Here is a 56,579-nt window from a genome sequence, read left to right as displayed (position 1 = left end):
CCCGGGCGCAGGCGCTCATCCTCAGCATCAGCATTGAGACTTTCAGCTTAAGTCGTGGCCGCACATCATCTTTTGCGCGAGACGCTGACCATGGATGTCAATCGCCGCCGCATTCTGGCTGGATCGGCTGCCGGCGCCGCCGGGGCATTGGCCCTGCCGGCGGATGCCGCACAGGCCGCCCCCTTGATCTCCGCGCTCGGGCGCGACGCCACACAGTATGGCGTCAAGCCCAACAGTCCCGACGACCAGACTCGCGCGCTGCAGCGTGCGATCGACGAGGCCGCCCGCGCGCAGGCGCCGCTGGCGCTGCCGCCAGGCACCTACCGGACCTCGATGCTGCGCCTCGCCAGGGGCAGCCACTTGGTCGGCGTCCGCGGCGCCACCAAGCTCGTCTTCACCGGTGGCGGCCCGTCGATGCTGTCAGCAGAAGGCGCTGACGGCATCGGCGTCACTGGCGTGTCGCTCGACGGCGGCGGCATCGCCCTGCCCCAGCGCCGCGGCCTGCTCCATGTCGCCGCTAGCCGCGACGCCCGTATCTCCGATTGCGAGATCACCCGCTCCGGCGGCAGCGGCATCTGGCTCGAGCAGGTCTCGGGCGACGTCAGCGGCAACGTGATCACCGACATCGCGGTCACCGCCATCGTGTCGTTCGACGCGCTCGGCCTGATCGTGTCGCGCAACACCATCAACGGCACCCGCGACAACGGCATCGAGATCCTGCGCACCGCGATCGGCGACGACGGCACGATGGTGCTCGACAATCGGATCGAGGACATCAAGGCCGGCCCCGGCGGCTCGGGCCAGTACGGCAACGCCATCAACGCCTTTCGCGCCGGCAACGTCATCATCAGCGGCAACCGCATCAGGAACTGCGACTACTCGGCAGTGCGCGGCAACTCCGCCTCGAACATCCAGATCGTCGGCAACAGCGTCAGCGACGTGCGCGAGGTCGCGCTCTACTCGGAGTTCGCATTCGAGGGCGCCGTCATCTCAGGCAATACGGTGGATGGTGCCGCCTTCGGCGTCTCCGTCTGCAACTTCAACGAAGGCGGCCGCATCGCGGTGGTCCAGGGCAACATCATCCGCAATCTGATCCCGAAGCGGCCGATCGGCACAGCACCTGACGACGATGCCGGCATCGGGATCTATGTCGAGGCGGACTCCTCGGTGACGGGCAATGTCGTCGAGAACGCCCCGTCCTACGGTATCGTCGCCGGCTGGGGCCGCTATCTCAGGGACGTCGTGATCTCCGGCAACGTCATTCGCAATGCGCTCGCGGGCGTCGGCGTGTCCGTCGTTCCGGGCGCGGGCACGGCGCTCGTCAGCAACAACATGATCTCCGGCACCCCGCGCGGCGCGGTGATCGGACTCGATCACATCAAGCCGGTGACATCGGACCTGACGCGCGACGGGACGCAAGGCTATGCGCAGCTCGTGGTCAGCGGCAACGCGGTGCGACGAAGCTGAGCCGCCGCTTCAAATCGGCCGAGCGCTCGGCCTCACTTGTGTGATCGCGACGCCGGTGATCGCCAGCAGCCCGCCCGCAATCAGCTTCGGTGTCATCCTTTCGTCCAGGAACAATACGCTCGAGATCAAGGCGAACACCGGAAGCAGCAGGCTGAACGGTGCGACGCGGCTCATGGAGTAGCGGGCGATCAACCAGAACCAGACGCCAAACCCGACAATTCCGCCGATGAAGACCGTGTAGGCGAGCGCCAGCCATCCGCGTTCATCCGCCGCGGCAAGGCTCGCCACCTGGCCATATTCGAGGAACGACGACATGACCATGACTTGCGGCACGGTGAGCAGCGACGACCATCCCATCAGCATCAGCGGTTCAAAAGGGCCGTAGCGCTTGGTCAGGACGTTGGACACCGCGAATGCGAAGGCTGCGCCAACCACCAGCAGCAGCGGGAGCACGTTTGCCGTCAGACCCGGCTCGGCCGCCAGCACGACCACGCCGGCGAATGCAAGCCCTACTCCAGCGCATGTGGAGAGGGACGGCTTCTCCGCCAGCAGCGGCCACGCCAACAGGACGGTGAAGGGCGTGGCGAGTTGATAGGCGACGGCAGACATGCTTCCCGAGCCGAGCCCAAGACCAACATAGAACAGCCCGAAGTTCAGGCCGCCCAGGAAAACGGAAATGACTGCGATGTGACCGAGCTGTTGACGCGTCGGCCTTTTGACGAACGGAACGAGCAGCAGCGCGATGGCCAGAAATCGAAGCGCGAGAAAGAATAGCGGCGGAAACTCCGTCACCCCCACTTTGATGACGACGAACTGATAACCCCACAGCAAGGGAACGGCCACCGAGCAGAGAATCTGGACGATGGTCATGGCATTCTCCATTTAATGGACTGATCAGTCCAGATATAGGCAGCTCAACAACAAGGCGCTCAACGGTCTCTATCGAATGACGCGGTCGAGAAGCGCGTCAACGGTGGCTTGCGATGTGATGGGCGCCGGCCCCGTCTTTCCGACCACGCGCAGCCCCTCAACGAAACAGACGAGAATTCGCGCGGCACTCGAAGGTTCGACACCCTCGGCCAGTTTGCCCGCCATCTTCGCGCGGGACAGTGCACCAGCCACCCGGATCTCCATGGCCTTGAAGAAACTCGCGATGCGCCGACCAACTTCGGTGTCCTGACCAGCAAGCTCCATGGCTGTCGCCACCAGCAGGCAGCCGCGCCGACCCTTGGCCCCGCAGGTGCGGTCGACGTAGCCGGCAAGATAGGCCCGCAGGCCGTCGACCGGCTCCCTGCTTGGGTCGAGCTCGGTATCCATCCGGGCCAGGGCATCGGCGATGTAACGGTCAAGCGCGAGCAGGAACAGCGAGTGCTTGTCACCGAACGCGGCGTAGAGGCTGCCACGCGAGAGCTTCGTCGCCTGAAGAAGATCAGGCAGCGCCGTCGCGTGATAGCCACGCGACCAAAACACACCCATTGCCCGCTCGACAGCGGCGTCCATGTCGAAACTTCGCGGGCGCCCACGCGGCAACTGCATCGGAGTCTGGCGGCTCATCACCGATATATGGACCATTCGGTCTTGAAATCAAGTGACCAGATTGAGGGCGGCTTGCGGCCCCCTTGGCTGCGATGCGGAGTGGGTCTGGAGCTCGCCCTGCGCCTAGAACGCGACCGCCAGCGCGGGATAGCGGCGCTCGATGGCATCGAGATCGACCACCGGCTCGTCATACTCGGCGTCGGATTGAATGCCGATGCTCAAAGCCTGCTCCAGGGCGAACATGTCGATGCGGGGCGGCGCGACGGCCGGCTCCGGCGCGATGGCATCTTCGGCCACATAGTCGGGTTCGATGACGTCGTCCGGTTCCAGATCATCCGCGGCCAGCTCGATCTCGGGCTCGACGATGATCTCGGACTCCGCAAGGATGGTTTCGAGCGAGGGCGGCAGCGCGATGGGGCGCCGCTCGATGGGGTGATTCTCGTGGAGACGGAGTTTGATCGGCTCCGGCTCGGCGGGGCGCACGGGAGCGGGTGGCGCAGCCACCATCGCAGCCGGCCGCTGGCTCGGCACGATGCTCACCTGCTCGGGCTCGGCGCGGGATAGCGCCTGCCAGGTCTGCACCGCGGCCTTGGCGTGCCGGATATCGTCGAGGAGCGACTGCTCGGTGTAGTAGCGGCGCCAACGGCCGCTCTGGAACAGCTCGGTCAGATGGTCCAGGCGCCTTTCGGCAAGCGCGCACCAGCGCGCAGCCAGTTCGCGGCTGCAAGTCACGTCCGGTCGATGTGTCATGGGGGAGCCCGTGAGATAAGGGGACGGACGCACTCGGCACGAATCAACGCAACGTGACGTGAATATTTTGTGGAAAAGGTTAACAAAGTCTAGCTAATGCCATGTTGTTTGGCGGCCAAACCGTAGTCGTGCGGAAATTTTCTCCGTGCTTTTTCGGAATCCGGCCTAGTGCAGCCACGCGAACGCGGCCAACGACATCGCCTGACAACCCGAAGATGTGCCCATCGGGCGGGCGAACACTGTCGGATATCAATGTCGCCGGGATTCGACCTGGCCCAGAAATGGAAGACCCGTCCGGGGGGACAACCGGACGGGTCGAGCCATATGGGCGCTTGGGGTGGATGGGCGCTCGCGCCGTATATAGCCTTGGGGAGGGGATCACCGCTCCCACATGCTTTCTGTCGTGACCGCCCCGCTGCACGTTCAAAGCGAGCGGGAGAATTTCGGAACGTTCACGAAAACGTTGGCGTCATTGCTGCGCCGGCCGAAGCGCGTCGCCGGCTGGAGATGCCTCGGTCACCGCGGCCGGCGCCGGACGCAACTCGCGGGCCGCCGCGGGCTCCGTTTGCAGCCCCGCGGAAGGCACAGCAGCAGCAGGCGCATCCTGCGGCGAGACCACGGCCTGGACCGCCGCCAACGCATCCGCCTCCCCTGCCCCGAACAGATCGTCGCGTCCGGGGGTCCCGAGATCGCGCGCGGTCCCGGTCAGCACGGTCCGCACCGTTTCCGGCTTCAACGCCGGATTGCGCTCCAGCACCAGCGCCGCAAGCCCGCTGACATAGGCCGCGGAAAACGAGGTGCCCGAGATGATCTGATATTTTCCGTCCGGCGCCGGCAGGAAGATCTCGGCGCCGGGCGCGGCCAGCGCGATGTAATTGCCGCGGTTCGACGCCGGCAGCAACTGATCCCTGTCATCGGTCGCACTGACGGCGATGACGTTCGGATTGCCCGCAGGATACAGCGGCGGCGACTTGGCCCCGGCATTGCCGGCCGCGGCGACCATCACGACGCCCTTGGAAGCGACGGCCGCGATCGCGAGCTCGATCACCGCGTCCTTCGGGCCCGCGAAGCTCATGTTGACGATCTGCGCGCCGTGCAGGGCCGCGTAGTCCAGCGCCTTCAGGATCACATAGGAGCTGCTCTCCGGCCCGCCGCCTTTCTTGGCCATGCCGAAGGCGCGGATGGCGATGATGCGTGCATAGGGCGCGCTGCCCATCAACCGCTTGTGCGACACGATCACGCCGGCGATGCCCGTGCCGTGCGCATGCGGTCCCTCGTCGCCGCCGAGCGCGTCGAACGCGTCGAACGACGCGTCGGCGAATTCCGGGTGCTTGAGATCGACCCCGGAATCGATCACGGCGATGGTGACGTTGGCGCCCTCGGCCAGCCTGTGCGCTTCCGGCAGCCGCAGCTTCGCCAGCGCGTATTGCGCCGGATCGCCCTCGACAGGCGGCGCACTCTGCTGCTGCAGCGTATAGCGGTAGTTCGGCTGCACCGAACGCACCCTGGCATCTGCCGCGAGCGCACGGCTGACCGCTTGCACCGAGCGGCGATCGGTGATCCTGAACAGACCGATGGTGGCGCCGATCAGCGGAAAGCGCTGCGAGCTGATGCGCTGCAGGCCATGGCGGCGCGCCAGCGCGTCGGCCTGATCGACCGAGAGACCGTCATCGATTTCGGCGACGATCTCGTTGGCGATGGTCCGCGGGTCGACCACGGCCGCAGCTTTCGGCTCGCCGCGCTGCGTCACCTTGGCGGACCTGCCTTTGTCCAATCTTCCTTGGGACCGCCGGCCCTGCCCGTCCCCCGTCACCGACCGGCGGTCGAGACATTCACCCGACACGCTGCGATCCGCCGGGTTGCAGGACGCCTGCAGGTTCGGTGCAAATCGCGCATTGGGCAAGGTCGGGCGCAAGGCCATCCCGGTCGGCGGCGACACACGCATCGCGGTGCCCGGGTTGATGCTCGGCACCCGGCTCGGGATGTTGATGTTGGGCGAACGCATCATCGCCTGGGCATGGGCACTGAGGTCGCCACCCGCGAAAGCAGGCATTGCGACGACAATCAGTATCGCGACCGATCTGGCGAACTGTAGCGGCGAAGTGGACGACATGGAGCCTCCGAATGACGTTCGGACGGCGCGGGCCTATTGCGCGGCCACCGCGAGGCTGACGATCTTCTCTCGCGCCAGACGGCCGATCAGGCTGTCGGCCTCGGCCTTCGACAGCGGCCGATCGCCGAGCTGCAGCTTGAACAGGCCGCCTCTGGCGCCCTCGACGATCGACGCCTGGTAGCTGTCGAGCAACGCGGAGATGTCGGCCATGCGCGCATCCGGCGCGAACCGCACCAGCGCATAGGAGGGCGCGGTCGATCCGGCGACCTGCGATCCAAGGCCGCGGATCAGCGGAGCGGCCGGGGCCGGTGCTTCGGCCATCCGCGAACGCGTCATGCTCTCGGGCGTCCGCTCCGCCGGGGCCGGCGCAGCAGCGCTCGGCGGCGGCGGCGGCGCGGCCATCGGTTTGCTCGCGGGCTCGGGAGCTGCGTTCTTGTCCTCGACCGAGGCGGTCTGATAGGTCGCGGTCTGCGAGCGCATCAGCACGGCGCCGATCACGCCGGCCTGCGCCAGCACCAGCAGCGCGCCGAGGCTGACGGTCCACGCCAAGGTCCGCGGCGACAGGCTGTCGAAGAAATCCATCAGCCGCGCGCTGAAGCCGCGCGGCGCGGCAGGCTTCTGCACCGGATCCGCCTCGATCGCCGCGAACAGCTTCTGCATCGCGCGCATCGAGGGCGCGCCGAGGCTTTCGTTCAGCGCGATGGTCTCGGCATATTCCTTCTGGATCTCCGCATACTGCCTGGCGAGATCGGCATCGTGGGCAAGCACCTCCTCGACCCGGCGCATGTCGCGCGCGTTCAGGGTGCCGGCGGCGTACCACGGCAGCAGGAGTTCGATCTCTCCGGGCTCTTGCTCCAGCATCTTGCTCAAAGCCATCATGGCCAGCCTCTTTCAATGCCGGCCGCTTTCAGGAGTTCGGCCAATTTCTTGCGCGCATAGAACAGGCGCGTCTTGACGGTGTTTTCCGGAATTCCGACGATCTCGGCCACCTCCTCCACGGACTTCTCGTGGTAGTAGACGAGATCGACGATCTCCCGGTGATCAGGCGAAAGCGCCGTCAGGCACTTGCGCAATGCTTCGCCGGTATTCTTCTTCTGGACCGCGACCTCCGGATCGTCGGACGTATCCTCGATCGCGTTCGCGGCCTCGTCTTCCAGCTCAACGTCCTTCCGGCGCCGAAGTGCCGACAGGGCCTTGAACCGCGTGATCGCCAGAAGCCAGGTGGAGACGGCAGAACGGCCCTCGAACTTGCCGGCCTGACGCCACACGTCGAGAAAGACCTCGCTGATGAGGTCTTCCGCGACCTGCTCGTCCCGCACGAGCCGGAGCCCGAAACGGTACACCCTGACATGGTGCCGTCCGTACAGCACTTGCATGGCGAGCCGGTCGCCTTGAGCGATCCGGGCAATCAGGGTTTCATCTGACGCCGCTGCTGTCACGCTCAATGGCCGTCTCGCAAGATTGGTCTGGAGGATTGACGTCGCGGTTCGAACACAACCGCAAAAATCTTCAAAATACCGGAAAGATACGTCCCGAAATGTGAGTTGGCGCACAGACTTGCAGATTTCGCTGCAGCGCCCAGGTCGATCGCGACCAGCGGGTTCCCGCCTACCATGTTCCGCCCGTTCCCGCCAACTGCACGTCCTGAAAGCCGTAGATTCCCCGTCGCAGCACGACGCCGGCGGCCTCTTCGTCCATGCCCATAGATACCAAAGTTAAATGCTTTCCCACGTAGATTTTGAGCCAACGACGAAGAATCGCGAGCACATGGGCACGACGGCACCGCCTTTTCCCAGTCCGAATGTCGCTGAGGCCGGGGACGCGCAGCCGTCTCCGTCCAGCGACCTGCGCGCGCGTCGTGCCGGGCGGCGCCGGCAGATGCTGGCGCTGGTCGCAGGATGCTACCTGATCGACGCCGTCATCCTGCTGATCTACGCCAAGGCGGGCACCGTCCCGGTCACGATCGCGCCAGCCTACGCCGCGATCGGCGTTCTCACCGTCGCGCTGTGGACCGCTTTGTCGGAGAGCGGTTTCAACGACCGTTTCCGCGACCACTACCTCGTGGTGCCGCAATCGCTCGCCAGCATGATGATCACGGTCGCGTTCTGCTACATCGCGCCCGAAGTCAGCATCCTGTTCCTGTGCACGCTGTACATCGTCGTCGCCTTTGCCTCGCTGCGCGCGACGCCGCGCCAGAGCGCGATCTGCTGGACGTTCCTCGCGATCGGCCTGGCGGGATTGTTCCTGCTCACCGACAAGCCGCTCGGCATGCCGCACGACAGCGGCCTCGAACGGCTCGCGACGCTCCTGGTCTTCCTCCTCACCATCGCCGGCTGCATGTTCCTCGGCATCTTCTCCAGCGCGCTGCGCGAGACGCTGTACCAGCGCGGACAGAAGCTCAAGGAAGCCTATCGCCGCATCGAGGAGCTGGCCGAGATCGACGAGCTCACCGGCGCGCTGAACCGGCGCTCGATCATGGATGTGCTGGACGAGGAGATGGCGCAGGCGCGGCAGGGCGGCCAGCCCTGCTCGGTCGTGCTGATCGATCTCGATTGGTTCAAGCGCATCAACGATACGCATGGTCATCCGACCGGCGACGACGTGCTGCGCACCTTCGCCATCACGATCTTCGCCAACATTCGCGGCAGCGACCGCTTCGGCCGCTACGGCGGCGAGGAATTCCTGCTGGTGCTGCCGGGCGCGCCGGCGGACGCCGCCGCGCGGCTCGCCGAACGATTGCGCCAGATCATCGCCGGCCTCGACTGGAGTGCGTTCTCGACCGGCCTGCAGGTCACGTTCTCGGCCGGCGTGGCCGCCCCGCGCGGCGACGAGACCGCCGATTCGCTGCTCGCCCGGGCCGATCGGGCGCTCTACGACTCGAAGGCGCAGGGCCGCAATCGCGTCACCAGCGCCTGAGCCATCCCGGCATGCCCCCGAAACCCACCCCGAACGAAAGCCTGCTCGACGAGCTCGAGGACACGCTCGCGCACGGCACCGTCGCCCGGCGGGTCGAGACCCTGCGCAAGGTGACGGACCTGTTCGTCGACGGCGCGACGGACTTCGCCGATGAGCAGGTCGCGCTGTTCGACGACGTATTCGAATGCCTGATCGACCACATCGAGATCTCGGCCCGCGCCCTGCTCGCGCGCCGGCTTGCGCCGCTTGCGTCGGCGCCGCCGCGGACGCTGCACCGGCTGGCCGATGACGACGCCATCGATGTCGCAGGCCCCGTGCTGTCGAAGTCGGAACGGATCGATGAGGCCGCGCTGATCCGCACAGCCGAGACCAAGAGCCAGGCGCATCTGCTCGCGATCTCGCTCCGGCGCGTGCTTAGCCACGCCGTCACCGACATCCTGCTCAGGCGCGGCAACGACGAGGTCGTTCACAGCACCGTCAGCAATCCCGGCGCCGACGTCTCGGGGGCCAGCCTCGACACGCTGGTCGATCGCGCCGCGCTGGACGAAAACCTCGCCGCGTGCCTCGCCATGCGGCCCAATCTGCCGCGCCACCTCTATCTGAAGCTGGTCGCCAAGGCGTCTGCCACGGTCCGCACGCGGCTCGAGGCGGCAAATCCGAAGCTCGCGCAGGAGGTCTCCTCGGCGGTGCGCATGGCGGGCCGGCGGGCGCGATCGAGCGCGGTGGCGCTGACCAGCCAGACCGAGATCGCGCACGCGCTGGTGCGCTCGCTGCATGCCGAGGGCCGGCTCGACGACCGTCTCGTCGTGCAGTTCACCGAGCAGCGCAAGTTCGACGAGGCCAATGCCGCCGTCGCGGCCATGGCCAACGTGCCGGTCGCGGTCGCCGAAAGCATCATGATCGAAAGCCGTGCCGAGGGCGTGATGATCCTTGCCAAGGTCGCAGGGCTGTCCTGGCCGACGGTGAAATCGATCATCCTGATGCGCGATGAGCTCGCCACCACCGCGCCGGCCGATCTCGATGCCTGCAAGGCGACCTATGAGCGGCTCCGGCGGTCCACCGCGCAGCAGGTGTTGCGCTTCCACCGCGTGCAGGACGCCGCGGCGCCGATGCAGGCGTAGTCGCGACCTCGCTCGTCGCGCAGCCCCCTCAGTAGCGCAGGACCCTTGCGCCGATGAGCGCGCCGAGCCCGGCCACGATCAGCGCGGCCACCGTGTACCAGGTCGCCACGAACAGCGGCGAGTCGTCGGTGCAATGCGCGGCATAGAGCGTCGCCGCGATCCCCGCCGAGACCAGCCCGGCGATCGCGCCCGTCATCGCCGGACGCGACGGCGCGCCATGGCGCAGGCCGAACAGCGCGGCGGCCAGCAGCGGCAGCGACAGCACGGGAATGGCGCTCATGCACACCATCGAATTGTGGCCGACCAGCCGCGCCATCATCGGCGTGCGCTGCGGCAGCATCATCTCCGCCGCCATGCCGCCGATGAGGACGACGATCGGCGCGATCAGCAGCCAGCTCCAGCCCTGCAGCGAGGCTTCGGGGCGCGACAGATGCAGGCCGATGATCAGCGCCGGGATCGCCAGCGCCGTGGTGACGACGAACTTCAGGTCGAAGAATGGATTGCGCACCGCGAGCCAGATGTCCGGCCGGACGCCGAGGCCGATGAGCAGCATCGCGGTCGATACCGGCGTCGCCGCCATCAGGGCCAGCGCCAGCACGATGCCGACCGGCTGCGCGCGCTGCGCATTGTCGGCCGCGAGGGTGCGGATGAGCTGATCGGTGTCCATGGTCAGGTATCCCGTAGCTTGGCCGTGAGGCTTGCGAGCGCCCGGTGCAGCGCCACCCGCACCGCGCCCTCGCTCATCGAAAACTTCTCCGCGGTCTGCTTGATCGAGGCGGCCTCGACTGCGATCGACTGCAGCACGTCGCGCTGGCGCTGCGGCAAGGTCTTCAGCTGCGCCTCGACCTCGCTGGCCGAGACGGTGGGCGCCGGCGGCGCGTCGGCCAGCGTCTCCGAGAAATCGTCGATGTCGACGAACACCCGCCGGCCGCGCCGGCGCAGCATGTCGATCAGCTTGTTGCGCGCGATCGCGAACAGCCAGGGCGCGAACGGCGCGTCGACGTCCCAGGTGTGCCGCTTCAGGTGAACCGCCAACAGAATTTCCTGCACGATGTCCTCGGCCTGGTCGGGGGGCTGGCCGGCGCGCGCCAGCCCGCGCCGTGATGCCGCGCGCAGCACCGGCGTGATCGCCCTCAGCAGGCGATGATAGGCCTCGTCGTCACCGGCGACGGCTTGGCGCATCCAGCCCGTCCACTCGTCGTCACGCTCGCGCAACTCCGCTCCACCCCCAGCAATTCGCCCGAAACACTCAGTTTGTTACTCTCGCTCCATCCTCATCACTAATTCGTGATGAGGACATTGGCCTCGGAACCATCCGAGTTACGCCACACCGAGAGCACGCCACCGGGCAAGTCTTGGAACCGCTCCATAGCACCGAATCGCGAGGTGCATGATCAGGTTTGATGGGCAGCGTCGCAAAGTGCGGCGGCGCCCAGCTTTTGCCGTGAGCGGCAGGAAGATACCCATTTTCTGCCCCGTTCTCGACATCTGTCGGGGTCTCACTCCGGCTTGGGCTGGCGGGATGGGGAGAAGGCCGACGATGACGATCCAAGCCAGTGGACGTTCAGCATTGATCATTGCCGCCGCGTTCGTTCTGGGCCTCGTTGGCACTGGATTCGCGCGCGCGGCCGAACAGCAGAGCTACAGTCCGTTCTTGCCGGTGGGGTCCGAGAGCGCTCCGGCGGCGAAGCAGGACGGCTTCCCGGCGCCGCTGCCGGCCGAAGCCCAGGCTCAGGCCGCACCTGCGGCGCAATCGACCGACGCCGCGCCGAGCGATGCGCCGGCGGCCTCGGACGTCACCGTGAACATGGTCACGGTCAGCAATGACGACAGCTCCGGCTGGGACAAGGCCTCGATCATCGGCAAGATCTTCATCGCCTGCGGCACCCTGCTCACCCTGGGCTCGGCGGCGCGGATGTTCATGATCTGAGGCGCCGCGCGGCGTCGCACCTACTTGATGCGCATCGATCCAGCGGGCACATTGCCCGCTGTTTTGATTTGCGGGGTTGGCATCATGAGCGTCTACGAGCACATCATCGTCGAAGGCAAAGGCGCGGTCGGTGTCATCACCCTGAACCGGCCGAAGATGCTCAACGCGCTGTCGTTCGGCGTCTTCCGCGAGATCGCCGCCGCCGTGGATGATCTCGAGGCCGACGACGCCATCGGCTGCATCGTGATCACCGGCAGCGAGAAAGCGTTCGCCGCCGGCGCCGACATCAAGGAGATGCAGCCCAAGGGCTTCATCGACATGTTCTCGAGCGACTTCACCGCGATCGGCGGCGACCGCGTCGCGCGCTGCCGCAAGCCGACCATCGCCGCGGTCGCGGGCTACGCGCTCGGCGGCGGCTGCGAGCTCGCGATGATGTGCGACTTCATCATCGCCGCCGATACCGCGAAATTCGGCCAGCCCGAGATCACGCTCGGCACCATTCCGGGCATCGGCGGCACCCAGCGCCTGACGCGCGCGATCGGCAAGGCCAAGGCGATGGACCTCTGCCTCACCGGCCGCATGATGGATGCGGCCGAGGCCGAACGCTCCGGCCTCGTCAGCCGCATCGTGCCGGCCGACAGGCTGATGGACGAGGTGATGGCTGCGGCCGAGAAGATCGCGGCGATGTCGCGCCCGGCGGCGGCGATGGCCAAGGAGGCCGTCAACCGCGCCTTCGAGACCCCGCTGTCCGAAGGCATGAACGTCGAGCGCAACCTGTTTCACGCCACCTTCGCGCTGGAGGACCGCGCCGAGGGCATGGCTGCCTTCATCGAGAAGCGCAAGCCGGTGAACAAGAACCGGTGAGATTGCTGCGGGTCACTCGCAGCTGAACGAATCGATCTGCCTCTGATGTCCACGGGTGCCCCTCACCCGCCTACCGAGCGCGTATCCGCGCGGCCATGTCGCAGCACTGCGACAAACGGTCTGTGGCGAGCACGCCACAACAAACCATGGAAAAGCCTGCCGGATTCCACATCCGCGGTTTGTGTGTGGCCGCCATCCGCCCTAAACAGGTAAACAACTGGCTAAGACAGTGGGACGCGGCGGAGTCGGATGGTGGGTCGAGCCAAGGAATTTGGCGTCGGCGAGGTGCGTGCGCGAAGGATCGGCCTCGGCCTGACCCTCGCGGCCAGCCTCGTCGTCTGCTCGCCTGTGCGCGCCGAGGATCTCGCCGCCGCGCTCGCGAAGGCGTATCAGACCAATCCGGCGCTCAATGCCGAGCGCGCGCGCCAGCGCGCCACCGACGAGAACGTGCCGCAGGCGCTGGCCGGCTATCGTCCGCAACTGATCGCGAGCCTCGGTGCCGGCCTGCAGGCCGTGCGCAACCTGCTCCCCAACAACACGATCCAGACCGCGACGCTGAAGCCCTGGACCATCGGCGTGACCGTCACGCAGACGCTGTTCAACGGCTTCCGCACCGCCAACAGCGTGCGCATGGCGGAGCTGCAGGTGCAGTCCGGCCGCGAGGCGCTGCGCAATGTCGGCCAGGGCGTGCTGCTCGACGCCGTCACCGCCTACACCAACGTGCTCGCCAACCAGTCGCTGGTCGAGGCACAACGCTCCAACGTCGCCTTCCTGCGCGAGACGCTCTCCGTCACGCAGCGCCGCCTCAATGCCGGCGACGTCACGCCGACCGACGCCTCGCAGGCCGAGGCGCGGCTGTCGCGCGGCCTGTCCGATCTCAACGCCGCCGAGGTCAACCTCGCCATCAGCCAGGCGACCTATGCCCAGGTCATCGGCATGGCGCCAGGCCAGCTGCGCGCGGCCGACCCGATCGATCGCCTGCTGCCGCGCAGCCGCGAGGACGCGATTGCGCTCGGCAACAAGGAAAATCCGGCCGTGGCTGCGGCGAGCTTCGACGTCGACGCGGCCTCGACCTCGATCAAGGTCGCCGAGGGCGCGCTGCTGCCGAGCGTGACCCTGCAGGGCGGTGTCAGCCGCAGCCGCGATTCGGATCAGACGCTGGGCACCTTCGGCACCGACCAGGCCTCGATCGTCGGCAGCGTCACCGCGCCTATCTATGACGGCGGCACGGCGGCGTCGCAGACCCGCCAGAGCAAGGAGCTCGCGGCGCAGAGCCGCCTCGTGCTCGACCAGGTCCGCAACCAGGCGCGCACCGCGGTGGTCAGCGCCTGGGTCGCCAATGAAGGCGCCAAGGTCGCCGTCAGCGCCTCCGAGGCCGAGGTGAAGGCCGCCACCGTCGCGCTGCAGGGCGTGTCGCGCGAGGCGCAAGGCGGCCAGCGCACCACGGTCGACGTGCTCAACTCGCAGGCCGACCTGATCCAGGCCAAGGCGCGGCTGATCGGCGCCCAGCGCGACCGCGTCATCGCTTCCTACACGCTACTCAGCGCGATCGGCCGGCTCGACGTCAAGAACCTCAATCTGAATACGCCGGACTACCTGCCCGAGGTTCACTACCATCAGGTGCGCGACGCCTGGCACGGGCTGCGCACGCCCTCGGGGCAGTAGCGCGGGACGAGACCCGCGCGAGCGCCGGCCTCATCCCATCCTGTCGATACGCCGTATGACATAAGCCGAAGATACTAATAGGCCTTGGGATCGCCGCTGTCGCTCGGATGCGCGAACGCCTTCTGCAGCGCGGATGTCATCGGGAAGCTGAAGTTGACGCCTTTCGGCGGCACCGGCGCCATGAACCATTTGGCGTACAAGGCCGCGATCTCCGGGCTCGTATAGAGCTTCGTGGCGGCGCGGTCGACGACGGCCTTGAAGGCCGGATCGTCCTTGCGCAGCATGATCCCATAGGGCTCCGGCATCGAGAACTGATCGGTCGAGATCACGAAGTCCGACGGCGTCTTCGCGCTGGCCACCAGGCCCGCGAGCAGGATGTCGTCCATCACATAGGCGTCGGCGCGACCGTTCTCGACCATCAGAAAACCTTCGGCATTGTCCTTGGCCGTCAGCACGTTCATGCCGAGCTGGCGCGCCGTGTTGGCCTCGAAGAGCTGCTTGATGTTGGTGGTGCCCGACGTCGAGGCGACGGTCTTGCCCTTGAGGTCGTCGATGGTCTTGAGGCCGCTCGCGGCCTTGGCGACGAAGCGGTTGGCGGTGAGGAAATAGGTCGGCGAGAACGACACCAGCCGCTGGCGCTCGATGTTGTTGGTGGTCGAGGCGCATTCGAGATCGATGGTGCCGTTGGCGATCAGCGGAATGCGGGTCGCCGACGACACCGGCGTCAGCTTCACCTCCAGCCTGTCGAGCGTCAGCGTCGCCTTGATCTCGTCGACGATCCTGTTGCAGATGTCGAGCGCGAAGCCGAGCGGCTTCTGGTTGTCGTCGATGTAGGAGAACGGCAGCGAGGTTTCGCGGTAGCCGATCGTGATCGCGCCGGTCTCCTTGATCTTCTGCAAGGTGCCGGTCAGCTCCTCCGCGAAGGCGGGTGCGGCCAGCACCGCTGCAACCAGAGCGTACGCGACGAGACGTGCCTTCTTCATTGGTTTCTCTTCCCGTTGGATGCGAGTTCCCTCGCAGAAGCAAGGACTGCGCCAGGGAAAGGCGTCTCGTCCACGAGGCCATCGAGGCCTCGTCCGTCAGGCGAACGATGTCCCCCCGGGCTGGCACCCCGCACCGATTCACCGCACAATGCGTGCACGTCAGGACGGAGGCGCACACATGCTGTTCATGGTGATCGAACGTTTCAAGGACCGCGATCCGATCCCGGTCTATCGGCGTGTCCGCGATCCCGGCATCACGTTTCCCGACGGGCTGAAATATCTCGGCAGCTGGATCGAACCCAATTTCGACCGCTGCTTCCAATTGATGGAATGCGACGACGCCCGATTGCTGCAGCAATGGATTCTCTCCAATGCTCGCGACTCCGGCATGACGTTCGAGATCGTGCCGGTGGTGACGAGCGCTGAGACGCGCGAGGTCGTCGCGCCGTTTCTGGACGAGGCGTGAACGGCGGAGAAGTCCGCGTAGGGTGGGCAAAGCAGCAGGCGGCTGCGTGCCCGCCGTCTTTCCACGAACTCATCAGCAGGATGATGGGCACGGCGCCACCACGATCTCGAACGTGGAGACAGCGCGGCTGCGCCTTTGCCCACCCTACTGAATGCCCTACCCATCGAACGAAAACAGCTCGATCGGGTCGTTGAATCCGCGCACCGGGAATTCGCCGACGCGCTCGAGCGCGAACGGGCCTTCGACGAGCTCGGCGAAATCGCGCGACAGCAGCACCGGCCGGCCCACCTGCTTGGTCAGCGCCTCCATCCGCGAGGCCATGTTGACCGCGGGGCCGATGACGGTGAAATCCAGCCGGGTGCGCGAGCCGATATTGCCGTACATGACGTCGCCGACATGGACACCGATGCCGTAGTTCAGCGGCGCGCGGCCGGTCTCGCCGTTGCGCGCGTTCAGCTCGGTCATCGCCTTGCGGGCGCCGCTCACGGCGTGCAGCAGGTTGGCGCAGGCAGCGGGCTCGGTGAGCGGAAAGATCGCCAGCAGGCCGTCGCCGATGAACTTCAGGATCTCGCCGCCGTGCTGCGTGATCGGCTCCACCATGGCATCGAAATAGCTGTTGAGCAGATCGATGACGTCGTCGCGCGGCCAGTTATCGGAGATGCGGGTGAAGTCCCGGAGGTCGCAGATCATGATGGCGGCACGCACCGTGGTGCCGCTGCCGCGCCGGGTGGCGCCGGCCAGCACCATCTCGCCGGCATGCGGCCCGACATAGGTTTCGAGCAGGGTCCGCGCCAGGCGGTTCTTGACGCGGATCTCGCTGACCAGCGCCAGCACCGGCACGAGCCTGATCAGCGCGTCGATGTGCGCCTGGTCGAAACCGCCGCGCCGGTCGGTCGCGAAGGTGACGATGTGGCGCTTGCCGAGCGTGTGATACATCGGCCATGCGACATAGTCGGTCAGGCCCTGCGCCCGCATCTCGTCATAGATCGCGTGCCGACGGCCGAGCTCGGGGTCGCGCGCGAGGTTCTCGCGGATCTCCTCGACGCCCTCATGGATTTCGCTGGCGGGACTGCCGATGTATTCCGAGCGCTCGCGGACGTCGTAGTCGACGCGGGCGATGTCGGCGCCCTCCATGCCGTCGCTCCACAGCATGCGCGCGCCGAGCCACTGCGGATGATTGATCTGGACGTGCAGCGAGGCCCGCTTCACCGGAATGCCGGCACGCTGCAGCCGGTTGCACATCTGCCCGAAGATGTTGTCGATGAAGCGCTCGTCGCGGGTGCCGTTGGTGAGCCAGTCCACGACCTCGTCGCCCAGGCGTCGGCCGGCGACGGGATGGGTGTCTGTTGCGGTCATGGCGGTCTCCTGGCAGCTCGGCGTCGCGGTCCAGGAGATGTCGTGTCGCAATGCGAAAGAGTCAATCGACGTCATCGCATCGCGGCCCACCCGGATGGGTAGGATACGCCAGCTCCTCATCGGATCGGCGAGCCGGGACAGCCCTGACGCCTCGCGCAGATGGGGCGGATGCTGCACACCCGCCCCATCGGCTCACATCACAGGATCAGAAGTGCACGACCGTCCGCAGGCCGAGCACCACCGCATTGCCGGTCTTCACGCCGGCGGCGTTGAAGCCGCGTCCGCCCGGATTGATGACATACTGGGCGTCGAACTTCAGGTTCATCCAGCCGGTCGCCTGCCAGCCATACCAGGCCTCGATCGGCACCTCGTTGCCGCCGGCATTCGGCGTCAGCGCCGCCGAGTTGACATGCGTCGTGCCGACCGCGAAGCCGACCTCATCGTCGGGACGGAACGAGAAGGTGCCGGTGTGCTTGACGCCCCAGGAGATCTGGTAGTCCTGATACGAGGTGCGGTGATCGGCGACGCTGGTGTTGAGGAAGGTGTACCAGCCCTGCGCCTTGGGACCCTCGACCGTCAGCCGCTGCAGGATCGATTCGTAGAAGCCGTAGCGGCCGCGCTGGCTGCTGAGGTTCTGATCTCCCACGCCGGGACCACCGGGGACGACGGCGACGATGCCGGGCAAGCCGCCATCGATCGTCGACGCGCTGTCATACCAGCCGCCGAAGCGCCAGGTGCCGTTCAGCGGACCGCTCGGCTCCCACACCACTTCCACCGGCACCAGCACGCCCGAGGCGGGAGTGGAGCGCGGAATGCCCGGCGCGAGGTAGACGCCGGCGTCCGACGTCGTCAGATAGTTCGGATTGGCGTCGTAGACGCCGACCGACAGCTTCCATTCCTTGGTGAAGTTGTAGTGCACGACGCCGGCCCACTGGCTCACCGGCCAGTTGTAGATGTAGCCGCCCTGGATGTTGCCCGGCTGGCCGCCGCAGAAGGTCAGGTTGATGAACTCGCACTGGCCGAAGAAGAAGTCGGAGCCGACCGGCAGCCGGCCGCCCTTGAGCACGAGGCGGTCGTCGAACAGCTTCTGCTGATAGTAGAATTCGGTGAGGCGCAGGATGTTGCCGCGGCCGAACACCTCGTTGGTCAGTTGCAGCGCCGGAATGCCGGCCTCGCTGTTGAGATTCTTGCCGAAGCGATCGACCAGCGTCACGCCAATCATGCCGCCCTGGATGCCGGCGAGCTTGGCCATGTCGAACTTGGCTTCGAACCACAATTGCCCGGCATTGGCCGCTGTGTTGCGCGAGCCACCCGACAGATTGGTGACGGCTTCGTCGCCGAGCGTGAGCGCGAGCGAGATGCCCTGCTCCTTCAGCCTGGTCCGGCCGAGATCGCCGAACAGATACGGCCGCGTCCAGAAATCATCGACACCCGCATAGGGAATCGGCGGCGCCTTCATCGGCAGATCGGCCGCGACCGCACCACCGCCACCCAACAAACAAGACAAAGCAACCCCTACGCCGCACATGCGCGCGGTCGTCGCAAACCCACTCATTTTTCCTGCTCCTCGCAGCGTCCCCAGGCTCTGGATGTTGTTCTGTCGCGTCCGGCCCAGAGCCTCCGTCCCGGCACGCGCTTCCCCACGGCTCAATCCCGGCCGCCGCTCATTCGAGGAGCGATTTCGTCAACCTGAGATTGGATGGCAATCCTAGCAAGCACCAGGGCGCCCTTGAATAGTCATATTATATTTGGGAGTCGGTATAACCGTAACTGTGACATGAGTATCACATCCCGCATTGCGGAATAAGGCTTACGTCAATTCCACCCCGGCGACCCCTGAGGAGCCAATTCCAAGAGCGATCAGATCTGCGCGCGGGCACGCGCGATCCATCCGCGAGCAGGACATCAATCCGGCCGTCGAAATAGCGTTCGGAGTTGATCTCAGCTCCAAGCTCCGTCACCTGCGCCGCGGCACGCGCCGCATGCATCACGCCCGCACCGCGCTTCGGAAGGCCGCCACGAGGGCATCGAGCGCCGCGCGCGCCCGGCCATCCCTCACCCGCGTGTGCAGCACGACCGGCAGCCGGGGCAGCTCCGGCAATCCGAGCCTTGCGCCGACATCGACCGCGCCCGATGGCAGCATGCGCGGCGCGAGCGCGGCAACGCCGAGCCCGGCCGTGACGGCCGCGACGACCGCCGCAACGCCGCCGCCGACAAAGATTTCGGCCCAGGACACGCCGGCCGCATCGAGATGCTGCGCGGCCATCGCGCGCACGCCGCACGGCTCGGCCATGGTCGCGACCGGCAACGGCTCGCCCGCGCGCGGCTCCCAATCCGGGCCAGCGAACCAGCCGAACTTCTCCTCGGCCACGAGGTCGCCATCGCTGCGTCCGGCATGCAGGCGGACGATCACCGCCTCGAGCTCGCGCCGGTCGTAGCTCTGCAGCAGGTCGGCCGACGATCCGATGCGGATCTCGACCACGAGATGCGGATCATGGTCGTTCATGCGCGCGATCAGCGCCGGCAGCTCTGGCCCGGCCACATGGTCGCTGATGCCGATGATCAGACGCTGCCGCACACCGGCGAACACCGCGAGCGCGCGGTCGTGCGCTGCCAGCAGCTGACGGGCAGGATCGAGGAAGACCCTGCCTCGCTCCGAGAGCTGCACATGACGCGGCGTGCGCTCGATCAGCCGGCACCCCAGCCGGTTCTCGAGCCGCCGCAGCTTCAGGCTGATCGCGGCCTGGGTCGTCTGCATCGCCTCGGCGGCACGGGTGAAGCTGTTGAGCTCGGCGATACGGACGAAGGCCTGGACCTCGTCCAGGTCGAGCGGGTGTTCGGTCATTTCCAGCCATTATGACTGATATCTCGATCCCCAGCATACCCGAACCGCACCGCCGCATCTAACCTCTCAGCCGACATCACGGATGAAAGGACTAGGGATGCCGCTGCTTCACATCTCGCTGCGCGCGGGCAAGCCGGAGGCCTACCGGCAGGCGATCTTCGACAGCCTCTACCGGGCGATGCGCGAGGCGCTCGACGTGCCGGAGGACGATCAGTTCATGACCATCACCGAGCACGATCCTTCCAACTTCCGCTATGGCAACGCCTTCGGCATCAACCGCAGCGACGATCTCGTCTACATCCAGATCACCGTCTTCAACACCCGCACGCGAGAGCAGAAGAAGGCGCTGTTCCGACGCATCGCCGAGCTGCTTGGGGAAAGCCCCGGCATCAGGCCGGAGGACCTGTTCATGACCATCCTCGACGCCGCCAAGGAGAACTGGTCGGTCGGCCACGGCCTCGCGCAATTTGCGTGAGGCGATCGGCGGCGAGCGGCTCGCCTGGAAGCAGGATGTCTGCGCGCGTCATTGCGAGCGCAGCGACGCAATCCAGAATCCTTCGGAGAGACAGTCTGGAATGCTTCGCTTGCGCTCGCAATGACAAGGACAGAGCGCGTCGTACGTCCTAGCGAGGCTGCGCATCTTGAATGAAGGCATTCCACTCATCGCGAACGACGCCCCGAAGCAGACCAGGAGGGATCGTGCCCACGTTTGCTCGCCCAAGATAATTGGGCGGTGGGCCGCATGTCTCGATGAAGAAGTTGACGGCGTCGCCTGCTGTATTAACCCCAGCGGCTTTGGCCGTTGGTGCATGCGTGCGGACGCAGGCTTTGAGGTTTGAGACCACTTGACGTAATTTGTCGTTCTCGGCCCGTGCGGACACTGACAGCGCAACTGCAACAAGCAGCAATGCAATTGCCGTTCTCAAAGCATCGATCCCATGAAATCCAACCCACCAGAATTGCATCGGCAATTGCGGTTCAAGTTTGTAAACACCAGTTACGCGCCGGCTGGCGGGTCAGCCAGCTTCGGGTCAGAAACTGCGTTGTCGTGTCACTGTCGGCTTGCTTACAGTTGAACCTCGATCGCGTAAACTTCCGCCGCGGACCGAAAGGCCCGAGATGGATCAGAACTGCCCTTGGTCTCCGGGTGAAGTCGAGGCATGATCCGGCTGTGAGGAACGCGTCGGACTTGCACTTGTCCTTGTGGAAACAGGCGCTCGGCGCCGTGCCGGATCATGTCTGGGATCGGACGAACCTGCAATCGCTCGTGCTGGCCGACAATCGCCTGGTGGAGATCTCGGACAGGGTCGGCGAGCTACGCGCCCTGAGAACGCTGGACCTGGGCCACAACCTGTTACGGCAGATTCCGGCTGCGCTAGGCGAACTCGTCGGCCTGAGCGACTTCCTGTACTTGCACGACAATGCGCTGAAAGAGCTTCCATCGTCGTTGGGGCGACTTACCCGGTTGCGCTACCTCAACATCAGCGCAAACGAATTCGAGAGACTGCCCGACGCGGTTACCGAGATGTCAGGACTTCTCGAACTTCGCGTGACCGACAATCGCCTGACGACTCTGCCGACGACCATTTCCAAGTTGACGCGGCTGCGTGAGCTGCATCTCAGGAACAATAGCTTGACCCATTTGCCGGAAGATATCGGTTCAATGGTGGAGCTGCGGCAGATCGACTTGAGAGGGAACCCTGTCGCCGCCTTGCCGGAAGCGCTGCTCAAGCTTCCACGTCTCGAAAAGCTTGATCTGCGCTGGGTGACGACGATTTCACGCCCGAACTGGTTCGCTGAGCTCGAAGAACGAGGTTGCGCGATTTACCTGTAACGCTTGCGTTTGCAGCGTGCACTCTGGTCACAAGCTGCCGTCTCGAACGCCTGAGCGCCATGGCCGTTGTACCGCAGACAGCCGCCGGCTTGCTGCGCCGCGCAGGTCAGAGCGATGGGGTCGAATTCGGTCGTGACCTCCTGTTCGTTGATTTGCCCGACGAGCAGCGTCCCTGCCTTTCATGCAACGAAATCGGTCTCCGCCGCCTCCCGATCGGCGCTCGCCGGAACGTCGCGTTTCGTCAGCGACTTCAATATCATCGCTCATTTCAAGAGCTTCGCGCAAAAATAAACTACTTCCGAAAATCAGCAGACCATGCCTATTCTCCCTTCGTTCCGGTCCGGATGAGGGGCGTACGCGTCGTCACGAAACGTTGGGCCGGCAATGCGGTGGACGTGAGGGCATCAGCGCGCTTCATGCGCGGACGAATGATGCGCTTGCGGACGTGAAGTCGCGTGGTCCTGACACCCCGAAGCTGGTGTCCCCGCGGCGGCGAGCGAGAAGCGCGTCGTCGCGCACGGTGGCCAACAAGCCCGGTGCACCGAGGAGATCGCGTATAAGCGTTAAAACCGCCGCGCAGGGAATGCCGGATGAACCGGCTTTGCCTGTGGTACCTGCCGCCTGCATTTTTTTCGCAGGCGGGCCATGGGTGAGGCCCTCACCCGGCATTCCCTGCGCCCTCATCACTATCGAGGGCGAATGCTTTCCGCATCCCCCGGGCGCGACCGCGCCGCGGGACCGCGTGGGCATGCCCGGCTGTTTGACTGGTTGGTAGATGAGATAAAGCTCGTAGCTGCGCCACTCCCCGCTCGCCGCAGCGAGGACGTTGATGGGCAATCTGTCTTGGGCGACGATCTCGGTCTCACCCTCCCCTGGAGGGGGAGGGTCGATCGCACGCGAAGCGGGCGAGCGGGGTGGGGTGAAGCCACGGATGCTGGTGCTGCCGGAGAGATCACCCCACCCCGCCTCACGTCTCGCTTCGCTCCCCGCGAGGCGACCCTCCCCCTCCAGGGGAGGATGACAGCAGAACTCGTTGTTCGGACCTACCCGTCCGTCTGGTCGTCGTGCTCGGCCTGCGACAGCTCGGCGAGGGCGAGGTCGCCGGAATCGGCCATGCGCGCCTTGGCGATGGTCCGGACATGCGCGGCCAGCGCCGGCATCCGCGCGATCAAGGCGTGGAAATCCTGCGCGTCGAGCACCAGCAGCCGGGTCTTGCGTGTCGCCGTCACGGTGCCCGAGCGCTTGGTCCGATGCAGCAGCGCGATCTCGCCGAAGAACGTGCCGTCGGCGAGCTTGACGCATTGCGTCGGCAGCTCGATCTCGACCTCGCCGGCAGTGATGAAATACATCGAGGAGGCGGCATCGCCGCGCCGCACCAGCACCTCGCCGGACTCGATCGTGCGCGCGCGCAGCAGCCGCATGATGTCGGCGATTTCGGACGCCGAAAGATGCGAGAACAGCGGCACCCGCGCCAGCATGCCCCAAGTGACGACGAAGTCGCGCCGCTTGATCTCCTCGGCGAACGCGGTCGAGATGATCGCGACCGGCAGCGCGATCATGGCAAAGCCCCAGATGATCGCGAACACCGTGATGATGCGGCCGAGCGGCGTCACAGGCACGACGTCGCCATAGCCGACGGTGCCGAGCGTCACAATCGCCCACCACATCGCATGCGGGATGGTGCCGAACTTGTCCGGCTGGACGTCGCGCTCGACCGCGTAGAGCAGCGAGGCGAACAGCAGCACCGCGCCGGCCAGGATCACGAGGCAGCCGATCAAGATGCGCCGCTCGGCCTGCACCGCCGACAGCAGCGAGCGCAGCGCCGGCGAATAGCGCACCAGCTTGAGGAACGGCAGCACGATGCACACCGCTTCCAGGCTGCGGTCGCCAAGCACGAGCGCAATCGCGGCCGGCACGAAGGACAGGAGGTCGACGACGCCGAGCGCGGAGAAGGCGTAAGCGAAGCGATCCTGGCGCGGCGACTGCCGCCGCGGCATGTGGCCGGCGACGCTCCAGAGACGGGCGACATACTCCGCGGCGAAGACGATCAGCGCGCCGATCTTGATCGCGCGCAGCAGTCCGCCAATGGCGGCCGCGATGTCCGGGTCCGATGCCAGCACCACCGCCAGCACGTCGAGCGTGATGACGAGCACGATGAACTGGACGACGCGCGAGCCGTGCGTGCTCGGCAGATGGTCGTGCTCGAGCAGCTCGTACAGCCGGTCGCGCAGATCGGGATCGCGAACGCTCTCGCCCGGCCCGAGCGGCGGCACGATCAGCTGGCCTTGCCGATCGCGCTCTCGATCGCGGCCAGCGCGGCCTCCGCCTTGCCGCCGTCGGGGCCGCCGGCCTGGGCCATGTCGGGACGGCCGCCGCCGCCCTTGCCGCCCAACGCCTCGGACGCGGCGCGCACGAGGTCGACCGCATTGAAACGCGCGGTGAGATCGGCGGTGACGCCGACCACGACGCCGGCCTTGCCGTCCTCGGTGACGCCGACGATCGCGGCGACGCCCGAGCCGAGCTGCTTCTTGGCCTCGTCGGCCAGCGACTTGAGATCCTTCATCTCGATGCCCGAGACGGCGCGGGCCATCAGCTTGATGCCGCCGACGTCGCGGATCCCGGCGGGAGCGCCGTTGCCGGTCTCCTGGCCGCCACCCATGGCGAGCTTCCTGCGCGCGTCCGACAGCTCACGCTCGAGCTTCTTGCGCTCCTCCATCAGCGCGGTGATGCGCGCCGGTACGTCCTCGACCGTGGTGCGCAGCTCGGCCGCGGCGGCCTTGGCGAGCGACAGATTATGGTTGGCATGCGCGCGCGCGCCGCGCGCCGTCAGCGCCTCGATGCGGCGGACGCCGGACGCCACCGCGCTCTCGGAGGTGACCGCGATCAGGCCGATGTCACCGGTGCGCCTGACATGGGTGCCGCCGCACAGCTCGACGGACCAGCCCATCGCGTTCGAGCCCTGCTCGCGCGCGGCGTCGCCCATCGAGACGACGCGGACCTCGTCGCCATATTTCTCGCCGAACAGCGCGCGGGCGCCGGCCTCGCGGGCATCGTCCAGCCCCATCAGGCGGGTGGTGACCTCGGCGTTCTCCAGCACGACGTCATTGGCGATGTCCTCGACGCGGGCGAGCTCTTCCGGAGAGATCGGCTTCGGATGGACGAAGTCGAAGCGCAGCCGGTCGGGCGAGACCAGCGAGCCGCGCTGGGCGATGTGGTCGCCGAGCACCTGGCGCAGCGCCTCGTGCAGGATGTGGGTCGCCGAATGGTTGGCGCGGATCGCCGAGCGCCTGCTGTGATCGACGTCGAGTTGCAGCGCGGAGCCGAGCTTGAGCGTACCCTGCTCTACCGTGCCGATATGCGCGAACAGGTCGCCGGCCTTCTTCTGGGTGTCGGTGATGCGGACGCGGACGCCGTCGCCGGTCATGAGGCCGGTGTCGCCGACCTGGCCGCCGGATTCGCCGTAGAACGGGGTCTGGTTGAGCACGATGACGCCGCTCTCGCCGGCCTTGAGGCTCTCGACCTCGGCGCCGTCCTTGACCAGCGCGGTCACTGCGCCTTCGGCGGTCTCGGTCTCATAGCCGAGGAACTCGGTGGCGCCGAGCTTCTCGCGCAGCGGGAACCAGACGGTCTCGGTCGCAGCCTCGCCGGAGCCGGCCCAGGCCGCGCGCGCCTTGGCGCGCTGGCGGTCCATGGCGTCGGTGAAGGAAGCCTGGTCGACGCTGATGCCGCGCGACTTCAGCGCGTCCTGGGTGAGATCGAGCGGGAAGCCGTAGGTGTCGTACAGCGTGAAGGCGACGTCGCCGTCGAACATGTCGCCCTTCTTCAGAGTGGCAGACTTCTCGTCGAGGATGGCCAGCCCGCGCTCCAGGGTCTTGCGGAAGCGGGTCTCTTCGAGCCGCAGCGTCTCCTTGATGAGCGCCTCGGCGCGGATCAGCTCCGGATAGGCCTGGCCCATCTCGCGGGAGAGCGTACCGACCAGCTTGTGCATCAAGGGCTCGCGGGCGCCGAGCAACTGGGCGTGGCGCATCGCGCGGCGCATGATCCGGCGCAGCACATAGCCGCGGCCTTCGTTCGACGGCAGCACGCCGTCGGAGATCAGGAACGACGAGGCGCGGAGATGGTCGGCGATGACGCGGAGCGACGCCTTCTGCGGGCCCTGCGGGTCGGCATTGGTGAGGTCGGCGATGGCGCGGATCAGGGCGACGAACAGGTCGATGTCGTAGTTGTCGTGCTTGCCCTGCAGCACCGCGGCAACGCGCTCCAGGCCCGCGCCGGTGTCGATCGACGGCTTCGGCAGCGGATTGCGGACCCCGCCCTCGAGCTGCTCATATTGCATGAACACGAGGTTCCATATCTCGATGAAGCGGTCGCCATCGGCCTCCGGCGAGCCGGGCGGGCCGCCCCAAATCTTGTCGCCGTGGTCGTAGAAGATTTCCGAGCACGGGCCGCACGGGCCGGTGTCGCCCATCTGCCAGAAATTGTCCGAGCCACTGATGCGGATGATGCGGGATTCCGGCAGGCCGGCGATCTTCTTCCAGAGCCCGAACGCCTCGTCGTCGTCGATGTAGACGGTCGCGGTCAGCTTGTCCTTCGGCAGGCCGAACTCCTTGGTGACGAGCTTCCAGGCGAGCTCGATGGCGTTCTCCTTGAAATAGTCGCCGAACGAGAAGTTGCCGAGCATCTCGAAGAAGGTGTGGTGCCGGGCGGTGTAGCCGACATTGTCGAGGTCGTTGTGCTTGCCGCCGGCGCGCACGCATTTCTGCGACGTGGTGGCGCGGTTGTAAGCGCGCTTCTCGACGCCGGTGAAGACGTTCTTGAACTGCACCATGCCGGCGTTCGTGAACATCAGGGTCGGGTCGTTGCGCGGCACGAGCGGCGAGGACGGCACGATCTCGTGGCCGTTCGCGGCGAAGAAGTTGAGGAAGGTCGACCTGATCTCGTTGACGCCGCTCATAGCAATCCAATCGAAGAAGTCCGGGAATTCGGCGGTGATGCTTTTAGACAAGGGGACTTCGCGTGTCCAGAAACTGTGCAGAAACATCATGGGCTTGCTGCACGGCTCCTAAAGCTGGTTGAAAGCCCGAGTGACGCGTTGACAGCCTGCGCGGGCTGGTGTTTGGTCCGGGACATAGACGACAGTCGCGTCGGGAGAGACCGGTCTTCTGAGGTTCTGGTTGAACTTCAAGGGTCGGCGCCGAAGGAGCAACCGCCCCGGAAACTCTCAGGCAAAAGGACCCTCGCGACTGCAACTGCATCTGGAAAGAGACGCTGGCCGGGCTTTGACCGGACCGCGTCCGCCGACGGGATAATACTCTCAGGCACAGCGACAGATGGGGCTTCGGTGGCGTTTTTCGGGACTGGTCCCGAGGAACCGCGCGAGGACCCCTGATCGATGGCTGAACCGGCTGCCCCCCTTTCTTTGAAGCGAACGCCGCTCCATGCGCTGCATGTCAGCCTTGGCGGCAAGATGGTGCCCTTCGCGGGCTATGAGATGCCGGTGCAGTACGCCCCCGGCGTGCTCAAGGAACACCTCCATACCCGCAGCGCGGCCGGACTTTTCGACGTGTCCCACATGGGCCAGGTCGCGCTGGTGCCGAAATCCGGCAAGGTCGCCGACGCCGGAGCCGCGCTCGAGCGGCTGGTGGCGCAGGACATCGTCGGCATCCCGGCAGGCCGGCAGCGCTATGCCCAATTCACCAACGCCGACGGCGGCATTCTCGACGACCTGATGGTGGCGAATTTCGGCGAGCACCTGGTGCTGGTCGTCAACGCCGCCTGCAAGGACGCCGACATCAAGCTGCTGCGCGACGGGCTCTCCGACGTTTGTGACGTGCAGCCGCTGACCGACCGCGCGCTGCTGGCGCTGCAGGGGCCGAAGGCCGCTTCCGTGCTGGCGAAGTTCTGTGCAGAGGCCGAGGGCATGCGGTTCATGGATGCGGGACCGCGCATGGTCGACGGGCTCCCCTGCTACGTCTCCCGCTCCGGCTATACCGGCGAGGACGGCTACGAGATCTCCGTTCCCGCCGCCAAGGCCGAGCAGCTCGCCGAAGCGCTGTTGTCCGACAAGAATGTGCTGCCGATCGGGCTCGGCGCGCGCGACAGCCTGCGGCTGGAGGCCGGGCTCTGCCTTTACGGCCATGACATCGACACGACGACGACGCCGGTCGAGGCCGCCTTGGAATGGTCGGTGCAGAAGGTCCGCCGCACCGGCGGCGCGCGTGCTGGCGGCTTCCCGGGCGCCGACAGGATCCTGGCGCAGTTCGATGGCGGTGCGACACGCCGCCGCGTTGGCTTCAGGCCCGAGGGCCGCGCACCGGTGCGCGAGGGCGCGCCGCTGTTCGCGAGCGCCGACTCGGCCGAACCGATCGGCCAGGTCACCTCCGGTGGCTTCGGACCGACGCTGAATGCGCCGGTCGCCATGGGTTACGTGCCGACCGCCCTCTCAGCAATCGACACCCGGCTGTTCGCCGATGTGCGCGGCCAGCGCCTGCCGCTGCGCGTCGCCGCCATGCCCTTTGTTCCCAACACCTACAAGCGCTGAAGGACGTCCATGACCACGCTCTACACCTCCGACCATGAATGGCTCAGCATCGATGGCGACACAGCCACCATCGGCATCACCGACTATGCGCAGGCCCAGCTCGGCGACGTCGTGTTCGTGGAGCTGCCGCAGGTCGGCCGCGCGCTGAAGAAGTCGGAAGCTGCCGCCGTGGTCGAGTCGGTCAAGGCCGCCTCCGACGTCTACGCGCCGATCAGCGGCGAGGTGGTCGAGGTCAACCAGGCGATCGTCGACGAGCCTGCGCTCGTCAACACCGACGCCGGCGGCAAGGCCTGGTTCTTCAAGCTCAAGATCGCCGACCGGGGCGAGCTCGGCGGCCTGATGGATGAGGCCGCCTACAAGGCGCATACGGCGTGAGACGTGCGGTGCGGCGACACTCACCACTGTCATCGCCCGGCTCGACCGGGCGATCCACTACGCCGCGCTCTCTCCGCCTGATCTCACCATCGATGTTTACTGGATGCCCCGCCTTCGCGGGGCATGACGAGGCATAGAGGATTTGCTCATGACCACGCCGCTCAAGCCGCTCGATGATGCCGCCACCAGCTTCGCCCGCCGCCATATCGGTCCCTCGCCGCGCGACGTCGCGGCGATGCTGGAGACCGTCGGCGCCAAGAGCGTGGCGGAGCTGATGGCGCAGACGCTACCCGGCACGATCCGGCAGACGGCGCCGCTCACCCTCGAGCCGGCGCTGAGCGAGCCCGAAGCGTTGTCGCATATGCGCGCACTGGCGGCGCGGAATCAGGTCTTCACCTCGCTGATCGGCCAAGGCTATTCCGGCACGCTGATGCCGGCGGTGATCCAGCGCAACATCCTGGAGAACCCGGCCTGGTACACGGCCTATACGCCCTATCAGCCGGAGATCAGCCAGGGCCGGCTGGAGGCGCTGTTCAACTTCCAGACCATGATCTGCGATCTCACCGGGCTGGACGTCGCCAATGCCTCGCTGCTGGACGAAGCCACGGCGGCGGCGGAGGCGATGGCGCTGGCCGAGCGGTCGGCGCGGACCAAGACCAAGGCGTTCTTCGTCGATCAGGATGTCCACCCGCAGACGCTGGCGGTGCTGCGCACCCGCGCCGAGCCGCTCGGCTGGCAGCTGATCGTCGGCGACCCGGCCAAGGATCTGGACAGCGCCGAGGTGTTCGGCGGCCTGCTGCAATATCCGGATACGACGGGCGCGCTGCGCGATCCGCGCCCCGCGATCGCCCGGCTGCACGACAAGGGCGCGCTCGCGATCCTCGCTGCCGACCTGCTGGCGCTGACATTGATCGCCTCGCCGGGCGAGCTCGGTGCCGACATCGCGATCGGCTCGGCGCAGCGCTTCGGCGTGCCGATGGGCTATGGCGGACCGCATGCCGCCTACATGGCGGTACGCGATGCGCTGAAGCGCTCGCTGCCCGGCCGCATCGTCGGCCTGTCGGTCGATTCGCGCGGTGCCCCCGCCTATCGGCTGGCGCTGCAGACCCGCGAGCAGCACATCCGCCGCGAGAAGGCGACCTCGAACATCTGCACGGCGCAGGTGCTGCTGGCGGTGATTGCTGCGATGTACGCGGTCTATCATGGCCCCGACGGGCTGAAGGCGATCGCCCGCACCGCGCATCGACGGACCGCGGTGCTGGCTGCAGGGCTGCGCAAGCTCGGCTTTGCGCCGGAAAGCGAGACCTTCTTCGACACCATCACCGTCGAGGCCGGCGCCAAGTCCGATTCGATCATCGCCCTCGCGGAAGGCGAGCGGATCAATCTCGGCCGCGACGGCAGCAGGCTGCGGATCGCGCTAGACGAGACCACGACGGCCGATGTCGTCGAAGCCGTCTGGCGCGCATTCGGCGGCGACCTCTCCTACACGGCGATCGAGGCGGAAGCGCGCGAGGCGCTGCCGGCCGAGCTCAAGCGGCAGCGGCCGTACCTGACCCATCCGGTGTTCCACGCGCATCGCTCCGAGACCGAGATGCTGCGCTACCTGCGCAAGCTCGCGGACCGCGACCTCGCGCTCGATCGTGCGATGATCCCGCTCGGCTCCTGCACGATGAAGCTGAACGCGACGACCGAGATGATTCCACTGACGTGGCCGGAATTCGCCAGCCTGCACCCGTTCGTGCCGCGCGCGCAGGCCGCCGGCTATCATACGATGTTCGCCGATCTGACCGACTGGCTGTGCCGCATCTCCGGCTATGATGCCGTGTCGCTGCAGCCGAACTCGGGCGCCCAGGGCGAATATGCCGGCCTCCTGGCGATCCGCGGCTACTACGCCGCCCGCGGCGAGGGCCATCGCACCATCTGCCTGATTCCCTCCTCCGCCCACGGCACCAACCCGGCCTCGGCGCACATGGCCGGCATGGAGGTGGTCGTGGTCGGCTGCGATGCAGGCGGCAATGTCGATCTGGCCGATCTCAAGGCCAAGGCGGAAGCGCATAGCGCCAAGCTCGCCGCCATCATGATCACCTATCCCTCGACGCATGGCGTGTTCGAGGAGCACATCCGCGACATCTGCGACATCGTCCATGCCCACGGCGGACAGGTCTATCTCGACGGCGCCAACCTCAATGCGCAGGTCGGCCTCTCCAGACCCGGAGATTACGGCGCCGATGTCAGCCATTTCAACCTGCACAAGACGTTCTGCATTCCGCATGGTGGCGGCGGCCCGGGCATGGGGCCGATCGGCGTGAAGGCGCATCTGGCGCCCTTTCTGCCCGGTCACCTTGCGACCGATGGCGCGAGCGCGCATCCGATCGGGCCGGTCTCGGCGGCGCCGTATGGCTCCGCCTCGATCCTGACCATCTCCTACATCTACATGCTGCTGATGGGCGGCGACGGCCTGACCCGCGCCACCGAGATCGCGATCCTCAATGCCAACTACGTCGCGGCGCGGCTCGATGCGCATTTTCCGGTGCTCTACCGCAACGAGCGCGGCCGCGTCGCGCATGAATGCATCATCGATCCGCGGCCGCTCAAGCAGAGCAGCGGCGTCACCGTCGACGACATCGCCAAGCGACTGATCGACTACGGCTTCCATGCGCCGACCATGAGCTTCCCGGTGGCGGGCACCTTGATGATCGAGCCGACGGAATCGGAGTCCAAGGCGGAGCTCGACCGCTTCTGCGACGCCATGATCGCGATCCGCCAGGAGATCGCCGAGGTCGAGCAGGGCCGCTTCGGAATCGAGGCCTCACCGTTGCGCCACGCGCCGCACACGGTGCACGACATCGCCGACGACGATTGGAACAGGGCCTACCGGCGCAGCGAGGGCTGCTTCCCCGCGGGCACCTCGCGCACCGACAAGTACTGGTGCCCGGTCGGCCGCGTCGACAACGTCTACGGCGACCGCAATCTGGTGTGCTCATGCCCGCCGGTGGCGGACTACGCCCAGGCGGCGGAGTAAGCCTCCTCACGCATGCTCCAAGGGATCGGGCGCCACGGCTCGCGACAATCAATGACGTGAGGCGTGGTAGGGTCCGGAGCGATGAGCACCGCATGCCAACGCCAGAGATTGGCGTTGATCAATTCGGTGCCACCCCACCAGCGCCGGATCGGATTTTGGCTGCTGAAATCCTCCTCGCCGGCGAGGATTGCCTTGCCGAGCGGTGTCAACGACAGCGTGCTGGCCCTGTAGCGCTCGAGGCGTTCACGGCTGTCGTGCATCTCGACCGAGAATGGCGATTCGGCGAGGCCCGAAATTGCAGGCACCGGCGCGAGCGCCAGACCGTCGAGCAACGTGCCTCCTTCCCAATAGTCATAGACGCGCCGTTGAAAGCGATCCTGATGATGCGGCAACAGGTCGAATGGGTGCTGATAGCCGGCTGACAGCAATTCGAGGATTCTTAGCTCCGATGCTCCGAGGCCCGTCGCAACACCGGGAAGCTCATCGAGCATCTCCTGCACGCAGCGGCGAAGCTGCGGCAGTGCACTGAGATCCTGCTTCAACAGATCGAACCAGGCTTGCGGCGTCGGCGCCCGAAACGCCCGCCATGCCAGATGACCCAGGTCGAGATGCTCACGTGCGAGCTCTACGCCGGCAATGGTCCGACCGGCGAGTCGCCCGGCCGGGGCATCGAATAGCGGTACATCGACATGCCGCAATACGATCTTCGTCGCGATCTCCGCGTGATGGCGCAGATAATCCAAGAGCCAGATCAGCACCAACTGGTCATTCGGACGGGTCCCCATCCACAGCTCGACGCTATCGCAGCGGTCAACAAGTTCGAGAAAACTGTGATTCCGCCCGCCGGCCGCCATGACGTCGCTACGCGAGGCGAAATCCAACCAATGCCCCCGCTTCCGTCGCGTGGTGCGCTGGACGAGATACGCCGATAATTCGGCATCGGATGGCAGCGGTCCCCACACGAAACGATGGAGAATTGGCACCACCAGGTCGGCAAAGCCGCCCCTCCGAAGCGCTCCGGCGCTCGGATCATCGGCCGCTAGAATCAAACGCGTCATGCTGTTGGCTCCGGCACGGCCCGATTGCCTCAAGGCGCTATCAACATATTCGCGATCGGCTCCCGGCGCCCAGGATCGGCGTCGGAAATCCCGGTGCCGCCGCGCGGATCCGGTCCGCTCGTCCGCGCACGCGCTTTCAGTTATTCGCGTTGAAGATCGTATCCGGCGCTCAGAAACGCCCACTCGCTGCATTCGGGAATGCAGCAGCCGCAGATTTCGGCAGAGCACCACACATCTGCAAACGGGCGCTGGAACGTCGGCAACTCAACGTCCACGGCGCCCGCCGCCGCCGTACCCCTACTCTTCCGCCGGCTCCTCACCGTCGGCGTCGCGCTCGGCATTGCCGGCCAGGATCTGCTCGGCGATCAGGCCGGAGTTCTGGCGGATCGCGGCTTCGATCTTGGCAGTCATGTCCGGATTGGCCTTGAGGAACGATTTCGAATTCTCGCGTCCCTGCCCGAGACGCTGGCTATCGTAGGAGAACCAGGCGCCGGACTTCTCGACGATGCCGGCCTTGACGCCGAGATCGAGGATCTCGCCCATCTTGGACACGCCCTCGCCATACATGATGTCGAACTCGACCTGCTTGAACGGCGGCGCCAGCTTGTTCTTCACCACCTTGACGCGGGTGGTGTTGCCGATCACCTCATCGCGCTCCTTGATCGCGCCGATGCGACGGATGTCGAGGCGCACCGAGGCATAGAACTTCAGCGCGTTGCCGCCCGTGGTGGTTTCCGGCGAGCCATACATCACACCGATCTTCATGCGGATCTGGTTGATGAAGATCACCATGGTGTGGGATTTGTTGATGGAAGCGGTCAGCTTGCGCAGCGCCTGGCTCATCAGGCGGGCCTGCAGGCCCGGCAGCGACTCGCCCATCTCACCCTCGAGCTCGGCCTTGGGCACCAGCGCCGCGACGGAGTCGACGACCAGCACGTCGACCGCCCCCGAACGCACCAGCGTGTCGCAGATTTCCAGCGCCTGCTCACCCGTATCCGGCTGCGAGATCAGCAGCTCGTCGATGTTGACGCCCAGCTTGCGCGCATAGACCGGATCGAGCGCGTGCTCGGCATCGATGAAGGCGCAGATGCCGCCCTTCTTCTGCGCCTCGGCCACCGTGTGCAACGCCAAGGTGGTCTTGCCCGATGATTCCGGCCCGTAGATCTCGACCACCCGCCCTTTTGGCAGCCCGCCGATCCCCAACGCGATGTCGAGCCCGAGCGAGCCGGTCGACACCGTCTCGACATCCATCGAGCGGTCGTTCTTGCCCAGCTTCATCACCGAACCCTTGCCGAACTGACGTTCGATCTGGGACAGCGCAGCAGAGAGCGCCTTACTCTTATCCATTGAGGAACCTTCGACGATACGCAGGGCGGTGGCGGACATTGGCGCTCCTTATGGCGGGGATTCGCGAGATGGACAAACGGTTAACGAGGTCGGCCAGCAATCTTGAGGTGAATGTACTCCATCCGTTCTTTGTTCGCAATATGTTCTTCTCAACAATCACCGCTCTCAGCCCCCTGACAACCGCGGGAACACGCCTGCCACTCGGGGGCCGGCGCGCAGTCCACCGAGCAGCAGCGAGGGAGCGCTGCCCGATCAGCGCGCCCAGAAGCGAAGTACGGGGTGCTGGATGACGGCGACCGCGAAAGGATCCTGATCCGGCTGGAGGCGGAAGCCATGTGCGCGAGCGGCGCAGCCGCCGACCGGCGATCGCGCGAATGACGACCAGCCTGTCCGAGCGCTCCAACCTCGCTTCCCACGCCTGCGGCAGACGTCGACTCAATTATAAGTTGTTAGTGTCGTCTCGGCTTTGCCCTATCATCCTGCTGGTCCTTCTCTGTGGGCATCGCACACCGCTTCCAATTTTCGGGACCAGCATGACCGGATCCAACAAGGAACAGACCCTCACGTTGTGGCGCCCCGTCGGCCCAAAGGAGCTTGCGTTGATCGAGGCGTCGGGCATGCGTGCGTTTCCGCCGCGCCTTCCTGAGCAGCCGATCTTCTACCCGGTGCTGACCGAGGACTATGCCGTGAAGATCGCACGGGACTGGAACGTGCCGGCGAGCGGCCGCGGCCATGTGCTACGCTTCGCGATCCTGCGAGGCTTCATCGACAACTACGAGGTGCGCGAGGCCGGCGGCCGCGAGCATCTCGAGTACTGGATTCCCAGCGAAGACCTGGCCGACTTCAACGCCGCGATCGTTGGACCGATCGTGCTCGTCAGATCTTTCCCTTGAAACTACCAAACTCCTACACGCGTGCGTAGATCGCACATTCCGGGGTTCTCCTGACAGGAACGAAGTTCCCTCGCCTCTTCTGCTTTTGTTCGGCTCATCGTGCGTGCAGGCGCACGGTTTCGATGCAGATGCGCATGCAATGCTCGGCCGCGCGCAAGCTGTGTCCGGCCATGAAGTTCCGCAACAGAAGTGTCCGCGGATCTGCCGCGGCTATCTGGATCGGAATGGCACCCTGCGTTCCGACCGGAGCAATGGCCGGCGCGCGAACAGCTCGACGGCCGCCATATGACGGAGCGACAGATGAAACGGCGAACCCCAGGACGCTGTCTCGTGCCATGCCAGAGGGAGCCACGAGGGCCGTTCGCGCAGCCCCCTATGACCGGGCGAATGAGTGGGCCGAATGGAAGCCGGCGTGATCCGCATCACGCAGCACGCGGCGCTCACGACATCTTCAAGCCACAAACCATTGTCATAAACTTTGGGTTGCGTTATAGAATCGTGGTTGTCGTACGTCTGAGCAAATTTTTGATCAGCCCCGGATTTGTTTGTTCGTTGCGATGATGTCGCCGCACATTGTCAGTGGTGTATCGCCTTTGGTGTATCGCCCGTGGTGTGCCGTCGACCGATCCCTTGTAGCCTGCCAGCTACAACATTTGCAGGCTCCGTCACCCGTAGGCGCACGGCCCTGAAACCATCCGCGCCGAAAGAAAGCCCCGGACGACGTCCGGGGCTTTCGACGTTGATAGCTCCGCTCGGGATGCATCCCCCCGTCATTGTCGTGATGTCGAGGAACGGATCGCTGGCGTTGCGCTTCATATTGGCGATGACAAGAGATGACGTGACCTGCCCGTCCTGCAGGGCCGGCCTTCAAAGGATCGAGCTTCACTCGCAGCAAGGCGCCGCGGGAGAGAGGCGTTGTCCGGCTTGCGATGAACTCTTGGAACTGGTCGACGGCGCGACGCAGATCGCCTACCGACTGACAGTCGTGCCGGAACGAATCTTCGATCACAGCTAGGCGCGCGTCCCACGGCGATTGATCGAGATGGCAACCTTGATCTGACGCAAGGCACGCCTACTAGTTTCGCACTAGTCTAACTACGTCATTGCCGAACTGCCCTCGCTGGGAAGCTACGACGTTGACGCCGAGCCTCGGACCGCGGCGGTCCGAGGCTCATTCTCCGAGGCTCATTCGTTGGCCCGCAATCCGTCCGATTGCGCCGCACATCCTCAACGGCAATCAGCTCAACGGACAGCGCGACCGACCGTATTTTACCGGAATTGATCCGAGGGGGTTTTGCGCTTCCATTTGCGATGCGTACATCAAACCCAGCGGCCTGGGGCGGTCAGGGCTCACCGGTTTTGGCAATGCCGCTCTATTTCTTTCGTATCCGTAACGGCCACTTCTCAGGCGCGTCCGAGTATGGGACCGAGTGCGCCGACCGCAACGCAGCCTGGAAAGAGATGACCACCGTCTGTGCCGACATGGCCAGCAGCATCTCGCGCAAGCTCGCCGAAAACTCCGAATGGCAGATGGAGCTGCTCGACGAGGCACGGCAGCCGGTCTTCCGCATCCGGATCGTCGCCGAGTCGCTGGATCAGGCCTGACGGCTCGCCACACCTCTTGTAGATCGTCACCGACGAGAACCACAACCGAAGCCTGTGGCCGGCGAGGTGACTGCGCGTCATTTCGCCAGCCGAGCTTGATCCAGATCAAAATGCCTGTCTGCATCCTGGCAGACATTTAAATTTGTATGGGTAATCTGATCTTCAAATGTCCGCGAACGGGGATGAACGTGCAGCATTGGCTGGAAGAGCCGAAGCCCGGCGATCCCGCGTACGCCTATGAAACCGTGGTCTGCAAGGCCTGCACGCGGCTTCATTTCATCAATCGCGACACGCGCAAGCTTCTCGGCGAGAAGGAATGAGGCGCTAGCCGGAATGATTCAATCGGCGCTGGGAAGCCGCCGCATCGTGAACTCGATGGCCCCATCGGGAAGCTCGCGCCAGCTTTCGACGGCGCTCATGTAGCCGGCCTTGGGATAGCGGGTCAGATAATCGCGGGCCTTGGCGCGCGCTTGCTCGCGCGGCAGCGTGAACGTATCACGAACGTAGCCGTCGCGAACCGGGCCTGCGCTCTTCCTCTGGCGCCGGGCCGCCATCCGGCTGGCCATGTCTCGAGGACGCATCCCCATCGACGAACTCCAACGCGCTGCCACACCGTCAATATAGACGGGGCCGCGAGGAATCCGAGTCCGCAATCAGGCAAGCGGGCCCGGGAGGATCAGAGCCCGCCGACCCGAACGCGATAAATCTCAGTTGGTGCTGCCGACAGCCTTCGGCTTCTTGGCCGCGGTGGTCTTCATGGCAGGCGCCGCCTTGGGCTGCTCCGCCGCCCGGACGTTGCCCCAGGGATCGGCGCTCGTCTTGGCGTCCGGAATCTTGCGCATGGTGTCCTTGTAGGCCTGCTCCCGCGCCGCTTCGGCCTCTTTCTCCTCGGGCGACTTGGAGGGACCGTCGGCGAGAAGGTTGATGTTGGGCATCTGCGCCATTGCGGGAACCGCCCAGCCGGCCAGCACGGCGACCGCCATCGTCACGATCAGCTTCTTCATTGGTTACTCCCCGGTATAGGCGCCTTATACCATCGCTTCGCCATGCGCCAAGCCCGCGGCACTGTGCCGGAACGGTGGACCACAGGTCGGGATGTTCACGGCCGCATCGTCTGCGCGCACCTGCCGTCTGTTCCACGGTGTGCCCTCATCATAGTTTTCCAACTCCGGCCTTTTCAAGCCGCCGCTCTGCGGCAACATTCCGGCGGCTCCGCCGATCGCGGCGAGGCAAGTCGATGCCAAGACAAATCGATGACACGATCATGGAAGGACCTCCGCGCGTGCCGAACGAGACCCTGAACTTCACCACCGACGACGCGAGGCGCATCCTCGATGACGTGTTCGCGCCCTGGATCAAGGATCTTGGCTTGATCGTCGAGGACATCGCGCCGTCTCCGCAGGGCGAAGCCGGCGCCATCCTGCGCATGCCGTTCTCGCCGCGGCTCTGCCGCGACAATGGCGTCGTCTGCGGCCAGGCGCTGATGGCTTTTGCCGATACCGCGATGGTGATCGGGATGGTCACCGCGAGCGGCGGCTACCGGCCGATGACCACTGTCGACCAGACCACGCATTTCATGCGCGCCGTTGCCTCCGCCGACGTGCTGGCGGATGCGCGCGTGGTGCGGATGGGCCGCACCATGAGCTTCGGCCGGGTCACACTGACCAGCGCCGGCGATGGCAAGCCGGTGGCCATGGTGTCGAGCGCCTTCGCGATGCTCTGATCTGCGGCCTCTCTGCCCGGGGGGTTAACGAAACATGAAGGCGACGGCCCGGGCTTCGCAGGCCGGATTCATCTGATCGAAACGCGAGACTGATTTATTTTAGGTGCTTTTGACGCGAAAGGTGACGCCATTCGGCACCGGGTTACAGGCCATGAGCGAGACGAGTGACAAGCGCATTGCACCGAGGCATCGGGTGCTGAAGCAGGGCAGGCTGGCATTCGACGGCGGCGGCGCGGTCGATTGCATGGTCCGCAACATGTCCGACACCGGCGCCAGGGTCGAGGTGGTCAGCCCGGTCGGTCTGCCCGAAGCCTTCACGCTGGTGATCCCGGCCGACAAGTTCACGCGGCGCTGCCACGCAGTCTGGAGCCACGACAAGCGGATCGGCGTCGCATTCGACTGATAGCGGCGCGGCGGGCTAGACCCGCCGCAGGCGCCATCGCCACAACGTCACCAACAGACCGACCAGCACCCCGACCGCGAGCAGGGCGCCGGCGGCGAACCGTCCGCCCGGACGATCAATCGTCCGTGACCACAGCGAGGGCCCTTCGCCATCGCGCGCCAGCCGAAACGCCACGACGCTGTCGCCGAGCGACGTTCCCGCCTCCGAATGGCCGCCCGCTGCGATCACCACGAATTGCTCGCCCTTCCATTCATAGGTCATCGGATTGGCGATTCCCGGCGCCGGCAACCGGCCCTGCCAGAGCTCCTGACCTGAGACAGCGTCGAAGGCGCGCAGATAGGCGTCCATCGCGCCGGTGAAGACGAGGCCGCCGCCCGTGACCACGACGCCGTTGACGAGCGGCGTGCCCCACTTGAACGCCAGCCCGAGCGGCGCGCGATCCTCGGTGGTGCCGACCGTCGAGCGCCACAGGATCCTGCCGGCCTTGAGATCGACCGCGACCATTTCGCCCCATGGCGGCCGGTTGCACAACAGGCCGAGCCTGGACATGGCGACCACCCGCGTCACCGCGAACGGTGACCCGCGCTGCAATCCGAAATCGACACCGCGCGGCGGCGTCATCCGGTCAGCTTCGGCGCGCGGGATCAGCCTGACGATGTGGATGGCGCGGCTGATATTGGCGTAAAGGATCTGGTGCACGGGATCGAACGCCACGCCGCCCCAGTTCACGCCGCCTCCGGTCATTGGAAACAGCAACGCGCCCCGGGTCGTCGCTGGCGTGTAGAGACCATCATTGCGCAACGCCGCGAGCTGATCGTCACAGGAGGAATCGACGACGCGCGGCACGGCCCTGAAGACCTCTGCCACTTCGAAGTGCTGATTCAGCAGCGGCGGCACATGGGTCGGGAACGGCTGCGTCGGCGACAGAACCTCACCTTCGACGGCGCCCTGCGGCACCGCGCGCTCCTCCACCGGCCAGATCGGCGTGCCGGTGTCGCGGTCGAGCACGAACACGAAACCCTGCTTGGTCGGCTGCATCACGACGTCACGTGCACCCTGCCCGGTCTCAATCCGCGCCAGGGTCGGCTGCGCCGGCAGATCGTAGTCCCAGACGTCGTGATGCGTGGTCTGAAACGACCAGGCCAGTGCGCCGCTCTCGATCCGCAGAGCGACCACGGAATCGGCGTGCCTGTTGTCACCCGGACGCGCACCGCCAAAGAAATCCGGACTGGGCGAGGATGTCGGAAGGAACACGAGGCCGCGCACCTCGTCGACCGACATCGGCGCCCAGACGTTCGCATGTCCCGCCGCGATGCCGTCATGGATCAGCGGATCGAAACGCCAGCGCAGCTCGCCGGTGCGCGCATCGAAGCCGTGGACCGTGCCTTCGGGCGCATCGACCCGCACATTGTCGCCGATCGATGAGCCGACCACCACGACACCCCTGCTCGCCACCGGCGCCGAGGTGATCTGGAATTCGCCTGGCCACAGCAGGTCCTTGGCGATGTCGATCCGCACTTCACCGTCCGCTCCGAAGCCGGCGCAGGGCTGGCCTGTCCGGGCATCGAGGGCGATCAGGCGGGCATCGACGGTGCCCATGAACAACCTGCTGCGGCACGCCGCGCCGGCCGGCGCCCGCTCGTCCACCCAATAGGCAACGCCGCGGCAGGCATAGCGATTGGCCGGGCGCCGTCCGTTGCCGACCTTGGGATCGAAACGCCAGCGCTGAACGCCGGTGCCGGGATCGAGCGCCACCACCTCGTTGAACGGCGTGCAGAACACCAGGCTGTCCTCGACCAGGATCGGCGTCGCCTCGAACTTGGTCCGCAAGGCGGCCGCGGGCGGCCGGCTCTGCAGATCCCCGGTGTGATAGTCCCAGGCAGGCACGAGCCGATCGACATTGGAAGGCGTGATCTGCGCCAGCGGAGAGAACCGCGTCCCACCGGCATCGCCGCCCCAGTGCTGCCAGGAGACGGCCGGCACCACCATCAGTTGGCTCCAGATGACGACCGCGCAAACACCCGCTCGACGCAATGACATGGACCTCTTCCTCCCGCAAACTGCATCCGAGGCGACGCAGCCGGGCCATGAAAGCAGCCTTCGCAGGCGGATCGAGCGGGATGGGACGGGCGGCGGCATCCGCGGGACGAGTGGTGGTGGGCGATGACGGATGGCGGAACCGAGAGGATGACCCGAACGAACCTCTCAAACGTCAGTGGCCGCCCCTGCGGACGGCCACATCGATGCGCAGAGGTCAGCGAGCTTCAGTAGCCGTAACCACGCCGTGTCGGATAGCTCTGCGGAGCCCGCCCATAACCACCGCCATAGCCACCGCCGATGCCGATCCCGATACTGACCGGCGGCGCCACGCGCACCGGCGGTCCATAATACTCGCGCGGCGGAGGCGGCGGCGCATAGACGACGACATCATCTGGGTCGCGACGGGGTGTGCGGCTGGCGCGCCTGGGCGGATCCTCGTCGCGCTTTCGGGCCGGCTTCTCTTCGACCCGCTTCTGCGTCTCGGACTTCCGGCCCGGCGGAGGCGTCTGCGAGCATGGACAGGTGGGACCAGCCGCGGCAACGGCCGGCACGACCGGCGGGGTTGCCGGGATCGCCGCATTGGCGGCCGCCACCACCGGCGTCACCACGGGCCGGTTGCGCAAGCGCTCGATCAGCTTGCGCGCGGTCGGGGTCAGGTCGCTGTTCGGATAGCGGTCGAGAAAGCCCTGATAGGACGCCACCATATTGATCAGCACCGCCTCGTTCCAGGCTGCCATCCTGTTGTGGAGGTCGAGCCATTCGCGCGCCTGCGGGCCATAGGGCGGCGCGGTGTAGAGCGCCACGAAGGCCTCATACGCCTCGACGCTGCCGTCGCCAACGATGATTTCGTTGGCGGCCTCGATCGGCTTGCCCTGCAGGTTGCGCTTCCATTCGTCGACGCTGCGCTTGGCGACGACCGGCCGCGGGCCGGCATTGGCAGCGCCCGCATCCGCCGACACCACGAAGCGAAAATCCTCAGTCAAGGACGAGGAGTCCCACGGCGTCTGCCGACCCTCGGTGACCTTGTTCACCGCGACGCGCACGCGCTTGAACGCCTGCTCGATCGGAAGGCCCGGTTCCCGCGCCGCCTGCAGCAGCGCCGTGGTGTAGGGGCTGTTGGCGCCGGTGCCATCCTCGGCTTCTGCGCCAGGCGAGGTCGAGTAGGACAGGAACGTGCCCGGTGCTCCGGTCTTGGTGTCCACCAGCGCAAGGCCGCGGCCCGCGTTCTGACTGATGGCAGGAAACGGATTGTTGCGGCAGGCATCGAGCAGCAGGATGCGCATCCGGCTCGGCACAGAATTCAGCGTGTTCAGGAGATCGTTGAGACGCACGGCCTGCAGCGGAATGTCGGCTTCACGTCGCGGATCCACGTCGACGGGCACGAGATAGTTCTCGCCATCGATCTGCAGGCCGTGGCCGGCATAGAACACCAGCGCGACCGTGTCGGGTCCCTTGGCCGCGATCTTGGCGGCAAAGTCGCCCACCTCCCTGTTGAGGTCCCGCTGCGACAGATCGGCGGCCGTCGTCACCTCGAACCCCGCCTCCCCCAGCATCTGCGCCATGACCTTGGCGTCGTTGGCGGGATTCGGCAGCGGCGTCACCGAACGATAGGCCGACTGCCCGATCACCAGCGCCAGCCTGCTGGTTTCGGCCAATGCGGGAGTGAGGCCGGCAAACAGGCCGCCGGCGAGCAATGCAGCCCTGAGAGCGTGCCGAAACATGGGACCTCCAATCTGCTCATGGCGTGCCTGTTGGTCGGGCCGGCTCGTGACCCGGTTCATCCCGACGGGCACAATCCGGTGAGCACGATGCCGCACGGCCAGCGCCGTTCGCGCCCTTGCCGCCCGCGGCCGGACATCGTTGCTGCACGAGATCCCCGTAGCAATGCCGCGATCGCTGGCTAGCGTGCGCGCCGCAATGGGGGCGATGAGACATGCGGCGGATTGCGTCACAGGTGGGGCTGCTCTCGGCCCTGCTTCTGGCCGGCTGCGCCGCCGACAGCAATGCGCGCCTGCCGGCCTTCATGCGCGCCAAGGCGCCCGCGCCGCCGCAACCCGAAGCCGCGCCGGATGTCGCACTTCTGGTGCGCAAGAATCTCGACATGATCTTCGTCGCAACGACGCTGCCGCGCGATCTCGAGGCCACATCCGCCCGACAGACCGATGCCGGCGATACATGGACCGCCTGCGTGCGGGCCGGAATCATCTCGGTGAGCGGCGCCACGCTCCGGCGCCAGACCTATCGGCTCACGATCAGGCACAACGAGATCATCGACCGGCGACGCGCGGCGTCCGCCGACGACTGTGTTTCTGAAGATTACAAAGCCGTCCTGCCGACGAAGTGATTTTGACCCGAAGGCGATCTGGATCCGCCACGTCGACTGGAACTCGCCACGTCAGTTGGCGTGCTGGAACGGGCTACCGCATCGGTTGCGGATTGTTAGTTCTTAGCTAACGCAATTCCGCAACCGCACAGCGAACGAATGGCTCAAATTTAACGATTCCTGCGGAACATCTGGTTCGCAAAAGGCGCGGAATGACCCTGGACCTGGCTTTCCATGAACGTTCACCTCGTCGGCGATGACACGGCCAAGCTCGCTCTGCTTCGCGGCATGCTGGCCGAGCGCTGCTCGCTCACATCTGAACTGATCGGTGACGCCGACTTCAAAGGCGGAGACATCGACGCGATCGTCGTGGCCGCCGATCTGCGCCACGTCGACAACATCACCGCATTGAAGGAGATCTCCGACCGGCTCTCGCGTATTCCGCGGCGGATCTTCCTGACCAACAACAAATCCCGTCTGTCGACGGTCCAGGCCTATGCGCTCGGCGCGACGAGCGTGCTGTCGAGCATGCCGAGCCGCAATCAGTTGCTCGGAAAGCTGCTCGATGTGCGCCCCGGTTCTGCGGCCAAGAGCATCGCGGTCGACGACCGACAGGCCGCATTTGCCGGCGCGTCCTGCATCGCCTCGATGTTTGCAGCCGTGCTGGGCGGTGCAGCGATCGACGTCGAGGAGACCCGGCGCGCCGGCAAGCGGATTGCCGAATGCATTGCAGAAAACGGTCTGTCCGATTGGCTCGCCACCGTTCGCCGCCATCACGAAGGCACCTATCAACACTGCCTGCTGGTGACCGGCATCACCGTGGATTTCGGCTTGAGCCTCGGCGTCCACAGTTCCGATCTGGAGCGTCTCTACATGGCCGCGATGTTCCACGACATCGGCAAGGCCAAAATCCCGCTGACCATTCTCGACAAGCCGGGACGGCTCGACGTCAAGGAACGCACGCTGGTGGAAACCCATCCCGTGGCCGGCTACGAAGCGCTGAAGGACAACGCAGCGATCACCGACGAAGTGCTCAAGGCGGTGCGCCACCATCACGAATTTCTCGACGGCAGCGGCTATCCCGATGGGCTGATGGCCGACAACATTCCAGATCTGACACGCATCCTCACCATCTCCGACATCTTCTCTGCGCTGATCGAATATCGCAGCTACAAGCCGGTGATGACGCGTGAGAAGGCCTATGAGATCCTCCAGGAGATGGAGGGCAAGCTCGAGAAGCCCCTGATCGGCGCCTTCCGCGAGGTGGCGCTGATCCGCTGATCGCAGCCGGCGATAGGCTGAACCGGCCGTTAACGCATCGATTCGAATTGTCTGCCAACGTCAAGTGTCTCTTGTCAGCTTTGCGCTAGTGTCGCCCGCGCGGTGCGGGTTGTCCGCGCCGCGAGGGGACCATCGGGACGTGGCCGAGATCATCGATCGCGCGATTGCGACTGCTTCATCGACGGCAAGGAACCACCAGGCCGATCCGCTCGCGGGTGTGCGCGCCGCCCACCTGGTGCCGCTCGAGACCGTCTCACCGCAGGCATGGCAGGATCTCGCGGAGCGTGCGCGCGAGCCGAACGGCTATTACCTGCCCGGATGGGAACGCGCGGTGAACGCCACGGCGCGCGGCCGCACCGGAACATCGGCGCTGTGCGCATGGGACGACGATCAGCCCTCGCGTCTCATCGGCCTGATGCCCACGACATCCCTATGGCATGCCTGCAGGCTTCCACTGCCCGCGCTCGCCAGTGGCCATCCCTACGGCACTTTGTGCACGCCGCTGCTCGACGCAGGGAGCGCGGAGCCGGCTGCGGCGCAGATGCTCGACGGAGCGCGACGAACAGGCGCTCGCGCCGTGCTGCTGCGCGACATGTCGCTGGCAGGCTCCGTGATGCAGGCGTTCGACGCGGCCCTTCGTCGCGGCGGCCTGCGCCCGCGCATGCTGCATTGCTATGAAAGAGCCTTTCTCGATGCGACCGGGGACGCCGACCAAGTGCTGCATGACGCGCTCGGCGCCAAGAAGCTGAAGGAGTTGCGCCGCCTGCGTCATCGGCTGGCCGAGCATGGCGCGGTTCGCTTCGAGGTCGCGCGCTCCCCCGGCGACGTCTCCGCTGCGCTGGAGACGTTTCTGGTCTTGGAGGCGAGCGGCTGGAAGGGACGCCGCGGCACTGCGCTGATCCAGCACGACGGCGACGCGACGTTCATCCGACGCGCGGCACCGGCGCTTGCGCAGCACGAGGCCTGCGAGATCATCAGCCTCCGGGCGGGCGACACCACCGTCGCCGCGGGCGTCGTGTTGCGCCATCAGGACCGCGCCTTCTTCTTCAAGCTCGGCGTCGACGAGCGCTTCGCGAAATACTCGCCCGGTGTCCAGCTGACGCTCGACCTGACACGGCACCTTTGCGCGGATCCGAAGATCAACGCCGCCGACTCCACTGCCGGTCCCGACCATCCCATGATCAACCCGATCTGGCGCGAGCGCCTCGCCATCGGCGATGTGCTGATCCCGCTCTACGCGCGCGATCCGATCGTCGAGCTGATCCACGCTGCGTTGACGGCACGACGCGAAGGCCTGGCCATCGCACGTCGCGCCGTACACGCGATCCGCGCCATCCGAAAGCGCCGGCCGACTACTCAGCCGCCTCGGCGTTGACCTCCGCCGACACCTGCCGGATGGCACGGGCCAGCATCTGCGGATCCTGCGCGCCGGAGACGGCGTATTTCTGCGCGAAGACGTAGGTCGGAACTCCCGAGATGCCCTTCTCTGCGGCCTCCTGCGCCTGGGCAGAGACCAGCGCCACATCCTCGTCGGTCGCCAGCATCTTGCGGACCACCTGGGCATCGAGCCCGCAATCCGCTGCGGCCTGCACCAGCACATCGATATCGGTGAGATCGCCGCCGTCGCGGAAATACAATTCCATCAGCCGCTGCTTCATCTCGGGCGCCTTGCCGATCTCGGCGGCCCAGCGGATCAGGCGATGACAATCGATCGTGTTGGGCTGACGGGCAACACGATCGGGATGATAGCTCAGCCCTTCCTGCTCCGCGGCCGCTACCACGCGGCCCGCGATGCCCTTGTAGGCCTCGACCGATCCGAACTTGGTCGTCAGGTACTGCTCGCGGCTGATGCCCTCGCGCGGCACCCAGGGATTGAGGAAGAACGGCCGGAAATTCACCTCGACCGGAACGTCCGGCACGAGCTCCAGCGCGTCCTCGATGCGCTTCTTGCCGATGTAGCACCAGGGACAGACGACGTCGGAGACGACATCAATGATCAGCGGCTTCAAGGTGCTCATGCGCCTCGCTCCAGGTTCGCTTGCGATCCGCGCAAGATAAGCCTCTGCATCGCCGAGACAAGCGCGGTCACGGCGAGGTAACCATCTCCTTCAGCCTGATGGCCGTGAGCTCATCGGCCGGAAAGAAGGTCTCCAGCGCCAGCTCCGACAACGTGATGTCGACCGGCGTGCCGAACACCATCGTCGTCGAGAAGAAGCTCAGCACGTCGGTCCCGACCCGCAGCCGCAGCGGGATCGCGACGCTGTCGGCCGCGAGCGGCGCCGATCGCGCCGGGAACGGATAGGACTTCAGCTCCTCATAGAGCTTCAGCAAATCGGCATCCGCGGTCGCCTCGCATTGCCGGTGCAGCCGCTCGAGAAGATGTCCGGACCATTCGGCAAGGTTCACCGTCCGCGCTGCGAGCCCCTCCGGATGCAGCGCCACGCGCAGCACGTTGAGCGGCGGCGCAAGCAGCCGCGGTGGAACGCCTGTCAGCAGCGGCGCGATCATCCGGTTCGCCGCGACCAGGTTCCAGTGCCGGTCGATCGCGAGCGCAGGGTTGGGCTCATGGGCCTTGAGCACGAGGTTCATCGCCTCGCGCGCGGGCTTGAGCGCCGGATCATCCAGCGGGCGCTGCTGGAAGGCGGGCGCGTAGCCCGCCGCCACCAGCAGAACGTTGCGTTCGCGCAAGGGCACGTCCAGTCGCTCCGCGAGTTTGAGGACCATGTCGCGCGACGGCGCGGCGCGGCCGGTTTCCACGAAGCTCAGATGGCGCGCCGAGATCTCGGCATCGAGCGCGAGATCGAGCTGGCTGAGATGCCGGCGCTGCCGCCATTGCCGCAGGTGCTCACCGACATGAACGGGTCTGGCGCGGTCGGCGCGCGCCGAAGCAAGCTGTGCATTCATGGGCCAAGACCTATCACGCTGACGTCAGCGCCTCCATGACCTGCCAGGTAATCGAAATGCCTCCCGGCGCAGGTCATCGTCCTCACCACAGGAGATGACGATGAGCAGGCAGCGCAATCCCGAGACCTTTCCCTTCACCGCAGTCGGCCACTGGCTGGCGGGTCTCGCGACATCGCTGCTGGCGCGCTCGCTCAACCTGCCGGAGCCGCTGCTGCACGTCACGGGCAGCCTCGTCTTCGCGCAGGTCTATGCCATCGAGACAAGGGCAGCACGCTCGCTGCGCCCGGCGCGCCTGCGCCGTCAGCTCCTGGCCTGGTTCCGCTGAACTGCCCTCCCCCAAACCAAAGGAGACCCGACATGATCACCTCGTCCGCCCTGCTCCGCCGCGCCCTGCTCGCCGATGCCGCCTTCAGCGGCATTGCCGGGCTCGCGCTCACATTCGGCGCCTCGCCGCTGGCGGCGCTGCTGCAACTGCCCGACGCGCTGCTGCGCGAGACCGGTCTGTTCCTGATCGTCTACGCGGCCTTCGTCGGCTGGCTGGGCGCGCGGCCGATGGCGCCAAGGCCGCTGATCCTTCTGGTCATCGCCGGCAATGCGGCATGGACGGTCGGCAGCATCGCGCTGCTGTTCTCCGGCCTCGTCACACCGAACGTGCCCGGCGAAATCTTCGTCGCGGCCCAGGCGGTGGGCACCGGCGTCTTCGCCGAGCTGCAATATATCGGCTTGCGCCGCAGTTCCGGCACCGTAACGGCGTGACCCGATCGGTGATGAGCACCGGCCATCGTGCTCGCGCGGGCCGGCGCTCCCGCCCCAACCGAGATTGGGCATGCGCGGCGAATGCACCTTCGGCATAATCGGCGACCGACAGGAGATCGCAGCGATGCAGCCGCAGGTGAGAGGAACGGAAGGCTACGCCGCTGAAGCCGACAGTCTCTTCGTGCGGTACGAGAGCATCCCGTCGGAACAGGTTCATGCCGCCGTGCTTCATCTGCTGCCGAATACGCCCGCACGCGTGCTCGACATTGGAGCGGGCACGGGGCGCGACGCCGCGTGGTTTGCAGGCCTCGGACATCAGGTGGTTGCCGTCGAGCCGACCGATGCGCTGCGCGTCGGCGCCATGCGGCTGCATGCCTCGCCTGCGATCACCTGGATCGACGACAGCCTTCCGGAGCTCGCCACACTGGCCGCTCGTAATGAGCAGTTCGACCTCGTGATGCTGACCGCCGTCCTGATGCATCTCGATGAGGAGCAGCGGCGACGCGCGCTTCCCAACATCGCGGCGCGGATTGCTCCCGGCGGAATGCTGATCATGACGTTGCGGCATGGTCCGGTGCCGCCGGGCCGCCGGATGTTCGAGATCGCGGCCGAGACGATCGTTGAGCCGGCGCGGCAGCTCGGGCTGACGCTCCAGCTCAACCGGCATGGCGAGTCGCTCGGCGCAGAGAACCGGGCTGCCGGCGTCACCTGGACGACGCTGGCCTTCGGCAAGCCGTCCTGAGAAATCTCGAAAACGAGCTGATCGGCTCAGGCCGCCTTGGCGCGGCTGGTCAGGGTCTTCGCCGGGGTGGATCTGGTCTTGCCGCGATTGCCGGCAGCCGGGCGCCGGGTCTTGGCCTTGCCGCGAGCAGCCTCGCCGCCCGATTTGGCTCTGGCCTTGGGCCGCTGCTTGGCCTTGTCCTTGACGGGCTTCTCAGCCTTCTTCTTCGCCTTCTTCTCGGCCTTCGCCTTCACCCGCGTCCGCTCGGCACGCGCCTCAGCCTTCTGCTTCGCCCGCTTCTTCTCGCAGGCGTCGCATTTGCAGCCGATCGGCTTCAGATAGGCTTTGAAGTAGTCGGTGCCGTAGTCGTAGTTGATCTCCTCGCCCGGCTCGATGTTCTTGATGGCCCGGATGAATATCTTCTTCTTGCGCGGCTTGACGTCGGACTCGGCGTTCGGCTTGCAGGAATGATTGATGTAGCGGGCGACGTTCTCACGGACCGAGCCGTCGATGGTCCAGCGCTTGTCGAGCTCGAACAGATATTTGTTCTCGATCGCGTCCTCGTCCGCCTTCTTCGAATCCAGCAGCGGACCGAAATAGCGGACGATCTTGGTGCCCTTCTTGATCGGCTGGGTTGCGAACAGGCCGAGCCCCGTCTTGGAGCGGCCGATGCGATAGGGTTTGGTCGGCGGGATGACAGGCATGATCGATGAGAAGAGATGAACCTCGCGAGGCCGCCGTTCTAGGATAATTTGGCGACGCTGTCAGGTGTTTCCGGCCGCCGTTTCGAGCCGTCCCCAGTTTGCGCGGGCCGCAAGCCGCTTTCTCTCGCATTCCTGGTCCTCATCCCGCGACTTGCGCGCCAGGCGGCAGCTTCGACACGGTGGCCTTCAGCATCGCCTCGAGCAGCGATTCGGCGTTGGTGCCAGCAGGCGAGCGGCGCAGGATGTCGGCGAGACGGCCGTCGAGCAGCAGCATCGTGTAGCCGTGCACCAGCGACCAGGCGCGCGCGATCGCGGCGGCCTGATCGAGCGACAGCTCCTCGTTGCCGACCTGGCCTTCGCTGCGTGCGGCCACCGAGCCCGCCAGCCCGGCGAACGAAGCCTCGGCCGCCTCGTGCAGCGACGGCCGCGAATAGTCGAGCCGCTCGGTGCGGAACATCAGCCCGTACATGCCGGGATTGGCCTGCGCATAGGCGACATAGGCGCGGGCGCGCGCCATCGCGCGCTCGATCGGCGTGCCCGGCTGCTCGCCGGCCGCCTTCATCGCGGCGTTGAAGCGCGTGAAGCCGATCGCGGCGAGCTCGCTGACGAGGCCGGTGAGATCCTTGAAATGATGCGTCGGCGCCGCATGCGACACGCCGGCCTCGCGCGCCACTGCGCGCAAGGTGAGTCCGGCGAGCCCGTCGCGCTCCAGCACGCGCTCGGCCGCCTCCAGCAGCGCATCACGCAGAGCGCCGTGATGATAGGGCGTCGCCGCCTCGCCCGCAGTGCCGGCCGCCCGCCGCACCCGCGCCCGTGCCGCCGATGTCGCGATGCGTCGAGGCTGCGCCCGGACCTTTTCAGTCTTGCTCGTCATGAGCCTCCTTATACAAGCAATTTTGACAGCGTAAAGATTTGGCTTGACCCCGCCATGTTCGCTCGCTAGCTTTATCTTTACAGCGTAAAGATAAAGTGGAGGAACGACCATGAGCGACGCTACGCCGACGACCGCCCGGCAGACTCGGAAGGAGCGCAGCAATCTCGCGCCGATCCCGTTCGAATGCGACGCGCCGTTCCTCGCAATCACCGGCGACCTGCCGCGTGAGCTGAACGGCACGCTCTATCGCAATGGCCCCAACCCGCAATTCGCTTCGCCCGGCTCGCACTGGTTCGTCGGCGACGGCATGCTGCACGCCTTCCATCTCGAGAACGGCCGCGCGTCCTATCGCAACCGCTGGATCCGCACGCCGAAATTCGAGGCCGAGCGCAAGGCCGGCCACGCCCTGTTCGGCGGCTTCGGCCGCCGGCTGGCGGACGCGCCCGCCGACGTCATCGATGGCGGCGTCGCCAACACCAACATCATCGCCCACGCCGGCCGCCTGCTCGCACTCGAAGAGGCGCATCTGCCGACCGAGATCGAGCCGGGCACGCTCGCCACCCGCGGCTACCACGATTTCGGCGGCCGCCTGCGCGGCGCCTTCACCGCGCATCCGAAGACCGATCCGGTCACCGGCGAGTTGCTGTTCTTCGGCTACAACGCCGCCGGTCCGCTGACGCCGGCGCTGTCCTACGGCACGGTCGATGCGGCCGGCAAACTGACGCGTCTCGATCGTTTCGAGGCGCCCTATGCCAGCATGGTGCACGACTTCATCGTCACGGCCAACCACGTGCTGTTTCCAATCCTGCCGCTCACCGGCAGCATCGAGCGCGCAATGTCCGGCAAGCCGCCTTATGCCTGGGAGCCCGACAAGGGCGCCTATGTCGGTGTGATGAAGCGCAGCGGCGACATCAAGGACATCGTCTGGTTTCGCGGTGACGCCTGCTACGTCTTCCACATCATGAATGCCTGGGAGGACAGCAGCCGGATCATTGCCGACGTCATGCAGTTCGAGGAAGCGCCGCTGTTTCCGCATCCCGACGGACGTCCGACCGATCCGGCAAAGTCGATCGCGCGGCTGTGCCGCTGGAGCTTCAATCTCGCCGGCAACACCGACCGTTTCACGCAGAGCTATCTCGACGACCTCACCGGTGAATTCCCCCGCATCGACGACCGCCGCGCCGGGCTCAAGAACGGCCATGGCTGGTACGCCTGCGCCAATCCGGACGGCCCGCTGTTCGGGGCGCTGTCCGGCCTCGCCCATGTCGACGGCGCCGGCACGCGCCACGCGACGCATCTGCTGCCCGCCGGCGACACCCTGTCCGAGCCGGTGTTCGTGCCGCGCAGCCTCGATGCCGCCGAGGGCGACGGCTGGCTGCTGACCGTGGTCTGGCGCGCCGGCTCCAACACCAGCGACCTCGCCGTCTTCAACGCCACCGACATCGGCGGCGGTCCCGCGGCCCTGGTGCATCTCGGACACCGCGTGCCCGATGGCTTCCACGGCAATTGGGTCGGCAGCGAAAATCCAAACCATTGATCAGCCTGGGTTAATTCGCGATCTCACGAAATTTTGACACTGTCAAGATTTGCTTGACGCGGCGCCGTCCGCGCCCTATCAATCTTGGCAGTGTAAAGATTGGCCGGACCAACGCCATGACGATCTTCCTCATCCTTGCGCCCTACGGCGTCTACGCTGCGCTGATGATGGTGGTCTCAGCCACGCTCAGCCTAGCCGTAGCCACGGTGATGTGCCTGGCCGTGATTGCGCTCGACGTCGCCAAGGGACGTTCGATCAAGATCCTCGGCCTGGGCTCGGCGATCGTGTTCGCAAGCGTAGCCGCCTACCTCAGCCTCATCGACCCGACGCTGAGCGCCTCGGCGGTGCGCCTGGCGGTCGACTGCGGCATTTTCGCGCTGTCGCTCGGCTCGATGCTGCTGCGCACTCCGTTCACGCTGCAATATGCGCTCGAGGCGGTCCCGCCGGAAACCGTGGCGATTCCCGGCTTTCTGCGCGCCAATTACGTCATCACCGGCGCCTGGACGCTGTCGGCGCTGCTGATGATGGTCGGCAACCTGATGACGCTCTACGTCCCCGGCCTGCCCTATTGGACCGGCCTCGCCATCGCCTTTGCCGCACGCAACAGTGCACTTTATTTCACGCGCTGGTATCCTGAGTATCGTAAGACGAAAGACATCGCCGCACCGACTGCGGCCGCAATGTCCGGCCAGGATTCGTGACGGGGTGTGCCCCAGGGAGACGTGCGTGAAGGACGTGTTTGCCAAACTGACGGCCGACTTCCTGTCGGCTGCGGTCTTCTTCATCCTGTATATCGCTACCGATAACGTTGTGCTGGCCACGGCCGCCGCGGTCGCCGTCGCGGTGGTCCAGGTGGTCTACGCCCGCGTCAGGGGCGTGAGCCTCAGCTTCATGGCCTATGCCAGCGTCGGCCTCGTCATCGTGCTCGGCGGCGTCACGCTGCTGACCAACGACCCGCGCTTCATGTTCGCCAAGCCTGCGATCGGCCATTTCGCCATCGGCCTCATCATGCTCAAGCGCGGCTGGATGCTGCGCTACGTTCCGCCGATCGTGGCGGAGACCATTCCGGAATACGTCAACGTCGCCGGCTTCGCCTGGGCGGCGCTGATGTTCGCGCTCGGTCTCGGCACCATCGCGGTCGCCATGACCGGCGACATCAAGCTGTGGGTGCTCTACATCACCGTGGTCGCGGGCGGCGCCAAGGTCGCGGCTTTTGCACTGCAGTTCGTCGCCTTCCGCTTCGTGGTCGCCAACCGGTTGCGGGCCGCGCGCGCGTAACGCAACCGATCGCCGTATTGGGCTTATCAGCAAAGATGCGCTATAGGGGCGCCCCGAGGCTTCCTCGAACAGTGCTTCGGGGTGCGGGATGGCAACGCCAGGAGAACGATCGATGGCTGTGGACGGCAACTGGAATCTGACCTTGAATACGCCGATGGGCGAGCGCAGCGCGACGCTGAGCGTGAAGAGTTCGGGCGCGACGCTGACGGGGACCCAGGCCGCGGAGGGCGATTCCGCCGAGATCTTCGACGGCACCGTCAACGGCGACGACGTCGCCTGGAAGGTCTCCATCACCAGCCCGATGCCGCTGACGCTCGACTTCAAGGGCAAGGTCGCCGGCGACACCATCTCCGGCGAGATGGGCATCGGCTTCATGGGCAGCTTCCCGTTCACCGGCGCGCGGGCCTGATCACCGTTCTGAAGGGTGGGCAAAGGCACGCCACGCCGGCCGCCGCTTCGTGGCGGCCCCACGCGCGCCGTGCCCACCATTTAGCTCCGCAGTGCGCCAATCGACGGTGGGCACGCACCCGCCCCGCGGGCGGACGCTTTGCCCACCCTACGCTTGCCGCGAGGCAACTGCCGGCTCAACAAGCACCGCTGTCGTCCCCGCGAAAGCGGGGACCCATAACCACAGGGCGCAGTTTGAGGCAGGATCGTAGTTGGCTGGTCGCACACCACATCTGCCGCGGCGTATGGGTCCCGGGTCGGCGCCACGACCGCGCTGTTGCGCGATCGCGGCTTGCCCGGGACGACACCGAGTTTCTTCCGCTCACGGTGTTTCATCCGCTTCACATTTCAAACAGCATGGACAAGCGCTCGCATTCCCGCGGCGCATGACGCCCGGGTGATGCATCGACATGCCCCTCTTCAAATGCAGAGGGCGCAGGGAAGGCCAGGCGTCGGCTGACGCCTGCGGCCCGCCTGCTAACAAAATGCAGGCGGCAGGTACCACAGGTGCAGCCGAGAACACCCGGCCTTCCCTGCGCGACGGTCTTCACGCTTATACGCAGTCTGCCTGGTGCACCGGGCTTGTTGGCCACCATGTCGCGACAACGCGCTTGCGCGCATTGCGCTGGACACCAGCATCGGGGTGTCGGCACGCTGCGACTTCGCGTCCGCGCCAAGCCGTTCGTCCGCGTATCCGAAGACACGCTGCGGCTCCATCGCGGCCATCGCCTCCCCGCCTCGCGTGTCGTGACGATCGCGCGCAACGCCCCTCCGCAGTGAGGCGGGATGGCGAGATAAAATCACGATTTCGGAAAAATCACAAGCGATTTATTTTTTTTAGAACCTTCCCCTTGGAATCGGATCGAACATTGGCCTATGGCCCGTCAGGGAAGCCGCGCCCCCTCATTGAGGTCCGGCCAGCGGGACAGTGCGCGCACTTGTTTGTATTTCGACCCCTGGCAGGCATCGAAGCCATCAACCGTGAGGCGGGGACTTCCTATATCCATCGCTACGGCCGCCGCAATGGCTCAAGCGGTCATCGTTGATGTCGCGATCGGAATCTGATTGGATCACCTAACTCACATTCGAGCTAGGAATTGGGTAATCATAGTCCAACCTGCTTCATTGGAACTACAATGAGATATCTCTTACTTCTTTCGGTACTACTTTCCGGTACCGCCGCGGCAGAGGCCGCTCCGCAATCGAGTTGCGCAGCCAAGTTTATCGGTGACTGGCGACACTCAGGCAGTGGCAACAGAGGTACGCTACTCCCTGACGGCAGAGCATTGTGCAGCGAACACCCGGCTTGTGTCCAGGGTACGTGGACCTGCTCGGGAAACGTATTGACCTATACGAACAGCGCGGGGACATGGAACTACACGCTCGAGCCGGACGGAAAGTCCATGTCCACGAATGGCGGGGCCGCCACCGCTGTCCGCATCGGAGCGGTACCGGCAAACGCTCGTTCCCGGGATATTGGCTCTGCAGCGAAGAATGTGACCGCTGACATTCTCGGCGTGGACAGAACGCAGCCGAATCCGGCAGCAACTCCCATTACCAAGCCCGTTGCCGAGCCACCATCAAGCGTAGTTCGACCGCCGCGGACAGTCAGTTCGGCCCCACAATCAGATCCAAGTCAGTGCGTGGTAGAGAAGGCGTGGCCGAAAGCTCCTGGGGTCAACTGGTACAGCCTGAAGAACAGCTGCAAGCGGCGGGTGACGTTGGATTATGACGACTGCGACCTGAATCTCAGCACGAACATGGTTCAGTGCTCAACAAAGACGCTCCCTCTTGCACCACGCAGCGAATTCGGCCCGGTGCCCAACCACAAGCACCCGCTCAACGCACGCGATTTCCGCTAGCAGCATCTCGAAACTCGACGGCCTAGCCCTATGCAGGGATAAGCGGAAACCCGTCCGTTGATCGCTTACCCCATGTACGCCAGCCCTCCGCGCTGAAGCAGATGTGGGACACAACTTGGCCGGGCCGCGCCTCAAAACCAGATCTGCATCGGCAAGCCATGCGCGTCGCGCGGCGCAGCTTCTTCCGGTACGCAGCCCGCGCAGTCGCGAGCGGCCAGCGCGACCGCGCAGGCGTCGAGGACGTCGTCGGGCTTGGCACCGGTGCCGATGCGGGCGCGGGTCATCCAGTCGTCGATGGCGGCGAAGCCTGCAGAAACTAACAAGTCGCGCCGCAACCTGGCACCATGTTCCGTCTTCTTCGACGGCAACGGCGCGCCGTGGAGGCGCAGGAACACTAGCTCGGGATGCACCTCGCGAATGTCGCGATCGAGATGCGCGCGCACGAAGGCGTCAATCTCCATGATCTTGCGGCCGAGATGCCAGAGCTGGCGCGAGGCGCGCTTCTGCCCGCGCCGTGAGGCCTCGATATTGGCCTCATCTGGGTCCTTGTAGTTCTCCCACAGCCAGCGCCGCGCGCCGGTGAACACGCGCGAGCGATGCGGCGCGAGTCTGTCGCGCGCGAGCTTGTCGCAGGTTCTGTTGCCGTCGTCGGTCATGCCGATGGGGATGTCGATCGCGGCGCGGGTAAAAGGAGCCGATAGTGCCGTCGAAACGTCGGCGGGAAAGGCGATGTCGCGCCGGTCGCCTGCAATCGACACCGCGACCCAGCCGCGGGAGAAGCCGTCGAGACCGATGATGCGGTTGGCGTGCATTACATCAGACTACCAGTTGCTTCGTTCAGCATCGTGCTCCTCTTGCCACGAACGCACCCGAGCCCCACGGTAGTCGGAGCCGAGCTGGCCCCACAACAGCAGTGAGCTCCCCTCCCCCTTGCGGGGAGGGGTCGGGGGTGGGGGTCTCCAGGGGTATGAACCGGGCTGAGTCCTGACAATTCAGACCGGGTTGATTCCTGACAGGCAAGCTTCGTCCGATTCGAAGG

General features: G+C 65.9%; 53 protein-coding genes and 1 riboswitch. Of the genes, 28 read left to right on the top strand and 25 right to left on the bottom strand.

The window, feature by feature from the left end; genetic code table 11:
• The first annotated feature begins 90 nt into the window (after positions 1-90).
• On the top strand, positions 91-1,467 hold the full coding sequence (locus QX051_RS21790; protein WP_315777539.1) for a TIGR03808 family TAT-translocated repetitive protein: 1,377 nt from the start codon (positions 91-93) through the stop codon (positions 1,465-1,467).
• 9 nt (positions 1,468-1,476) lie between these two features.
• Here QX051_RS21790 and QX051_RS21785 read toward each other — a convergent pair whose 3' ends face one another.
• The 6 genes from QX051_RS21785 to QX051_RS21760 form a co-directional block, all read right to left on the bottom strand.
• Positions 1,477-2,337: a DMT family transporter gene (locus tag QX051_RS21785; RefSeq protein WP_315777538.1), complete on the bottom strand. Its 861-nt coding sequence runs from the start codon at positions 2,335-2,337 to the stop codon at positions 1,477-1,479.
• Between the two features lie 69 nt (positions 2,338-2,406).
• Positions 2,407-3,003, bottom strand: coding sequence for a TetR/AcrR family transcriptional regulator (locus QX051_RS21780; protein ID WP_315777642.1), 597 nt, complete (start codon positions 3,001-3,003; stop codon positions 2,407-2,409).
• A gap of 123 nt (positions 3,004-3,126) precedes the next feature.
• The gene (locus QX051_RS21775) at positions 3,127-3,753 is read right to left on the bottom strand and encodes a TIGR03809 family protein (RefSeq protein ID WP_315739887.1); all 627 of its coding nucleotides are present in this window, start codon (positions 3,751-3,753) and stop codon (positions 3,127-3,129) included.
• 469 nt (positions 3,754-4,222) lie between these two features.
• Entirely contained in the window at positions 4,223-5,806 is a 1,584-nt protein-coding gene (locus tag QX051_RS21770) for a S8 family serine peptidase (protein WP_315777537.1), read from the bottom strand.
• Positions 5,807-5,899: 93 nt separating this feature from the next.
• Positions 5,900-6,745 (bottom strand): hypothetical protein, encoded by an 846-nt coding sequence (locus QX051_RS21765; RefSeq protein WP_315777536.1) that lies wholly within the window; start codon positions 6,743-6,745, stop codon positions 5,900-5,902.
• On the bottom strand, positions 6,742-7,311 hold the full coding sequence (locus tag QX051_RS21760; RefSeq protein WP_008961196.1) for a sigma-70 family RNA polymerase sigma factor: 570 nt from the start codon (positions 7,309-7,311) through the stop codon (positions 6,742-6,744). Before QX051_RS21760 ends, QX051_RS21765 begins: the two co-directional genes overlap by 4 nt.
• A 322-nt stretch (positions 7,312-7,633) precedes the next feature.
• Here QX051_RS21760 and QX051_RS21755 point away from each other — a divergent pair, with 322 nt between their 5' ends.
• Positions 7,634-8,782: a GGDEF domain-containing protein gene (locus QX051_RS21755; protein ID WP_315739890.1), complete on the top strand. Its 1,149-nt coding sequence runs from the start codon at positions 7,634-7,636 to the stop codon at positions 8,780-8,782.
• 11 nt (positions 8,783-8,793) lie between these two features.
• Positions 8,794-9,903: a DUF2336 domain-containing protein gene (locus QX051_RS21750; protein WP_315777535.1), complete on the top strand. Its 1,110-nt coding sequence runs from the start codon at positions 8,794-8,796 to the stop codon at positions 9,901-9,903.
• 28 nt (positions 9,904-9,931) lie between these two features.
• Here QX051_RS21750 and QX051_RS21745 read toward each other — a convergent pair whose 3' ends face one another.
• Positions 9,932-10,570: a DUF1109 domain-containing protein gene (locus QX051_RS21745; RefSeq protein ID WP_315777534.1), complete on the bottom strand. Its 639-nt coding sequence runs from the start codon at positions 10,568-10,570 to the stop codon at positions 9,932-9,934.
• 2 nt (positions 10,571-10,572) lie between these two features.
• Positions 10,573-11,118, bottom strand: coding sequence for a sigma-70 family RNA polymerase sigma factor (locus QX051_RS21740; RefSeq protein ID WP_315756517.1), 546 nt, complete (start codon positions 11,116-11,118; stop codon positions 10,573-10,575).
• 325 nt (positions 11,119-11,443) lie between these two features.
• Here QX051_RS21740 and QX051_RS21735 point away from each other — a divergent pair, with 325 nt between their 5' ends.
• The 3 genes from QX051_RS21735 (at position 11,444) to QX051_RS21725 (ending at position 14,362) form a co-directional block, all read left to right on the top strand.
• Positions 11,444-11,833: a hypothetical protein gene (locus QX051_RS21735; protein WP_315739894.1), complete on the top strand. Its 390-nt coding sequence runs from the start codon at positions 11,444-11,446 to the stop codon at positions 11,831-11,833.
• A gap of 84 nt (positions 11,834-11,917) precedes the next feature.
• Positions 11,918-12,697: an enoyl-CoA hydratase gene (locus QX051_RS21730; RefSeq protein ID WP_315777533.1), complete on the top strand. Its 780-nt coding sequence runs from the start codon at positions 11,918-11,920 to the stop codon at positions 12,695-12,697.
• Between the two features lie 249 nt (positions 12,698-12,946).
• Positions 12,947-14,362, top strand: a complete 1,416-nt coding sequence (locus QX051_RS21725) for a TolC family outer membrane protein (protein ID WP_315739896.1) — start codon at positions 12,947-12,949, stop codon at positions 14,360-14,362.
• Positions 14,363-14,436: 74 nt separating this feature from the next.
• On the opposite strand, the gene QX051_RS21720 is transcribed toward QX051_RS21725, so the two are convergent.
• Complete coding sequence (locus QX051_RS21720; RefSeq protein ID WP_315777532.1) at positions 14,437-15,345, bottom strand: amino acid ABC transporter substrate-binding protein; 909 nt, start codon at positions 15,343-15,345, stop codon at positions 14,437-14,439.
• 178 nt (positions 15,346-15,523) lie between these two features.
• On the opposite strand from QX051_RS21720, the gene QX051_RS21715 reads away from it, so the two are divergent.
• Positions 15,524-15,811: a DUF3303 domain-containing protein gene (locus QX051_RS21715; RefSeq protein ID WP_315739898.1), complete on the top strand. Its 288-nt coding sequence runs from the start codon at positions 15,524-15,526 to the stop codon at positions 15,809-15,811.
• Positions 15,812-15,967: 156 nt separating this feature from the next.
• Here the strand turns inward: QX051_RS21715 and QX051_RS21710 are convergent, their stop codons facing one another.
• The 3 genes from QX051_RS21710 to QX051_RS21700 all read right to left on the bottom strand — a co-directional run bounded on the left by QX051_RS21710 (position 15,968) and on the right by QX051_RS21700 (position 20,012).
• Entirely contained in the window at positions 15,968-17,167 is a 1,200-nt protein-coding gene (locus QX051_RS21710) for an adenylate/guanylate cyclase domain-containing protein (RefSeq protein ID WP_315777531.1), read from the bottom strand.
• Between the two features lie 205 nt (positions 17,168-17,372).
• Positions 17,373-18,722: a carbohydrate porin gene (locus tag QX051_RS21705; protein WP_315739900.1), complete on the bottom strand. Its 1,350-nt coding sequence runs from the start codon at positions 18,720-18,722 to the stop codon at positions 17,373-17,375.
• A gap of 432 nt (positions 18,723-19,154) precedes the next feature.
• The gene (locus tag QX051_RS21700) at positions 19,155-20,012 is read right to left on the bottom strand and encodes a LysR family transcriptional regulator (RefSeq protein ID WP_315777530.1); all 858 of its coding nucleotides are present in this window, start codon (positions 20,010-20,012) and stop codon (positions 19,155-19,157) included.
• Between the two features lie 97 nt (positions 20,013-20,109).
• Between QX051_RS21700 and QX051_RS21695 the strand changes: the two genes are divergently transcribed.
• Together QX051_RS21695 and QX051_RS21690 are read left to right on the top strand one after the other, a co-directional pair.
• Positions 20,110-20,487 (top strand): tautomerase family protein, encoded by a 378-nt coding sequence (locus tag QX051_RS21695; protein ID WP_315739902.1) that lies wholly within the window; start codon positions 20,110-20,112, stop codon positions 20,485-20,487.
• Positions 20,488-21,207: 720 nt separating this feature from the next.
• Positions 21,208-21,846, top strand: coding sequence for a leucine-rich repeat domain-containing protein (locus tag QX051_RS21690; protein ID WP_315777529.1), 639 nt, complete (start codon positions 21,208-21,210; stop codon positions 21,844-21,846).
• Positions 21,847-22,889: 1,043 nt separating this feature from the next.
• On the opposite strand, the gene QX051_RS21685 is transcribed toward QX051_RS21690, so the two are convergent.
• Together QX051_RS21685 and alaS are read right to left on the bottom strand one after the other, a co-directional pair.
• Complete coding sequence (locus QX051_RS21685; protein ID WP_315739936.1) at positions 22,890-24,119, bottom strand: cyclic nucleotide-gated ion channel; 1,230 nt, start codon at positions 24,117-24,119, stop codon at positions 22,890-22,892.
• Between the two features lie 2 nt (positions 24,120-24,121).
• Positions 24,122-26,800 carry an alanine--tRNA ligase gene (alaS, locus tag QX051_RS21680; RefSeq protein ID WP_315777641.1) on the bottom strand — a complete coding sequence of 893 codons (2,679 nt, stop codon included), beginning with the start codon at positions 26,798-26,800 and terminating at the stop codon, positions 24,122-24,124.
• A gap of 181 nt (positions 26,801-26,981) precedes the next feature.
• Positions 26,982-27,093, top strand: a riboswitch (glycine riboswitch).
• A gap of 145 nt (positions 27,094-27,238) precedes the next feature.
• Here alaS and gcvT point away from each other — a divergent pair.
• From gcvT to gcvP, 3 genes are all read left to right on the top strand, one after another.
• The gene (gene gcvT / locus QX051_RS21675; RefSeq protein ID WP_315777528.1) at positions 27,239-28,387 is read left to right on the top strand and encodes a glycine cleavage system aminomethyltransferase GcvT; all 1,149 of its coding nucleotides are present in this window, start codon (positions 27,239-27,241) and stop codon (positions 28,385-28,387) included.
• Positions 28,388-28,396: 9 nt separating this feature from the next.
• A complete protein-coding gene (gene gcvH, locus QX051_RS21670; protein WP_315770483.1) occupies positions 28,397-28,762 on the top strand; it encodes a glycine cleavage system protein GcvH in 366 nt (121 codons plus the stop codon).
• 148 nt (positions 28,763-28,910) lie between these two features.
• Entirely contained in the window at positions 28,911-31,784 is a 2,874-nt protein-coding gene (gcvP, locus tag QX051_RS21665; protein WP_315777527.1) for an aminomethyl-transferring glycine dehydrogenase, read from the top strand.
• Here gcvP and QX051_RS21660 read toward each other — a convergent pair.
• Both QX051_RS21660 and recA read right to left on the bottom strand, forming a co-directional pair.
• The gene (locus tag QX051_RS21660) at positions 31,763-32,842 is read right to left on the bottom strand and encodes a DUF1835 domain-containing protein (protein WP_315777526.1); all 1,080 of its coding nucleotides are present in this window, start codon (positions 32,840-32,842) and stop codon (positions 31,763-31,765) included. The two genes, gcvP and QX051_RS21660, sit on opposite strands and share 22 nt — an antisense overlap.
• A gap of 297 nt (positions 32,843-33,139) precedes the next feature.
• Entirely contained in the window at positions 33,140-34,228 is a 1,089-nt protein-coding gene (gene recA / locus QX051_RS21655; RefSeq protein WP_315739908.1) for a recombinase RecA, read from the bottom strand.
• A 560-nt stretch (positions 34,229-34,788) separates the two neighbouring features.
• Between recA and QX051_RS21650 the strand changes: the two genes are divergently transcribed.
• From QX051_RS21650 to QX051_RS21640, 3 genes are all read left to right on the top strand, one after another.
• Positions 34,789-35,082, top strand: a complete 294-nt coding sequence (locus tag QX051_RS21650; protein WP_315777640.1) for a hypothetical protein — start codon at positions 34,789-34,791, stop codon at positions 35,080-35,082.
• Positions 35,083-36,447: 1,365 nt separating this feature from the next.
• Positions 36,448-36,687 (top strand): DUF6894 family protein, encoded by a 240-nt coding sequence (locus QX051_RS21645; RefSeq protein ID WP_012045383.1) that lies wholly within the window; start codon positions 36,448-36,450, stop codon positions 36,685-36,687.
• 188 nt (positions 36,688-36,875) lie between these two features.
• Complete coding sequence (locus tag QX051_RS21640; protein ID WP_315770689.1) at positions 36,876-37,007, top strand: hypothetical protein; 132 nt, start codon at positions 36,876-36,878, stop codon at positions 37,005-37,007.
• An 18-nt stretch (positions 37,008-37,025) separates the two neighbouring features.
• Here the strand turns inward: QX051_RS21640 and QX051_RS21635 are convergent, their stop codons facing one another.
• Both QX051_RS21635 and QX051_RS21630 read right to left on the bottom strand, forming a co-directional pair.
• Positions 37,026-37,274, bottom strand: coding sequence for a hypothetical protein (locus tag QX051_RS21635; protein ID WP_315777525.1), 249 nt, complete (start codon positions 37,272-37,274; stop codon positions 37,026-37,028).
• A gap of 120 nt (positions 37,275-37,394) precedes the next feature.
• Positions 37,395-37,691, bottom strand: coding sequence for a hypothetical protein (locus QX051_RS21630; protein ID WP_315739911.1), 297 nt, complete (start codon positions 37,689-37,691; stop codon positions 37,395-37,397).
• 260 nt (positions 37,692-37,951) lie between these two features.
• Between QX051_RS21630 and QX051_RS21625 the strand changes: the two genes are divergently transcribed.
• Both QX051_RS21625 and QX051_RS21620 read left to right on the top strand, forming a co-directional pair.
• On the top strand, positions 37,952-38,410 hold the full coding sequence (locus QX051_RS21625; protein ID WP_409998121.1) for a PaaI family thioesterase: 459 nt from the start codon (positions 37,952-37,954) through the stop codon (positions 38,408-38,410).
• A 151-nt stretch (positions 38,411-38,561) separates the two neighbouring features.
• Positions 38,562-38,813 (top strand): PilZ domain-containing protein, encoded by a 252-nt coding sequence (locus QX051_RS21620; protein WP_315716061.1) that lies wholly within the window; start codon positions 38,562-38,564, stop codon positions 38,811-38,813.
• A 15-nt stretch (positions 38,814-38,828) separates the two neighbouring features.
• On the opposite strand, the gene QX051_RS21615 is transcribed toward QX051_RS21620, so the two are convergent.
• Complete coding sequence (locus tag QX051_RS21615; RefSeq protein WP_409998123.1) at positions 38,829-40,802, bottom strand: pyrroloquinoline quinone-dependent dehydrogenase; 1,974 nt, start codon at positions 40,800-40,802, stop codon at positions 38,829-38,831.
• 275 nt (positions 40,803-41,077) lie between these two features.
• Positions 41,078-42,574 (bottom strand): caspase family protein, encoded by a 1,497-nt coding sequence (locus tag QX051_RS21610; protein ID WP_315777523.1) that lies wholly within the window; start codon positions 42,572-42,574, stop codon positions 41,078-41,080.
• Positions 42,575-42,786: 212 nt separating this feature from the next.
• Between QX051_RS21610 and QX051_RS21605 the strand changes: the two genes are divergently transcribed.
• The 3 genes from QX051_RS21605 to QX051_RS21595 all read left to right on the top strand — a co-directional run bounded on the left by QX051_RS21605 (position 42,787) and on the right by QX051_RS21595 (position 45,832).
• On the top strand, positions 42,787-43,197 hold the full coding sequence (locus tag QX051_RS21605) for a hypothetical protein (protein WP_315777522.1): 411 nt from the start codon (positions 42,787-42,789) through the stop codon (positions 43,195-43,197).
• A 213-nt stretch (positions 43,198-43,410) separates the two neighbouring features.
• Positions 43,411-44,457 (top strand): HD-GYP domain-containing protein, encoded by a 1,047-nt coding sequence (locus QX051_RS21600; protein ID WP_315777521.1) that lies wholly within the window; start codon positions 43,411-43,413, stop codon positions 44,455-44,457.
• 139 nt (positions 44,458-44,596) lie between these two features.
• A complete protein-coding gene (locus QX051_RS21595) occupies positions 44,597-45,832 on the top strand; it encodes a GNAT family N-acetyltransferase (protein ID WP_409998120.1) in 1,236 nt (411 codons plus the stop codon).
• Here QX051_RS21595 and QX051_RS21590 read toward each other — a convergent pair.
• Entirely contained in the window at positions 45,810-46,475 is a 666-nt protein-coding gene (locus QX051_RS21590) for a DsbA family oxidoreductase (RefSeq protein WP_315756534.1), read from the bottom strand. The two genes, QX051_RS21595 and QX051_RS21590, sit on opposite strands and share 23 nt — an antisense overlap.
• Positions 46,476-46,542: 67 nt before the next feature.
• Positions 46,543-47,361 (bottom strand): helix-turn-helix transcriptional regulator, encoded by an 819-nt coding sequence (locus tag QX051_RS21585; protein ID WP_315777520.1) that lies wholly within the window; start codon positions 47,359-47,361, stop codon positions 46,543-46,545.
• Positions 47,362-47,461: 100 nt separating this feature from the next.
• Between QX051_RS21585 and QX051_RS21580 the strand changes: the two genes are divergently transcribed.
• The 3 genes from QX051_RS21580 to QX051_RS21570 all read left to right on the top strand — a co-directional run bounded on the left by QX051_RS21580 (position 47,462) and on the right by QX051_RS21570 (position 48,859).
• Positions 47,462-47,686 carry a hypothetical protein gene (locus QX051_RS21580; protein ID WP_315739917.1) on the top strand — a complete coding sequence of 75 codons (225 nt, stop codon included), beginning with the start codon at positions 47,462-47,464 and terminating at the stop codon, positions 47,684-47,686.
• 32 nt (positions 47,687-47,718) lie between these two features.
• Positions 47,719-48,117, top strand: a complete 399-nt coding sequence (locus QX051_RS21575; protein ID WP_315739918.1) for a hypothetical protein — start codon at positions 47,719-47,721, stop codon at positions 48,115-48,117.
• Positions 48,118-48,241: 124 nt separating this feature from the next.
• Positions 48,242-48,859 (top strand): class I SAM-dependent methyltransferase, encoded by a 618-nt coding sequence (locus tag QX051_RS21570; RefSeq protein WP_315777519.1) that lies wholly within the window; start codon positions 48,242-48,244, stop codon positions 48,857-48,859.
• Between the two features lie 26 nt (positions 48,860-48,885).
• On the opposite strand, the gene QX051_RS21565 is transcribed toward QX051_RS21570, so the two are convergent.
• Positions 48,886-49,542 carry an SET domain-containing protein gene (locus tag QX051_RS21565; protein ID WP_315756537.1) on the bottom strand — a complete coding sequence of 219 codons (657 nt, stop codon included), beginning with the start codon at positions 49,540-49,542 and terminating at the stop codon, positions 48,886-48,888.
• Between the two features lie 139 nt (positions 49,543-49,681).
• Positions 49,682-50,416: a TetR/AcrR family transcriptional regulator gene (locus QX051_RS21560; protein WP_315777518.1), complete on the bottom strand. Its 735-nt coding sequence runs from the start codon at positions 50,414-50,416 to the stop codon at positions 49,682-49,684.
• Between the two features lie 109 nt (positions 50,417-50,525).
• Between QX051_RS21560 and QX051_RS21555 the strand changes: the two genes are divergently transcribed.
• The 5 genes from QX051_RS21555 to QX051_RS21535 all read left to right on the top strand — a co-directional run bounded on the left by QX051_RS21555 (position 50,526) and on the right by QX051_RS21535 (position 55,540).
• Positions 50,526-51,953, top strand: a complete 1,428-nt coding sequence (locus QX051_RS21555) for a carotenoid oxygenase family protein (protein WP_315777517.1) — start codon at positions 50,526-50,528, stop codon at positions 51,951-51,953.
• Positions 51,954-52,069: 116 nt separating this feature from the next.
• Entirely contained in the window at positions 52,070-52,654 is a 585-nt protein-coding gene (locus QX051_RS21550) for a hypothetical protein (protein ID WP_315777516.1), read from the top strand.
• Positions 52,655-52,679: 25 nt separating this feature from the next.
• On the top strand, positions 52,680-53,231 hold the full coding sequence (locus tag QX051_RS21545) for a septation protein IspZ (protein WP_315739924.1): 552 nt from the start codon (positions 52,680-52,682) through the stop codon (positions 53,229-53,231).
• 112 nt (positions 53,232-53,343) lie between these two features.
• Positions 53,344-53,640 (top strand): hypothetical protein, encoded by a 297-nt coding sequence (locus QX051_RS21540; RefSeq protein WP_315739925.1) that lies wholly within the window; start codon positions 53,344-53,346, stop codon positions 53,638-53,640.
• Between the two features lie 1,381 nt (positions 53,641-55,021).
• Positions 55,022-55,540 (top strand): hypothetical protein, encoded by a 519-nt coding sequence (locus QX051_RS21535; protein WP_315777515.1) that lies wholly within the window; start codon positions 55,022-55,024, stop codon positions 55,538-55,540.
• Positions 55,541-55,671: 131 nt separating this feature from the next.
• Here QX051_RS21535 and QX051_RS21530 read toward each other — a convergent pair whose 3' ends face one another.
• Positions 55,672-56,352 carry a DUF429 domain-containing protein gene (locus QX051_RS21530; protein ID WP_315777514.1) on the bottom strand — a complete coding sequence of 227 codons (681 nt, stop codon included), beginning with the start codon at positions 56,350-56,352 and terminating at the stop codon, positions 55,672-55,674.
• Positions 56,353-56,579 lie beyond the last annotated feature (227 nt).

Origin of the sequence: Bradyrhizobium sp. SZCCHNR1053 (genome assembly GCF_032381235.1) — a bacterium.
Lineage (GTDB): Bacteria > Pseudomonadota > Alphaproteobacteria > Rhizobiales > Xanthobacteraceae > Bradyrhizobium.
This window is presented reverse-complemented; position numbering and strand designations above follow the sequence as displayed.

Bases quoted from the DNA above. Each gene is read 5' to 3' on its own strand.
- QX051_RS21790 (WP_315777539.1), top strand. From the start codon at position 91: ATGGATGTCAATCGCCGCCGCATTCTGGCTGGATCGGCTGCCGGCGCC.
- QX051_RS21785 (WP_315777538.1), bottom strand. From the start codon at position 2,337: ATGACCATCGTCCAGATTCTCTGCTCGGTGGCCGTTCCCTTGCTGTGG.
- QX051_RS21780 (WP_315777642.1), bottom strand. From the start codon at position 3,003: ATGCAGTTGCCGCGTGGGCGCCCGCGAAGTTTCGACATGGACGCCGCT.
- QX051_RS21775 (WP_315739887.1), bottom strand. From the start codon at position 3,753: ATGACACATCGACCGGACGTGACTTGCAGCCGCGAACTGGCTGCGCGC.
- QX051_RS21770 (WP_315777537.1), bottom strand. From the start codon at position 5,806: ATGCCTGCTTTCGCGGGTGGCGACCTCAGTGCCCATGCCCAGGCGATG.
- QX051_RS21765 (WP_315777536.1), bottom strand. From the start codon at position 6,745: ATGATGGCTTTGAGCAAGATGCTGGAGCAAGAGCCCGGAGAGATCGAA.
- QX051_RS21755 (WP_315739890.1), top strand. From the start codon at position 7,634: ATGGGCACGACGGCACCGCCTTTTCCCAGTCCGAATGTCGCTGAGGCC.
- QX051_RS21750 (WP_315777535.1), top strand. From the start codon at position 8,794: ATGCCCCCGAAACCCACCCCGAACGAAAGCCTGCTCGACGAGCTCGAG.
- QX051_RS21745 (WP_315777534.1), bottom strand. From the start codon at position 10,570: ATGGACACCGATCAGCTCATCCGCACCCTCGCGGCCGACAATGCGCAG.
- QX051_RS21735 (WP_315739894.1), top strand. From the start codon at position 11,444: ATGACGATCCAAGCCAGTGGACGTTCAGCATTGATCATTGCCGCCGCG.
- QX051_RS21730 (WP_315777533.1), top strand. From the start codon at position 11,918: ATGAGCGTCTACGAGCACATCATCGTCGAAGGCAAAGGCGCGGTCGGT.
- QX051_RS21725 (WP_315739896.1), top strand. From the start codon at position 12,947: ATGGTGGGTCGAGCCAAGGAATTTGGCGTCGGCGAGGTGCGTGCGCGA.
- QX051_RS21720 (WP_315777532.1), bottom strand. From the start codon at position 15,345: ATGAAGAAGGCACGTCTCGTCGCGTACGCTCTGGTTGCAGCGGTGCTG.
- QX051_RS21715 (WP_315739898.1), top strand. From the start codon at position 15,524: ATGCTGTTCATGGTGATCGAACGTTTCAAGGACCGCGATCCGATCCCG.
- QX051_RS21710 (WP_315777531.1), bottom strand. From the start codon at position 17,167: ATGACCGCAACAGACACCCATCCCGTCGCCGGCCGACGCCTGGGCGAC.
- QX051_RS21705 (WP_315739900.1), bottom strand. From the start codon at position 18,722: ATGAGTGGGTTTGCGACGACCGCGCGCATGTGCGGCGTAGGGGTTGCT.
- QX051_RS21700 (WP_315777530.1), bottom strand. From the start codon at position 20,012: ATGACCGAACACCCGCTCGACCTGGACGAGGTCCAGGCCTTCGTCCGT.
- QX051_RS21695 (WP_315739902.1), top strand. From the start codon at position 20,110: ATGCCGCTGCTTCACATCTCGCTGCGCGCGGGCAAGCCGGAGGCCTAC.
- alaS (WP_315777641.1), bottom strand. From the start codon at position 26,800: ATGAGCGGCGTCAACGAGATCAGGTCGACCTTCCTCAACTTCTTCGCC.
- gcvT (WP_315777528.1), top strand. From the start codon at position 27,239: ATGGCTGAACCGGCTGCCCCCCTTTCTTTGAAGCGAACGCCGCTCCAT.
- gcvH (WP_315770483.1), top strand. From the start codon at position 28,397: ATGACCACGCTCTACACCTCCGACCATGAATGGCTCAGCATCGATGGC.
- gcvP (WP_315777527.1), top strand. From the start codon at position 28,911: ATGACCACGCCGCTCAAGCCGCTCGATGATGCCGCCACCAGCTTCGCC.
- QX051_RS21660 (WP_315777526.1), bottom strand. From the start codon at position 32,842: ATGACGCGTTTGATTCTAGCGGCCGATGATCCGAGCGCCGGAGCGCTT.
- recA (WP_315739908.1), bottom strand. From the start codon at position 34,228: ATGTCCGCCACCGCCCTGCGTATCGTCGAAGGTTCCTCAATGGATAAG.
- QX051_RS21645 (WP_012045383.1), top strand. From the start codon at position 36,448: ATGCCGCTCTATTTCTTTCGTATCCGTAACGGCCACTTCTCAGGCGCG.
- QX051_RS21635 (WP_315777525.1), bottom strand. From the start codon at position 37,274: ATGGGGATGCGTCCTCGAGACATGGCCAGCCGGATGGCGGCCCGGCGC.
- QX051_RS21630 (WP_315739911.1), bottom strand. From the start codon at position 37,691: ATGAAGAAGCTGATCGTGACGATGGCGGTCGCCGTGCTGGCCGGCTGG.
- QX051_RS21625 (WP_409998121.1), top strand. From the start codon at position 37,952: ATGGAAGGACCTCCGCGCGTGCCGAACGAGACCCTGAACTTCACCACC.
- QX051_RS21620 (WP_315716061.1), top strand. From the start codon at position 38,562: ATGAGCGAGACGAGTGACAAGCGCATTGCACCGAGGCATCGGGTGCTG.
- QX051_RS21615 (WP_409998123.1), bottom strand. From the start codon at position 40,802: ATGGTGGTGCCGGCCGTCTCCTGGCAGCACTGGGGCGGCGATGCCGGT.
- QX051_RS21610 (WP_315777523.1), bottom strand. From the start codon at position 42,574: ATGTTTCGGCACGCTCTCAGGGCTGCATTGCTCGCCGGCGGCCTGTTT.
- QX051_RS21605 (WP_315777522.1), top strand. From the start codon at position 42,787: ATGCGGCGGATTGCGTCACAGGTGGGGCTGCTCTCGGCCCTGCTTCTG.
- QX051_RS21600 (WP_315777521.1), top strand. From the start codon at position 43,411: ATGAACGTTCACCTCGTCGGCGATGACACGGCCAAGCTCGCTCTGCTT.
- QX051_RS21590 (WP_315756534.1), bottom strand. From the start codon at position 46,475: ATGAGCACCTTGAAGCCGCTGATCATTGATGTCGTCTCCGACGTCGTC.
- QX051_RS21585 (WP_315777520.1), bottom strand. From the start codon at position 47,361: ATGAATGCACAGCTTGCTTCGGCGCGCGCCGACCGCGCCAGACCCGTT.
- QX051_RS21580 (WP_315739917.1), top strand. From the start codon at position 47,462: ATGAGCAGGCAGCGCAATCCCGAGACCTTTCCCTTCACCGCAGTCGGC.
- QX051_RS21575 (WP_315739918.1), top strand. From the start codon at position 47,719: ATGATCACCTCGTCCGCCCTGCTCCGCCGCGCCCTGCTCGCCGATGCC.
- QX051_RS21570 (WP_315777519.1), top strand. From the start codon at position 48,242: ATGCAGCCGCAGGTGAGAGGAACGGAAGGCTACGCCGCTGAAGCCGAC.
- QX051_RS21565 (WP_315756537.1), bottom strand. From the start codon at position 49,542: ATGCCTGTCATCCCGCCGACCAAACCCTATCGCATCGGCCGCTCCAAG.
- QX051_RS21560 (WP_315777518.1), bottom strand. From the start codon at position 50,416: ATGACGAGCAAGACTGAAAAGGTCCGGGCGCAGCCTCGACGCATCGCG.
- QX051_RS21555 (WP_315777517.1), top strand. From the start codon at position 50,526: ATGAGCGACGCTACGCCGACGACCGCCCGGCAGACTCGGAAGGAGCGC.
- QX051_RS21550 (WP_315777516.1), top strand. From the start codon at position 52,070: ATGACGATCTTCCTCATCCTTGCGCCCTACGGCGTCTACGCTGCGCTG.
- QX051_RS21540 (WP_315739925.1), top strand. From the start codon at position 53,344: ATGGCTGTGGACGGCAACTGGAATCTGACCTTGAATACGCCGATGGGC.
- QX051_RS21530 (WP_315777514.1), bottom strand. From the start codon at position 56,352: ATGCACGCCAACCGCATCATCGGTCTCGACGGCTTCTCCCGCGGCTGG.